The following is a 46,462-nucleotide window of genomic DNA, read 5'->3' as shown; positions in this document are numbered from 1 at the left end:
GTCGCCGACTGGCTGGTGCTCAGCGGCACCCTGAAGGTGCAGCCCCGCTGGCAGACGCTGCTGGGCAGGCCGGAGCCGCCGCTGCAGCCACTGGCTCGCACCCTGGGGGATCAAGAGATGGAGCGGGCTGACACAGCCATCGCTGCTATCAATACCAGCCCGCGTTGCGCCCTGTTGATGCTGATCCAGGCCTCGGCAGCTGAGGCCTGGCGGCGGCTTCCCTTTCGTCTGCTCAGCTTCGAGGCGGCGGCCGAGAGGCGCTGGGGGCTCTCGCGGCTCTCGATCCAGCCCCTGGAGGATGGACGCTGCGCCGTGGTGGCCCACTCCAGCGCAGCTGTGGCCCGGCTCCATGCCGATGTGATCGGATCGCGCTCCTCGGTGGCCCGGCTGCCAGGGGTCAGCCCTTCACCCCAGCGGGAGCAGACGCTGATCGACACCCTGGCCTCAGCCCTCTCGGCGGTGATGGAGCCCTGGATCGCTCCACTGGTGCTGGAGGGCGCCGATCCTCAGCTGATGCGCTGGGGGGCGGCTTTCCCTGAGGGGTCAGGCCTGGCCAGCGAGCTGATGCTCTGTCCGCAGAGCCGCATCGGCTTCTGTGGTGATTTCATCTGCGGCCCTGGCTTCGGACGGATCGAGGGTGCCCTGCGCAGCGGCGAAGAGCTGGCGGAGCAGTTGCTGGCGGCGATGGGGCCTGCGTCAGTGCAGGCTCAGGGACAGCCGGCCTGATCCTTGCGCTCCAGCCAGCCGTCGGCCTCCCTGGCCAGGGCCGCACCTCGGGCGGTGTAGAAGGCCAGTTGCCGCCGGTTGCGGTAGAGGGGGACGCGTGTGGCCTGCAGTTCGGCTTCGGCGCGATGGCGGCAGCTGAGCAGGGCGTCGAAGTCGATCGGCTCCGCCCCAGGCTGGCTCGACTGGGCCGACTCAGCCTGCTGGCTGATGGCGGGGCAGAGCCGCTGGCGCACGGCCTTGAGCAGAAGAATTTCCTGCTGCAACGCCTGATCGGCAAGGGCCTGGTAACGCTCCTGCAGGCTCGTGCAGCTCAGGACGTCCTGCGCCAGGGCCGAGGAGCTCAGCAGCCAGCTGGCGGCCATCAAGCTGAGGAGTCTGATCACCACCGCATCACCCTCAGGCCTTGCCCGTGAAGTGTATGGGGCGTTGCTGAGGCGTTGGGATGGTGTGGCGCACTGGCGGAAAAGGTTTGTTACTCTGACGGATTATCAAGAATTGCTTATGACGGAATTCGGTATCTCGTTCCTGATCGCCACAGCGAAAGCACTGCTGGGCATTGCCCTGGTGCAGGTGTCGCTGCGGTTGACGGGGCGTTGGTTGATGCGTCTGACCAGAAGAACTCCTGGTGACACGGATGATCAGCTGTTGCGCTCGGTGCTGACCACGGCCGCCCCCATCGGTTACCTCAGTGCCTTCTGGTGGGGGTGGCGCTCGCTGGTGGCTGATGTCGAGGTGCTCAACTTCGGCGAGGGTATCGATCGCATGCTCGAAGCGGCCATGCTCTTCCTGACCATCGTGCTGATCGTGCGCCTGCTCAATCGGGTGCTGCTGTTGCTGCTCGATCGCTCCCTGCGCCGCCTCAGGCGCGAAAACCAGCTCACGGTGCTGAGGGGGTTGGAGCCAATGATTCGCTCAGGCGTGTGGATCCTGGGCCTGCTGGTGTTTCTGCAGAATCAGGGCGTGCAGATGGGTGCCATCTATGCCTCCCTGGCGGGGGCAGGCATCGGCTTGGGCCTGGCCTTGAAGGGGCCGATCTCCAACTTTCTGAACTACCTCACCATTCTCTTCGATGAGCCGTTCAGAATCGGGCAATTCATCCGCTTTGATGATGTGCTGGGGACAGTGGAAGGGGTTGGAATTCGCTCCACAACCATCCGCAGCCTCAGCGGAGAACGCATCGTGATCAGCAATGAAGATCTGCTGGGCAAGGTGATCCAGAACTACGGGGATCTGCCCAAGCGGCGGGTGGCCACCACGATCGGTGTCGTGTATCAGACGTCCCTGGAAATGGTCAAGGCGATTCCCGCTCTGGTGGAGGCGTCGATTCGCTCCAACCCCCCGGCGGAATTCGATCGCTGTCATTTCACGCGCTTCGCCGACAGCGCCCTGGAATTCGAATTCGTCTATTTCATTCCCGATGCCGACATGGTCCTGTTTCTGGATGTGCAGCAGGAGATCAACCACGCCATCATGGAAACCTTCCAGAAGCAGCGGATCGAGTTCGCCTATCCCAGCCAGACTCTCTTCCTGGAATCCGCCCAGGTGAAGACCAGGGAGGTGGCTATGGCCGTCGGTTGAAGCGCCAGTACGGCCCCCGGTGCTGGCCTGCGCTAGCACTGGGGAGCGCTGAGGGAGCGGTTTGCCCATGAATGCGCCACGAACCACGACTGGCCTGGGGGCTCTGATGCTTGCGGCTGCCTTGGCCAGCACCCTCGCTCAGGGCCTGCGGCCAGGCCCCGTCTGGAGTCAGGCCACCGACGCCGCCTACGGAGCCAAGGCTGCCGACTCCGCGGGCGACTGGCTCGCCACCAATGGCCCCGCACTGGAAACCAGCTTGATGGCTTGGTATGTGAAACCTGCCCCCCCCCCAACTGCGTCAGCTTCAGCGCTGAGCGGCCAGGCCTCAGCCGGTCCACGTCTCGAGTTGTCACCTGCTGGGTACGGCAGCGAGGGGTTGACTCTCCAGTGGAGTGGAGACCATACGGTTGGCCTGCTCTGTCTTCCAGCGATGCGCCACTCCTCGCTCCCTGCCCTGCTGATCTGCCTCGGCGCACTTGCCCTGGTGGCTCCGGCCGCCCGGGCGCAGATGGATCACCAGCATGATGACCACTCAATGCCCATGGCCGCCCCAGCTCCCGCGGCCGGTGAAAACGCAGCCATGGACCATGGCGACCACGCCCATGACGTGGGCCCAGCCGGCGCCACCTACGACCTGCGCTTCCTCGACGGCATGGTCCAGCACCACACCGGTGCGCTGCGCATGAGCGAATTCGTCTTCGACATCGGCCAGCCCGGTGTGGGGGCTCTTGGCAAGACCATCTGGCGCGATCAGGCCAATGAGATCCGGGCGATGGGGCTGTGGCGCAAGGCCTGGTATCCCCAGGCGCCGGTGTACCCCGTAGCGCTGGCGCCTGGCGGTGATCCGGACAGCCTGTCGGGCCTCACCCGCATGAGTCAGGCCCAGATCGAGGCGATGCGCATGATGGGCTCCGGGCCCACCAGGGAGAACCGGGTGGTGTGGTTTCTCGAGGGCATGCTTGAACACCACGGCGGGGCGCTGATGATGGCCCACGACGCCCTGGCCAAGAGCACCAACACCACCATCCGGCGCTTCGCCCGGGACGTGATCCTCGCCCAGCGGGCCGAGATCATCGAGCTGCGGCGCATGCTGGCGGTTGAAGGATTGCGCAAGCCTGAGTATCATAAATTCGACGCTCTCTTCCGGCTCTGAAGACAACTGCGGGCCGGCTTGGTCCGGCCCGCAGTTCTCGTTGGCGCTCAGACCTGGGGGCTTTGGCCCCGACGCGCGCCGATCAGCAGGCCCAGCCCCGAGCCGGCCACCACCAAGGTGAGCAGGCCGAGGATGGCGGAGTAATAGGGCTGCAGGTTGATCAGCCCGAAATTCCCGGTGTGCAGCTTCATCAACCAGAAGGCTTCGATTCCCTGGGCCGAGAGCAGGCCATAGAGGGAGCCGGAGAGGGCGGTGAGGATGATCGGCAGGGCCGCCAGGGGCACCAGGGCTCGGTGCAGGCGGCGCAGGTGTTGGCGGGTTTGGCGGGTTCTCATTCGTTCTGAAGCGCCTTGTGCAGCGCCTGCTCGTTGGCGCAGGGCAACCAGACCCCGCCATGGCAAACACCCCCTTGGCGTGGGCGTCCGCCATCAGGACGAGCACAACGGGCATCGCCATGGCTTTGGACTGAGGCTTGACTGGGTTCATTTCGACTTCGAGACCGCCTTCTGATAGGCGTCGAAGGAGCTGCAGGGCATCCACTCCTTGCCCATCGCAAAGGCGCCGCTGCAGGCGAGTGTCCTGGCCCGTTGTTCAGCTGCCGCCTTTGTGGGGAGCATGTCGTTGGCCTGCGCGTAGGCAGCAGGCGGTGCAACGCTCAGCGGAACGGCACCCAGCCCCGCTGAGAGGAGCAGAAGCAGATCGAAGCGCGGCATGGGCAGGGGATCAATGACAGTCATGCAAGTTTAGAGTCTCCTCAGAAGTGGAGAGTCAAGCCGTTGCAGACTGCTCTGCCCCCGACACCAGGCAGTGCCATGAAGATCGGTGCCCTGGCCGCCCTCGGAGCGGTCGACCGCCTGTTCGACGAGCAGAGCTTGCGCCGCCTGGAGTTCATTCGCCGGCTCAAGACCCTGGGGGCTTTCCCTGGAGGAGATCCAGAGCTGTCTGGCAATTCATGATGACGGCGAGCTGCCCTGCCACGACATCCAGTGATGCTCAACCACCAGATTGAGCGCATCGAGCAGCAGATCAACGATCTCGCTCAGCTCAGGACTGAGCTGGAGGCGTTGCTGGTCGGCTGGCGCAGCGATCCCGCTCGGGAAGCTGACCTGATCTGCCCAAACCTGAGGCTCTGAACGCGGACAATCGCGGTGAACCGGGTTCAACCGCTCAGACCGTCGCGGATGGCCTCAACTCAGGGGTGGTCAGGGTATGGTCCGGACTTGGCTCCAGGAGCAGGGCCTTGATGGTGGCGGCGATCGGCACGGCGGTGATCACCCCGTAGAAATCAGCCAGCGTGGCGCCCACCATCACCGAGAAGAGAATCACGATTGGGTTGAGGCCGGTGAGTTTGCCCAGCAGCCGCGGCGGCAGCACGTTCTCGATCACCTGATCCACCACGATCAGCACGGCGAAGATCCGCAGCCCCAGCCAGAAGCTCTTGAGCATGAACAGAGCACTGATCAGCAGGATTCCGAGGATGGCTCCGAAGGGGATGAATCCCATCAGGCCGATCGTGATTCCCGAAAGGATAGGGAAGGGCGCCCGCAGGAGCAGCAGGGTTGGGGTCAGCGCGCTGATCAGTACAGCCGAGAGAACCAGCTGGTTGAAGATGTAGCTGTTGAAGTTGCGCCGCAGCACGCTCAGCACTCTCAGGCCTTGGTCCTGCGGCAACCACGACACCAGGCAGTTGCGCACCAGTTCACCGCCATAGATCAGAAAGAAGATGGTGAGCACCAGCAGAAAGAAAAGACTGAAGAAACTGCCCAGTGATCCGGAGATGAACCCAGGGATGTTCAGCAGCACCGACTCGAGCTGAGCAGTGAGGTTGGCCGCCATTCCCCTGATGATCACGCTGGTGTCGATCGGTACGCCGAGGGCGTTGACCCGGCCGGTGATGGAGGCGAGGTTGTCGCCTGTTGCCGTGATCCACTCCGGCAGCACCTGCGTGAGCATGAAGAAGCGGACCACCAGCAGGGGCAGCAGGGTGGATGCCGCCGCGACGGCGAGCCCGAGGAACAGCCCGAAGACCGATCCGATTGCCCAGCCGCGGGGCATGCCCATGCGCCGCTGAAGGAGCCGCACCGGCAGGTTGAGGATCAGGGCGATCACACCGGCCAGGATGAAGGTGGAGGCGATCGCCTCAAAGGCGCGATAGAGCGAACCAAACACCCAAAGGTTGAGCACCACGAGCGGAAAGGCCAGTCCCAGAACCAGCGGGCGGGGGAGACGCGTGGGCAACGGCATAGGCCAGGTTCCGGCGCGGTTAGAGGGCATGATGCCCCACCCATCCAGTGGCTGATCAACCAGCTGCGTCAGCTGAACCTCTGAGGCAGCAGGTTTCAATGCAGCGGACCCGGCTCACCGCCCCGCCCGCCCGCTTCCTGCGCCACACCGATGCGGGCGAACAGATTGGTGCTCTCGCGGTTGAGGTTGATCACCTCCACGGCGCTGCCGCCGAGTTTGAGCCGGCGGATCACCTGATCCAGCACGGTGACACCGCTCTGATCCCAGATGTGGGCCTCCGCCATGTCGATCGTGACTCGGGCGGGGTGTTCATGCACCTCGAAACCCGCGCGGAAGTAGATGCTGCTCACGAAGAACAGCTGACCGCGCACCGTGTAGAGGCGGTGATCGGGTGCCTCCAGGCGGCTGTCGACGGCGATCACCTTGGCCACCTTGCGGCTGAACAGAATGGCGGCGAGGGCCACACCGGCGAGCAGGCCGATGGCGAGGTTGTGGGTAAGCACCGTGATGCCCACGGTGAGCAGCATCACGGCCGTGTCACTCCTGGGGATCTTGCCGATCCCGGTGATCGAGCCGAAATTGGCTGTGTTGATGGCGATCATGATCATCACGCCCACCAGGGTGGCCATCGGGATCTGATTCACCCAGCCCCTGGCCAGCAGGATCATCGCCAGCAGACTCAGCCCTGAGGTGAGGGTGGAGAGGCGGGTGCGGCCGCCGTAGCCCACGTTCATCACCGATTGACCCACCAGGGCGCAGCCGGCCATGCCGCCGAACAGCGAGCTGACGATGTTGCCGATGCCCTGACCCCTGGCCTCCGTGTTCTTGTGGCTGGATTCATCGGTGAGGTCGTCGAGGATGTCCTGGGTGAGGAAGGTTTCCATCAGACCCACCAGCGAAATCGCCAGGGCCGTGGGCAGGATCACCCCCAGGGTGTCGATGCTGAATGGCACCTGCGGCAGCCCGAAGCGCGGCAGGCCCGAAGGCAGACTGCCCAGGCTTGAGACCGTGGGCAGATCCAGCCCGAGGCTGATCGAGAGCCCGGTGGTGATCAGGATGGCGATCAGTGCCGAGGGCACCGCCGTGGTCAGGCGCGGCAACAGATAGATGATCAGCAGGGTGAGCCCGGTCACTCCCCAGACCGCCGGCAGCTGGTCCGCTTGCACCGCCACGGCTTCGGGATGAACGAGATCCAGGCCAAGCTGGGGTAGCTGGGCGAGCAGGATCAGGATCGCCAGGGCATTCACGAACCCTGCCATCACCGGCTGCGGCACGAAGCGCATCTGCTGGGCCAGCTTCAGGTAGCCCCAGGCGATCTGCAGCACCCCTGTGAGCAGGCCCGCGGCGAGCAGGTATTGAAGGCCGAGGCCAGCGCCGAGTGCATCGCCCTGCTGCACCAGCCCTGTCATCAGCAGGGCGGTGGAGCCAGTGGCGGAGGTGATCATCGCTGTGCGGCCGCCCACCACAGCAAGGGTGACCGCCAGCAGGAAGGCGCCGAACAGGCCCACGCTGGGATCGACGCCCGCGATGCCGGAGAAGGCGATCGCCTCCGGGATCATCGCGAAGGCCACCACCAGGCCCGAGAGGATGTCGCGATGGGGCAGGCCCCACCACTCCTTGAGGGAGAAGGTCATCGACGGAAAGCGCCGCGGCGCAGGCTCAAGTCATCCTGCTGGTTTGCCCTCCACGAGCTGGCCCCATCGAGAGATGCTCCTGATCCCTGGCCTGCTTCTGGGTCTGCAGCTGTTGCTGGGTCTGACTCCGGCTGACCTGGCTGAGGCTGAACGCCGCGCCATGGTCCTGTCGATCGGAGATGGCGACACGATCCGCGTGCAGCAGGGCCCGCGCCGGATCACCGTGCGGCTGGCCTGCATCGATGCCCCCGAGCTGGATCAGGCCCCCGATGGCGCCAGGGCCCACCGCTACCTTCAGGCGCGCCTGAAGATCGGCTCCAGCGTGATTCTCAGGCCCCAGACCGTGGATCGCTTCGGTCGCACGGTGGCCGAAGTGATTGGCGACATCAACCTTGGCCTGGCGATGGTGGAAGACGGCGAAGCCTTTGCCTTCCGCCGCTACCTGGCCAGCTGCGATGCCAGGGAGTATATCGACGCTGAAGACCGGGCGATGCGCCGTCGCTATGGCGTGTGGCAGGTGCCCGGAGGCATCACACGGCCGTGGGACTTTCGGCACGGCAGGCGACGCCGTTGATGGGACGGTTGATGGCGCTGGGATTTGCCAGAACTCCGCCTCAATCTGCCGATGGATGGGGCCAATGTCTCGCTGCTCTGGTTGGTCTCTGATCATGTCCCCGCATGGCATCCGTGGATGGGTAGGGTCGCGGCCATGGGCCCGGTTCAGGTCGTCTGGTTCAAGCGGGATCTGCGGGTGGCCGACCACCAACCGCTGTTGCAGGCCAGTTTCCTTGGCCCGGTGTTGCCTCTGATGGTGGTGGAGCCGGAGCTATGGCGGCAGAGCGATGCCTCCGCCCGGCAGTGGGACTTCTGTGCCGAGAGTCTGGAGGACCTGCGCCGGGCTCTCGCCGGGCTCGGCCAGCCGCTGGTGGTGCGGATCGGCACGGTTGAGGAGGTGCTGGAGCGGGCCCGCTGCCGCTTCGGCATCCCGGGCCTCTGGAGCCATCAGGAAACCGGAAATGGCTGGACCCATGCCCCCGACCGGCGCGTGGCCCGCTGGGCCAAGAGCCACAGCATCCCCTGGATCGAAATCCCCAGCTTCGGCGTGATCCGCCGCTTGGGTAGCCGCAACGGCTGGGCTCGCCGTTGGGAGGCACGGATGGCCGAGCCGATGGTTCCGCCGCCGGAGGCCTTGCAGCCGCTGGCTGGACTGGATCCCGGCGCCATTCCTTCGGCCAGCGAGCTCGGGCTGGCGCCTGATCCCTGTCCGGGTCGGCAGCCCGGGGGGCGGCAGCAGGGGCAGGCCGTTCTCGAGAGTTTTCTGAACGGGCGGGGGGCTCGCTACCACCGTGAGCTGTCCAGCCCGCGCACGGCATTCGAGAGTTGTTCGCGGCTTTCTCCCCACCTCGCCTGGGGCACTCTGTCGATGAGGGAGGTGGTTCAGCTCAGCCGTCGGCGTGGAGCTGCGCCGGTGGGTTTCGAGGCACGGCTGCACTGGCACTGCCACTTCATCCAGAAGCTCGAAAGCCAGCCGGATCTGGAGTTCCGCGAGCTCCACCCACTCACCGCCGGCCTGCGCAGCAGCGACCCCGAGCGGCTGGCGGCCTGGGCCGAGGGACGCACCGGACTGCCGTTTGTGGATGCCTGCATGCGGGCGCTGATCGCCACTGGCTGGATCAACTTCCGCATGCGGGCGATGCTGATGTCGGTGGCCAGTTACCACCTGTGGCTCCCGTGGCGTGAGAGCGGGTTGCATCTGGCGCGGCTGTTCGTCGACTACGAGCCAGGCATCCACTGGAGCCAGTGCCAGATGCAGTCGGGCACCACGGGCATCAACACGATCCGCATCTACAACCCGATCAAGCAGGGCCAGGATCACGACCCAGGCGGCGACTTCATCCGCCAGTGGTTACCGGAACTGGCCGCCGTGCCGGCCGTGCACCTCCATGAACCGTGGACGATGGCGGTGATCACCCAGCAGCGCGTGGGCTGCGTGCTCGGGCTGCACTATCCACTGCCAATCGTGGAGCCCAATCAGGCCGCCAGGGAGGCCCGTGTGCGGATCTGGGCCCAGCGACAGGAGCTGGGCTTCACGGAGCTGGCCGATGCGATCCAGCACAAGCACGGATCCCGTCGCTCCGGCCTGGCGGCCAGCGGGGGCAGGCGTCGTCGCCGATCCATGGGAGGAACTCCAACCGATCCGCAGATCCAGCTGCGGCTGGACCTGGATCTGGCCTGACCTCCACGTTCAGGTCAGCCCTGTGGAGCAGGGCCTCCGAGGCCGTGACGGATTGCTGCGACACCAGGCCGGAATGACTTCAAGCCTTAAGGATTGCTCTAGATTTCGGCCTTGGTGGACACGCCCATGGCTCAATCTGTCTCGCTTCTTGCCGCCACTGGTCTGGCTGGGCTGGCCCTGGTGAGTCTCTCCATCAGCTTGCTGATCTGAGCAGCTCAGGGGGCCGACGGTGACGCGCTGCCGGGTGCTGCCCGCCAGCCTGGGCACCCCTTCGAACGACTTGGGTGCCCCTCGATCCCACCAGCCTTCGGCCCCTGCCGAGCACGCCAGCGTTGAGCGGTGTGCTCGAGACGCTTGCCTTTTTTCGGGACCCTGATTTCGCCCGCTCGCGTTTCGAGCGCTACGGCGACGTCTATGAGACCACCCTGCTGGGGCAACGCACCGTGTTCATCCGCGGTGGGCAGGCGGTCGGTGACCTGTTCGCCCAGGGCGATGCGGTCCAGGGATGGTGGCCCGACAGTGTGCGGAAGCTGCTGGGCCCCCTGTCGCTGGCCAACCGCAACGGTGTCGATCACAAGGCGCGCCGGCGGGTGGTGGGCCAGCTGTTCACCACCGTTGCTCTGAAGCGCTACAGCCCAGCCATCGTGGCGTTGGTCAACGAGCTCAGCCATGACCTGCTCGGCTGCGCTGCTCCGGTGGCCCTGGTGCCCAGGTTGCGGCGCTTTGCCTTCAGCGTGATCGCCAGCACCGTGCTGGGGCTGGATCCCGTCGATCGCGATGCCCTGTTCGTGGATTTCGAAACCTGGTGCCAGGGCCTCTTCTCCCTGCCTTTTGCCTTGCCTGGCAGCCCCTATGCCAGAGCCCGTCAGGCCCGCGGGCGCCTGTTGTTGCTCCTGGGCTCCGTGCTCAACAAAGCTCAGGCCGCTGTCGCTGCCGGCAAGCCCCTCGCCGCCGGTGGCCTTGATCTGCTGGCTGGTGGTCTCGATGAGGCAGGGCTCCCCCTGGCCGATGACGACGTGGCGGAGCAGCTTCTGCTGTTGCTGTTCGCCGGCTACGAAACCACTGCCCCCTCCCTGCGCTGTCTGTTGCAGACCTTGCTGCAGCATCCAGCCGAGCTGGCCTGGCTCAAGGAGGAACTTGGCGCTTTGTCGTGGCCGCCCCCACAGGGGGAGGCCACGGCCGCCTATGACGCCATCCGGGCGCCACGGCTGGATGCGGTGGTGAAGGAGGTGATGCGGCTGACTCCGCCGGTGGGTGGCTTCTTTCGCCGGACACTCGAGCCCATTGCCCTGGCGGGCGTCCTGGTGCCTGCCGATCGCGTGGTGCAGGTGAGCATCGCCGCCAGCCATCGCCATGGCAGAGAGGACGAGGATCTGGAGGTCTTCCGGCCGCAACGGCATCTGGCCGGTGACAGCACGGCCACCCTGCTGCCCTACGGCGGGGGTGAGCGGGTGTGCCTGGGCAAGTCCCTGGCCGAGCTGGAGATCCGACTGTTGACGGTGGGAATGCTCAAACAGCTGACGCTGGTGCTGAAACCGGATCAGGACCTGTCGCTTCGGATCATTCCCAGCCCCTCACCAACGGATGGCTTGCTGGTGCGCCCGCTCGCAAGAGCCACTGGTCTCCATTCACCTGTCCGCTGACCGCTGCGGGAGGGGAGGACGTGGCACTGGGGCCATTGGCAGCCATGGGGTTCGTCAGGCTCAGTTCAGTGATGGCGTCTGCGGCCGAGGGGTTCAATCCACTGCTCGCGAACCATGTCGTGACGAAGCTTCGCTGGGTCCAGCCGGCAGCCCAGCTGGATGGAGCCCTGGTCCAGAAGGCGTCCGAGCCGAAGGGCCGTGGCCTCCTCAACGCGGGAAAAGTTGTCCTGCTGGTCGGTGAGCCAGGACAGTTCCGTATGGGTGATGACACCGCTCGAGATGGATTCAAGAAAAAGCTCGCCAACCGTCATGGCTTTTGTTGCGGAACGTAAACATTCTGCCTTTTGCGTGGCTCCTTCGTGGGCCCTCCGCCCTCACGCAGACTTCAAGGCCCAGCTCAGCTGGTGGATCAGTCGTGGTGGTTTGGTCGTCGGCTCAGCGGCCCATGGACCTGTGGGGCGGCCTCCAGTGCCGATGACGCCTTTACAAAACTCAATTTCGTGCTATTCTGTAAAGGTCAACGGCTTTACAAGTGGACTTCGGTCTTCTGAGCGTCGCTGGCCTACTTACCCGCTCCGCACGGAGCACACATTCTCGCTCTCATGACCACCACCCTTCAGCAGCGCCAAGGCGCGTCTGCCTGGAGCCAGTTCTGCGAGTGGGTCACCTCCACCAACAACCGTCTCTACGTCGGTTGGTTCGGTGTGCTGATGATCCCCACCCTGCTGGCTGCCACGATCTGCTTCATCGTGGCCTTCGTCGCTGCTCCTCCCGTCGACATCGACGGCATCCGTGAGCCTGTCGCCGGCTCCCTGCTTTACGGCAACAACATCATCTCCGGTGCCGTTGTTCCTTCCAGCAACGCCATCGGCCTGCACTTCTACCCGATCTGGGAAGCCGCCAGCCTCGACGAGTGGCTGTACAACGGCGGTCCCTATCAGCTGGTGATCTTCCACTTCCTGATCGGCATCTTCTGCTACATGGGCCGCGAGTGGGAACTTTCCTACCGCCTCGGCATGCGTCCCTGGATCTGCGTGGCCTACAGCGCCCCTGTGGCCGCTGCCTCGGCTGTGTTCCTGATCTACCCCTTCGGTCAGGGTTCCTTCTCTGACGGCATGCCCCTCGGCATCTCCGGCACCTTCAACTTCATGCTGGTGTTCCAAGCCGAGCACAACATTCTGATGCACCCCTTCCACATGCTGGGTGTGGCGGGTGTGTTCGGTGGCTCACTGTTCTCCGCCATGCACGGTTCCCTGGTGACCTCCTCGCTGGTGCGTGAAACCACCGAGAGCGAGAGCCAGAACTACGGCTACAAGTTCGGCCAGGAAGAAGAGACCTACAACATCGTGGCTGCCCACGGTTACTTCGGTCGCCTGATCTTCCAATACGCCTCGTTCAACAACAGCCGCAGCCTGCACTTCTTCCTGGCTGCCTGGCCCGTGGTCGGCATCTGGTTCACCGCCCTTGGCGTGAGCACGATGGCCTTCAACCTGAACGGTTTCAACTTCAACCAGTCGATCCTCGACGGCCAGGGCCGCGTGATCAACACCTGGGCTGATGTGCTGAACCGCGCTGGTCTGGGCATGGAAGTGATGCACGAGCGCAATGCGCACAACTTCCCGCTGGACCTGGCTTCTGCTGAAGCCACTCCTGTGGCGCTGACCGCTCCTGCGATCGGCTGATCCTGAGCCGAGCCTCCGGATCAAGCAACAACCGGGTTTGAGCCCCATAGCCCTCCGCATCGCGGGGGGCTTTTTGCTGGCTGGGGCGTGACCCGCTGCCGTCTATGTCCTGCCCATTCCAGGCGCTTGTGGTCCTGCAAGGGGATCGGCCTAGCCTGAGGTGGAGCCAAGGCCCGTGGACCCGATCCTGCGCCCAGGGCATGTCTCCGTTCCCAGCAGAGGAGTGGGTTATGGAAACGATCAAGGCCGCGGCGAAACAGGCCATGGTGGAGGCCCTCAACCGGATCCTGGAGCTGGAGCTGGCAGGAGTGGTGAAGTACACCCACTACGCGCTCATGGTCTATGGCTACAACCGGATCCCTATCGTGTCGTGGCTGAAAGGCAATGCCACCGAGGGGCTTGATCATGCCCACAGGGCCGGGGAGATGGTCACCCTGCTCGGCGCTCATCCGTCGCTGCGCATTGGAACCCTGCTGGAAACCCACAAACACGATATCGGCGACATTCTTCGCGAGAGCCTTGAGCATGAGTCGATGGCGTTGAATGCTTACTACGGCCTGCTGAAGCTTGCTGAAGGTCAATCCGTTCTGCTCGAAGAATATGCGCGCGAGATGATCGTGCTCGAAGAGATGCATCTCGACGAGGTGAATAAGATGCTGCGTCGCCCTGGCGAGTTGGAGCCCTTCCCCGCCTGACCGCCAGCTGTACCCTGCTGGGGCGATCCCTGATCTTGCCCATGTGCCGTTGAGCTCATTGGCTTGGGTTGTCCCAGGAAAGGATCCGTATCCCGAGACATGAGTGGCTCACAAGCCGGTGATCGGACTTGAACCGACGACCTACTGATTACGAATCAGTTGCTCTACCACTGAGCTACACCGGCATCTCCATGAAATTAGCATTCAGGGGTTCCAAAGGCCCCTGGCCCATGCCTTCGACTCGGCCCAAGCCCCAGCCCAGCTCCACCCCCCTGGATCCTGAGTTGCGAGAGCGGCTCCTGGCGGAAGCCAAAGCCCCCTGGAAAGGTCTGAGGCGTGCCCTCTGGTTTGCCCTCACCGCCTCAGGTGCGATCGGGCTGGGCGTCATGGCGATGCGTGCATCCTCCGGCTCAGAGGTGGCTTCAGGAGACCTGCTCATCCAGCTGAGCGCCTTCATCGGTTTTGGCTTGCTGCTCTGGCGCGACCGCTGAGGAACTGGAGGGCGCTGCCTTGGGTTGCCTGTCCTGGACCAGGCTGAGGGGATCGGGGAGCAGCAGGGGCAGTCCAAGACTCAACCGTTCCCGCCCCAGTGCTTCAGGTCCCATGGCGGGGGTTCCACCCACCTGCTCAGGGCTGCGGCTGAACAGCCAGACGGCCTGGACCAGCTGCTGTCCTTGCCAGACCAGAATCGCCAGCAACGGCACAGACAGCAGGATCGTGACCAGCCGGGAGGCCTCCGGCAGGGGCGCGATGGCCGCCATCTGGGCGGAGAGGGAGTCAAGACGCCAGATCGCCGGCAGCAACAGCAGCGCCCACGCAGCGGCCAGCAGGCGAACGGGCAGTGGTGATTGGAGGGCACTCAGGCGCTGTTGAGCCTCGCGGCGGCCCCGGGCCGGAGTCTGCAGCAGCAGCAACGACCAGCAATCAGCTGGCCGCTGCCACAGCAGCACCGCCGGCAGCAAGGCGCCGAGCGCCCAGAGCAACAGCCGCTCGATCGCTGGCACCGGCCCCGGATCGGCGCCCGCCAGGATCAGAACCACGGCCAGCAGCTCCGCCGGGATGGCTGCCAATCCGAGGAGTTGCAGCCAGAGCAGGGGTTCGCTGCGGGGGCTCACATCAGGTGCTGAGGGTGCGGCGTTGGGTGACCAGCTTGTAGGCCATCACCCGATCACCGTCCTGCCAGTTGGCAAAGCGATCGCAGCCGATGCCGCACTCGAAGCCCGTGGCGACCTCCTTGACGTCGTCCTTGTTGCGGCGCAGGGAGTCGAGATCGCCCTCGAACACCACCTGCTTGTTGCGCTGGATGCGCACCTTGCAGTTGCGCTGCAGCTTGCCGCTGGTGACGTAGCAACCGGCCACGGCGCTCTTGCCGATCGTGAAGACGGCACGCACCTCCGCTTCTCCGAGGGGCTCCTCCACCAGCTCCGGCTCCAGCAGGCCCTCCATGGCCAGCTGGATGTCCTCCAGCAGTTTGTAGATCACGTCGTAGTCGCGCACGTCGACGCCATTGGCATCGGCGGCCCGCTTGGCACCGGAGGCCATCGAGGTGTTGAAGCCGACGATCACGGCACCGGAGGCGGCCGCCAGATCCACGTCGGTTTCGGTGATCTCGCCAGGGGCGGAGAGCAGCACGCGCACCTGCACCTCGCCCTGGGGCAGCTGCTCGAGGGACCCCAGGATCGCCTCGACGCTGCCCTGGACATCGGCCTTGAGGATGAGGTTGAGCTCCTTGAGCTCCCCTTCGCTGGCCTGACCTGACATCGATGCCAGCGAGACCCGACGGGAGGCCATCTGCTGGGCCAGGCGGGTGGCACGGGCTTCGTTGGCCCGATCCCCCACCACCGAGCGAGCGATCTTCTCGTCGGGGTAGACCTCGAATTCATCACCGGCCGTGGGCACTTCGCTGAAGCCGAGGGCTTCCACAGCCGAGGAAGGGCCTGCGGTCTTGACCCGCTTGCCAGAGTCGTCGACCATGGCGCGCACCTTGCCGAGCACCGGCCCGGCTGCCACCACATCGCCGGCCTTGAGGGTGCCGTTCTGGATCAGCAGAGTGGCCACGGGGCCCTTGGCCTTGTCGAGGTGAGCCTCGATCACGGTGCCCTTCGCCATCCGGTCCGGGTTGGCCTGGAGGTCTTCGACCTCCGTCACGAGCAGGATCATCTCCAGCAATTTGTCGATGTTCTCGCCCTTGGTGGCGCTCACCGGCACCATCACGGTGGTGCCGCCCCAGTCTTCGGAAACGAGCTCCAGGGCGGAGAGTTCCTGCTTGACCCGCTCAGGCTGGGCGCCCTCCTTGTCGATCTTGTTGATCGCCACAATGATCGGCACTTCCGCGGCCCGGGCGTGGCTGATGGCCTCCAGGGTCTGGGGCCTGACGCCGTCGTCGGCGGCCACCACCAGCACGGCCACGTCGGTGACCTTGGTGCCCCGGGCCCGCATGGCGGTGAAGGCTTCGTGGCCCGGGGTGTCAAGGAAGGTGATGCGACGGTCTTCGCCGGAGTGGGGAATCGTGACCTGATAGGCGCCGATGTGCTGGGTAATGCCCCCGGCTTCCCCGGCCGCCACGCGGGTCTTGCGGATGGCATCGAGCAGGCTGGTCTTGCCGTGGTCGACGTGGCCCATCACCGTGACCACCGGCGGGCGCCGGATCAGGTGCTCGAGGTCGCTGGCCTCGATCATCTCGACCGTCTTCTTGGCGGCCTCCTCCACGTCGTCCTGGAGGACGGGCACCCCGAACTCCTCGGAGACCGTTTCGATCGTGGAGAGATCGAGGGTCTGGGTGACCGTGGCGATGATCCCCTTGAAGAAGAGGGATTTGATGATCTCGGAGCTCTCCACGCCCAGGCGGTCGGCCAGTTCCTGCACCGTGAGATTGCCCTCCGGAACGATCAGCATCTCGGGCCGGGTGGCCTTGGCTTCCCGGGCGGCGCGCAGTTCCATGGCGCGGCGCCGCTGCCTCTGACGGGTGGTTTCCTTTTTGCGCTTGCGCATCGCCACCACGGGCTTGGCGCCAGGCGTGGTGGGACGGGTGCGCGGCTTGGCCGGCCGGGCCAGGCTGGCCTGAAGCACCATCGCCTCGTGCTCGCCGGCGAAGCCGCCGGTTTCGGCGGTGAGCGCATCATCGTTGTCGCCGATGATGTGAACCTTCTGGCGCTGCTTCTGGGGCGACTTGCTGCGCAGGGCCTCCAGCTTGGCGCTGTCATCCCATTCCGGGCGCCGTGCCCGGCCAGGCCCTGCGGCCTGGGGCGTGCGGAATGCCGGACGCCGCGGGGCTGCTGGTGGGGTGGCGGTGGGCCTTGGGGCGTCGGGACTGCCTTCGCTGCGCTCGGGCCGCCGGGGTGGTGCGGCGATCGGGCGACTGCCGGGTTTCTGGAGCTGCATCAGCTCACCGGGGGCCACCGGCTTGCGCATGCCCTGAGGCATTCCGGGGCGCACGGGAGCTCCGGGCCGACTGGTGCCTCCGGGGCCGGCGGCGTCGCGGCGGATCGGTTTGCCCACCAGCTCCAGGGGGCTGCGGGCCTGGGTGGGTCGGCCCACCTGCGGAGTGGGTCGTTGGGGAGCCCCGGCCGGCCGCTGGCTCAGGGCCGGACGGCCCGAAGGAGGAGCCGGACGGTTGCTGGTGCCGGGCTGGCCGGGCTGGGGCCGGCCCACCAATTGCGGTCGGCCGGAGCCACCGCCGCTGGCATTGCGCACCGGAGCCGGGGCTCCGGGTCGTTGGGGCGTGGCCGGCCGGGAGGGGGCCGGTGCACTGCCCCGGGGCACAGGCCGGGGGCTGGTGGCGGGTCGTGGACTTGGGCTGGTCGCTGCGGCCGAATCCGGTTTGCGCACCTGGGGCGGCTCGGGCTTGCTCACCGGCGGTGCAGGCGGGCGGCTCGGGGCACCCACGGGTTTGGCTGGAGCGGCTGAGACAGGGGTGGGCTTCAGAGGTGCAGCCGGCCGGGTTGGTGCGGCAGTGGTGGGGGCCTGACGGGCGGCTTGGGGCACCACTTTTCTGACCACCGGCGGCTGGGTGGGTGCCGCAGGTTTCGTCGCTGCAGCGGGGGCCTGCGCCACGATCTCCGGCCTGGGGGCCGGCTTGACGATGACCGGTTTGGCAGCCGGGGCAGGGGCCGGCGCAGCGGCTGCAGGCTTCTGGGGGCTGCTCATCGGCCTGACAGCCGGCATCGGCTTGGCGCTACCAGCCGGACTGACCGGGGTTGCCGGCGGAGCCGGAGCGGCAGGGGCGGCCTTCTTGACGGACAGGATGGCCTTGGCAGGCTCGCTGGCCGGTGGCGTGGGCCGGACAGGCTGGCCCGCCGGTGCCCCACCACCGTTGCCGGGGGTGCTGATCAGGCTGCGGATGCGCTCGGCCTCCCCATCGCTGATGGAGCTGCTGTGGCTCTTGACCGCAATGGACAGCTTCTCAGCGGCGTCGAGCACGTCCTTGTTCTCCAGGCCAAGGTCGCGGGACAGCTCATAAATTCTGACTTTGCCGCTGCTGGTCATTCAGGTCTCCGATCGGTCGGGGCAGCGTGTGCCTCCGAGCCCCACGCGCGGTGCGGCCACTGTTCATCTTGCCTCAGAGGCTGCAGCGAGTGACTCGCTCAACCGTTCCTCCAGTGCCGTGTAAATGGAATCCGACACCTGACAGCGCAAGGAGCGCTGCAGGCGTTTGCGGCGCCTGGCGTCCTCGATGCAGCTGCTGGAGGGACAGACATAGGCCGAACGGCCCATGGCCCTGGTGGAGGCCCCCTCGAGCACCACCCCATCTCCATATTGGCGGACGATCCGCCAGAGCAGGCGACGATCCTGCCGTTCCCGGCAGGACACGCAGCGCCTCATCACGACGCCCCCGCTCACCGCAGTTCTGCGGCGGCTTCGTCCTCCTGCTCCGCTGCGGCCGGCTCGGTTTCCTCTGTTGTCACGGTCTCGGCGCCGGCTTCCGACTCGACCTCGGTCACGGCCTCGATCTCTGCCGCAGGCTCCGCCTCGTCGTCCGCTTCGGCCTCCCCATCCTCCGCGTAGCTGTCGTAGCCCTCCTCGTCTTCGGGCAGGGGATAGAGCTCCCGCAGGCGGGCATCCTCCTCGGCACGGGCGGCCTGCTCCACCGCCAGGCGGGCTTCGGCCTCGGCCTGCTGCCGCTCATCCTCCTCGCGCAGGGCGATCAGCTCCGCCGCCCGGGCGTCCTCACTGACCTGGTCGTAGTCGGCGGCATTCTTGATATCGATCTTCCAGCCGGTGAGACGTGCCGCCAGACGGACGTTCTGGCCTTCGCGGCCGATCGCCAGGCTGAGCTGGTCAGGGGGGACGAGCACATGGGCGTGCTGCCCCTCAGGGTCCACCAGCCGCACCATCTCGACGCGGGCGGGGCTGAGGGAATTGGCCAAGTACTGACCCGGATCAGGCGACCAGCGGATCACATCGATCTTCTCGCCGCGCAGCTCGTTGACCACCTGTTGAATGCGGGAGCCACGGGCGCCGATGCAGGCGCCAACGGGATCCACTTCCCGCTCGACGCTATCGACGGCCACCTTGGTGCGGGGGCCCACGGCTCGCGAGGGGGGATTGGCTTCACGGGCCACGGCCACGATCCGCACCGAACCCTCCTGGATTTCCGGCACTTCATTCTCGAACAGATACACCACCAGACCGGCATTCGCCCTGGAGACGAACAGCTGCGGTCCGCGGCGGGGCACCTCACTCACTTCCTTGAGGAACACCTTGAAGGTGGCGTTGGCCCGGTAGTTGTCGTTGGGGAGCTGATCCCGCCGCGGCAGTTCCGCTTCCACTTCAGGCCGGCCCAGGCCTGAACTCACAGCCATGATCACCGACTGGCGCTCGAAGCGGATCACCCGGGCGGTGAGCACCGGATCTTCGAGATCGGCGAACTCCTCCTGGATCATCCGGCGCTGTTGGTCGCGCAGCTTCTGGGCCAGCACCTGCTTGGTGGTGGCGGCGGCCATGCGGCCGAAGTCGTCTTTCTCGGGGGTGACATCGAGCACCACGGTGTCACCGACCTGGGCGTCCTCAGCCACCTGCTGCACCTCGGCCAGGGCGATCTGGTGGTCCTCGCTCTCCACCTCCTCGACGATGATCTTGCTGGCCAGCACCCGGTAACCCTCTTCGTCGAGGTCGAGGGCCACATCGAAGTTGCTGAAATAATCCTCCTCGAAGGGGTCTTCGCTGATGCCCAGGTAAAGGGTGCGGCGGTAGCGCTCGTAGCCCTTGAGCAGGGCCTCGCGCAGAGCCGCTTCCACCACCTGGGTAGGAAGCTTCTTCTCCTCGCTGATGTCCTCGATCAGGTTCTGAAGACCGGGGAGGAGAACGAGTGCCATCGGGTCAAAAAGGGGGTTGAGGTGGGGAGGGAGCTGGACGTGGTCAGTCCGTGGCGGGTGTGACCAGTCGGACGGAGATCACATCGGGACGGGGGATCCGGCTGATGCGGCCGTGCAGGTTGAGCTGGAGGTGCTCCTCGTCCCTCTCCAGCAGCAGACCTTCGCGGGTGGTCTCCAGGCCCTTGCCATCCCGGAAGCGCACGGCCACGGGGAAGCCGCGAAAACTGTGGAAATCGCGGTCATCGAGCAGCTCCTCGCCGATCCCGGGGCTGCTGACTTCCAGAACATAGGCCTGGGGCATCAGCTCACTGGCTTCGACAACCTCGCCGAGCACACCGCTGAAGGCGGCGCACTCATCGAGGTTGATGTCGCGTCCGTCGGCGTGGCGGATCTGGATCACCAGCGTGAGCGGCAGCCGGTGGGCCTGGATCTCCACCCCCTGAAGCGCCAGGCCCGAAGCCTCGGCGAGCGGGGTGACCAGACGCTCCAGATGGGGGATGAGTGGGTGGGGCACCGGCGGAGCTGGAGAGCGGGTCGGACGCCCGACCGGCCTCTGCAGAGAACTGCCCCTGAGCTCAAGGCTGCCCGGGAGGCCGCGCTCGATCGTCAGGGTGATGCCCGCCGGGCATGGAGTTGAGCGTACAAGCCGGCACGACAGCCCCCGGCGCCAGACGGCTCAGGCTGGAGGAGTGGGCCCGCCCGGTGCGTCGAACAGGCCGAGGCTGGGGGCCTCCCCGTAGAAGTCGTCGGCGCCGACCTCGCCACGGAGCGCCTGGTCCTGGTTGAGGCAGCGTTGGGGTTCCCTGACGTACTGGCAGACCCTGGCCCAGAGCTTGGCGCGGGTTCCAGGAGCCCCCTGACTGAAGATCACCTGGTCCTGGCCGCCCACCATGCCTTGGATCTCCACCTGGCAGAGGGCACATCGCACACGGGTGCCGGGGGGGATCGAGGCCATGGGCTGGCAGCGCTGTTGCGGCAACTTAGTGTGAAGGTCCCCATCCGTGGTTCCTTCTGTTGCGACCCCTTCAAGAGCGGGGCCACATCAGCCAGTCGGATTCAGAGGCTTTGGACTCAGGCAACAATGCCTTCAAGGTGTTGCAGCTCAGTGATCCCCATCTGCTCCGTCAGGGGCAGGGTCGCTACAGGGGCCGAACCCCGCTGTCTCAGCTGCGCCATGGCCTCGAGCAGGCCCTCGCTGCCCTCGAAGACCGCCCGGATCTACTGCTGATCAGCGGAGACCTCTGCCAGGACGAGAGCTGGGGCGGCTATGTGCAGCTCCGAGACCTGCTCGCCGCTTCGGGCCTGCCCCTGGCGCTGCTGCCGGGAAATCACGATCACCCCGCCCTGCTGCAGGCGGCCCTCGGGCGCCAGGCCGTGCTGGCGCCCGCAGAGCTGCGGCTTGGCCCCTGGCGACTGCTGCTGCTCTCCAGCCACCGCAGCGGTGACTGCGGCGGCTGGCTCGGCGCCGGGCAACGGTCCTGGCTGCGGCAGCGCCTGCTGCACGACTGCTCTCCCGCCCTGGTGGTGGTTCATCACCCGCCCCTACCGATCAGCGACCCGAGCTTCGATGCCATCGGTCTGCGCGATGGGGCCGAGCTGGCCGGGATCCTTCTGGAGGCTTCGTCAGTGGCGCTCCTGCTCTGCGGCCATGTCCACCAGCACTGGCAGGGACTGCTGGGGGGGCAGCCGGGCATTCCCGTACTGGCCTGTCCCTCCACGCTCTGCGCCTTCGGGGCGGTGCAAGCCTGCCCGCTGGGCCGCGCGGAGGATCCGGGCGGCCGCCTGCTGGAGCTGCACCACGATGGGCGCTGGAGCCAGCGGCTGCTGCGCTGGTCGCCCTGGCCGGAGATTGCGGCAGCCGATCCAGCCATTTAGCCTCGGCTCCATGTCCAGTCCCGCTCACGTCCGCTCCTGCGTCGATTCGACTCCGGCCCCGCCATGGCCCTGGGCTGGACCTGGCCGCTGGCTGGCGCTGCTGCTGGTGATCGGCCTGACCCTGGGGCTGCCCTCCCAGGCCCTGGCGCTCACCCCCGAACTGCCCCCTGCTGCTGCCCTGGCCAGTGCTTCACCGCCAGCGGCTGCGCGGGCGCACAATTTCGTTGCCGAGGCGGCCGGACGGGCCAGCCCGTCCGTGGTGCGCATCGACACCGAGCGGGAGGTGCCGCGCCAGGCCTTCGATCCGGCCCTGCTCGATCCGCTGCTGCGTGATCTCTTCGGCGACCCGGCAGGCAGCAGCCGTGAGCGGGGCCAGGGCTCCGGCGTCGTGATCGACGCTGGGCTGGTGCTCACCAATGCCCATGTGGTCGAGAGGGTCGATCAGGTGGAGGTCACCCTCGCCGATGGCCGCCAGCTCGATGGAACCGTGGTGGGAGCTGATCCTGTCACCGATCTGGCGGTGGTGCGCATCGACGCCCCCCGGGACCTCAAGGCAGCCCCCCTGGGCAATTCCGAAGCCCTGGAGGTGGGCGACTGGGCCATTGCCCTGGGCAGCCCCTATGGCCTGGAGCGCACGGTCACCCTCGGCATTGTCAGCAGCCTGCACCGCAACATCAACAGTCTTGGCTTCGCCGACAAGCGGCTCGACCTGATTCAGACAGATGCGGCCATCAACCCTGGCAATTCCGGGGGGCCGCTGATCAATGCGGCCGGTGAAGTGATCGGCATCAACACCCTGGTGCGCTCCGGACCCGGCGCCGGTCTCGGCTTCGCCATTCCGATCAACCTGGCCCGGGGGGTGGCCGATCAACTGCGTACCGGCGCCGATGTGGTTCACCCCTATCTGGGCCTGCAACTGGTGCCGCTCACAGCTCGACGCGCCCGCGAAAACAACCGCGACCCCGAGGCGGTGCTGCAGTTGCCCGAGCGCGACGGCGCGCTGGTGCAGCGGGTGCTCCAGGGCAGCCCGGCTGAATCCGCCGGGCTCAGGCGTGGTGATCTGGTGGTGGCGGCGGCTGATCACCCCGTGGTCGATCCCGCCGCTCTGCTGCAGCGGGTCGAGGCCTCCAGTGTCGGCGAGGCCCTGCCCCTCAAGGTGGTCCGTGGCAACCGGGAACTGCAGCTCTCGATCCGTCCCGCCGCCTTGCCGCGGGCTTCCTGAATCTCCCTGCGCCAGCTGGGTTCTCCAGGGGTTCAGCCTTCAGCTTGCTACGGTCGCACCCCCTGGTTTCACCCCCCATGGCCGAGCTGCAGGACCGGATGAAGCTGGCCGTGGCCACGGCCGCCGTCGATCAGATCCGGGACGGCATGGTGCTCGGCCTGGGCTCCGGCTCCACCGCCGCCCTGATGATCCGGGAACTTGGAGCCCGCCTGCAGCGGGGTGAACTCTCGGCCATCACCGGGGTGACCACCTCGTTCCAGGGGGAGGTGCTCGCCGCTGAGCTGGGCATCCCCCTGCAGAGCCTCAATGCCGTCTCCCGCATCGACCTGGCGATCGATGGCGCCGATGAGGTCGACCCCGCCTTCCAGCTGATCAAGGGGGGTGGGGCTTGCCATGTGCAGGAGAAGCTGGTGGCCCGCCGGGCCGACCGCTTCGTGGTGGTGGTCGATTCCAGCAAGCTGGTGGAGCGCCTCAACCTGGAGTTCCTCCTGCCGGTGGAGGTCCTGCCCGGGGCCTGGCGCCAGGTGAAGGCGGAGCTGGAGGCGATGGGGGCCACCGCTGACCTGCGCATGGCTGTGAAGAAGGCAGGCCCGGTGGTCACCGACCAGGGGAACCTGGTGCTCGATCTCAAGTTCGCTGGCGGCATCGCCGATCCAGCGGCGCTGGAGCAGGCGATCAACAACCTGCCAGGGGTGCTGGAGAACGGGCTGTTCGTGGGCCTCACCGACCAGGTCCTGGTGGGCGAGATCGTCGACGGGGAGCCCCGGGTGCGGGATCTCGAGCGGATCTGACCATCAGCCTGAGCGGTTCAGTCGAGCCGGCGGCGCACGGAATCGGCGTGGCTGTGCAGCCCCTCGCTCTGGGCCAGGGTGATCACCGCTGGCCCGGTGGCCTCGAGGGCCTGGCGGTTGAAGGCGATCATGCTGGTGTGACGCATGAACGTCTCCACGCTCAGGGCGCCGGAGAAACGGGCGGTGCCTGAGGTGGGCAGGGTGTGGTTGGGGCCGGCCAGGTAGTCGCCCACCGCTTCGGGGCTCCAGGCGCCGATGAAAATCGCACCGGCGTTCTCGATCCGCCCCGCCAGGGGCTCGGGCCGCTCCACCAGCAGCTCCAGGTGCTCGGGTGCGAAGTGGTCGCTCAGCCTGGCCGCGTCTTCCAGGGAAGGACAGAGCACGATCAGCCCCCAGTCTTCCAGGGCCGCCCGGCAGAGATCCGCCCGGGGGTGGTGGCGCAGCTGCTGTTCCAGGGCCTTGGGCACAGCCGCCGCCAGGGCAGCGCTGGTGGTGAGCAGGATCGCCGCCGCCAGGGGGTCGTGCTCGGCCTGGGCGAGCAGATCGGCGGCCACGTGATCCGGATCGGCGCTCTGGTCGGCGATCACCAGCACCTCGCTGGGGCCGGCCAGGGAATCGATGGCCACCTGGCCGTACACAGCTTTTTTGGCCAGGGTCACGTAGAGGTTTCCCGGACCGCTGATCACATCCACCCGCGGGATCGATTCGGTGCCATAGGCCAGGGCGGCGATGGCCTGGGCCCCACCGACCCGGTAGACCTCCTCAACTCCAGCCAGGTGGGCGGCGGCCAGCACCGTGGGGTCAGGTTGTCCCTGGGGACCCGGAGGCGTCACCATCACCACTCGCTTGACTCCGGCCACCCGGGCCGGAACGGCATTCATCAGCACGGTGCTGGGGTAGGAGGCCCGTCCGCCGGGTACGTAGAGCCCTGCCCTGGCCACCGGACGCCAGCGCCGCCCAAGGCGTTCGCCGTGCACGCCCGTCACCTCCAGGTCGCTGGGCTTCTGACGCTGATGGAAATCGAGGATGCGCCGGTGGGCCAGCTCCAGGGCGCTGCGCAGGTCCGAGGGGCAGGCCTTCCAGGCGCGGGCCAGCTCCTCGCGGGGAATGCGCAGGGGATCCGGACGGAAGCCGTCGAAGCGTTCGCTCAGCTCCAGCAGGGCGCCATCGCCTTCTCGCTTCACCTGCTCGAGGATGGCCTCCACTCTGGCGGCGGCCTCCTGGCTGGCGCCGCCGCTGGTGCGGCCGGCGATGCGCGCGAGCCTGGCCGCGGCGGCATCGAGATCCTCCAGGCGCTCGAGGGCCAGGGCTGGTGCGGTGTCGCTCAGGGTGTTCGGCAAGGAGAAAGGCGGTGGCGGAAGGCGGCGCCGCTGAGTCAATGTCCCAGGCTAGAGCTGGCCCCCAGGCGGGCGAGCCTGTGAGGGTAAGATCGACAACTGCTGAATCAGCGCTGAACCCGCCTGTGGCCAATAACAAGTCTTCGAAGAAGCGCATCCTGATTGCCGAGCGCAACTGGTTGCAGAACCGCACCTACAAGTCGGCGGTGCGCACGCTGATGAAGCGCTGCTTCGCGGCCGTGACCGTCTACAGCCAGGAGCCCGGCGAGGACAACAAGACGGCCGTGCAGGCCAGCCTCAACGCGGCCTTCAGCAAGATCGACAAGGCCGTCAAGGTCGGTGTGATCCACCGCAACACCGGCGCCAACCAGAAATCGCGGCTCAGCACCGCCGTCAAGCAGGCCATCGAGCCCGTTGCCGGCAACGCCTGAGCGGCTCGCCGTCCCCATGACCGTCAACACCATGCCTGCCGTGGCCACCGGGCTTCCGGCGCTGGTTGACTCCCACTGCCACGTGGTGTTCAGCACCTTCGAGGCCGACCTCGACGCGGTGGCCGAGCGCTGGCGTGAAGCCGGTGTGGTGTCCTTGCTGCATGCCTGCGTGGAGCCATCCCAGATCGGTCCGATCCGTGCCTTGGCCGATCGGTTTCCCGAGCTGCGCTATTCGGTGGGGGTTCATCCGCTCGACACCGAGCACTGGGACCCCACCACCCAGGCGGTGCTGCGTCAGGCCGCCCTCGACGACGAGCGGGTGCTGGCCATCGGTGAACTGGGTCTGGATCTCTTCCGCGACTCCAACCTCGAGAGTCAGCTGGCGGTCCTTGGCCCCCAGCTTGATCTCGCTGTGGAGCTGGATCTGCCGGTGATCATTCATTGCCGCGATGCCGCCGCGCCGATGCTGCAGGAGCTGCGCCAGCGTCAGGCTGAGGGGCGTTGCCCCCGCGGAGTGATGCACTGCTGGGGCGGCACCCCGCAGGAGATGGCGTCGTTTCTGGAACTGGGCTTGTACATCAGCTTCAGCGGAACGGTCACCTTTCCCAAGGCCTTCGATACCCACCTCTGTGCCCAACAGGTTCCAGCCGATCGCTACCTGGTGGAAACCGACTGTCCCTTCCTGGCACCGGTTCCCCGCCGGGGCAAGCGCAATGAGCCCGCCTACGTGGCCGCCGTGGCCAGCCGTGTGGCGGAGCTCAGGGGCGAGGCCCTGGAGCAGGTGGCGGCCGACTCAACGGCGAACGCGGTACGCCTGTTTGGCCTCCCGGGACCACCTAAGCCCAATAGTGTATGATGTTTTATTGGCCTGGTAGCGTGAGCGCACCATTGTCGAGCTCGGCAGCTCCGATTCGAGATTCATCAGCGTGAGCACGGCAGGGTTCCCCCCTCTCCCGGAGAGGACCCTGCCGTGCCTTTGGCTGTCCTTGCGGCAGTCCGAAGCGTCAGGCGTGTTCCCGCCGGCGCCGTCCATCCACTTTTTCACCCGTTCCTGCAGGTCCCCGCATGAGCAGCGCGATTCAGGTCGCCAAGACCGTCACCTACCTGCCCGATCTGGTCGAGGTGCAGCGGGCGAGTTTCAAGTGGTTCCTGGAGAAGGGTCTGATCGAGGAGCTCGACAGCTTTTCCCCGATCACCGACTACACCGGCAAGCTTGAGCTCCATTTTGTCGGCACGGAGTACCGCCTGAAGCGGCCCCGCCACGATGTCGAAGAAGCGAAACGCCGCGATGCCACCTTCGCCTCGCAGATGTATGTCACCTGCCGGCTGGTCAACAAGGAAACCGGCGAGATCAAGGAGCAGGAAGTCTTCATCGGCGAGCTGCCGCTGATGACCGAGCGCGGCACCTTCATCATCAACGGCGCCGAGCGGGTGATCGTCAATCAGATCGTGCGCAGCCCCGGCGTCTACTTCAAGGACGAGCAGGATAAGAACGGCCGCAAGACCTTCAACGCCAGCCTGATCCCCAACCGTGGTGCCTGGCTGAAGTTCGAAACCGACAAGAACGATCTGCTGCACGTTCGCGTCGACAAGACCCGCAAGATCAATGCCCACGTACTGATGCGGGCGATCGGCCTGTCTGACAACGACGTGCTCGACAAGCTCCGGCACCCGGAGTACTACAAGAAGTCAATCGAAGCGGCCAACGACGAAGGCATCTCCTCGGAAGATCAGGCGCTGCTTGAGCTGTACAAGAAGCTGCGTCCCGGTGAGCCCCCTTCCGTGAGTGGTGGTCAGCAGCTGCTGCACAGCCGCTTCTTCGATCCCAAGCGCTACGACCTGGGCCGCGTGGGCCGCTACAAGATCAACAAGAAGCTGCGGCTCACCATCCCTGATGCCGTGCGCACCCTCACCGCTGAGGACGTGCTCTCGACGATCGATTACCTGATCAACCTTGAGCTTGATGTGGGCGGGGCTTCCCTCGACGACATCGATCACCTCGGCAACCGCCGGGTGCGCTCCGTCGGAGAGCTGCTGCAGAACCAGGTGCGGGTTGGCCTCAACCGGCTGGAGCGGATCATCAAGGAGCGGATGACGGTCGGCGAGACTGAATCGCTGACCCCCGCGCAGCTGGTCAATCCCAAGCCCCTGGTGGCGGCGATCAAGGAGTTCTTCGGCTCCAGCCAGCTCAGTCAGTTCATGGACCAGACCAATCCCCTGGCGGAGCTGACCCACAAGCGGCGCATCAGTGCCCTCGGCCCAGGCGGCCTCACCCGTGAGCGGGCAGGCTTCGCTGTGCGCGACATTCACCCGTCCCACTACGGCCGTATCTGCCCGATCGAGACCCCCGAAGGTCCCAACGCCGGTCTGATCGGTTCTCTGGCCACCCACGCCCGCGTCAATGAATACGGCTTCATCGAAACTCCTTTCTGGAAGGTGGAGAACGGTTTCGTCCACAAGCAGGGCGATCCGATCTACCTCTCCGCCGACCTTGAAGACGAGTGCCGCGTCGCCCCTGGTGACGTGGCCACCGATGCCGACGGCCGCATCCTCGCTGAGCTGATCCCCGTCCGCTACCGCCAGGACTTCGAGAAAGTGCCGCCTGAGCAGGTGGATTACGTGCAGCTCTCACCCGTGCAGGTGATCTCGGTGGCCACCTCGCTGATTCCCTTCCTCGAGCACGACGACGCCAACCGGGCCCTGATGGGCTCGAACATGCAGCGTCAGGCCGTTCCCCTGCTACGGCCCGAGCGGCCCCTGGTGGGTACTGGCCTGGAAACCCAGGTGGCCCGCGACTCGGGCATGGTGCCGATCACCCGGGTGAATGGCATCGTCACCTTCGTGGATGCCACGGCGATTGTGATTCGCGATGAGCAAGGCACCGATCACATCCACCACCTGCAGAAGTACCAGCGCTCCAACCAGGACACCTGCCTCAACCAGCGGCCGATTGTCAGCCAGGGTGATCAGGTGATCGCCGGCCAGGTGCTGGCCAATGGTTCCGCCTGTGAGGGTGGCGAGATCGCCCTGGGTCAGAATGTGCTGATCGCCTACATGCCCTGGGAGGGGTACAACTACGAGGACGCGATCCTCGTGAGTGAGCGGCTCGTTCAGGACGACCTCTACACCTCGGTGCACATCGAGAAGTATGAGATTGAGGCCCGCCAGACCAAGCTTGGACCCGAGGAGATCACCCGCGAGATTCCCAATGTGGCTGAAGAAAGCCTGGGCAACCTCGATGAGATGGGTATCATCCGGATCGGAGCCTATGTCGAATCCGGTGACATTCTGGTCGGTAAGGTAACACCCAAGGGTGAGTCGGATCAGCCGCCTGAAGAGAAGCTGCTGCGGGCGATCTTCGGTGAAAAGGCTCGCGATGTGCGCGACAACTCCCTGAGGGTGCCCAGCACCGAGCGCGGACGGGTTGTGGATGTGCGCATCTACACCCGCGAGCAGGGTGATGAGCTGCCGCCGGGGGCGAACATGGTGGTGCGGGTCTATGTGGCCCAGCGGCGCAAGATCCAGGTGGGCGACAAGATGGCCGGCCGCCACGGCAACAAGGGCATCATCAGCCGCATCCTCCCCCGTGAGGACATGCCCTACCTGCCCGATGGTTCCCCGATCGACATCGTCCTCAATCCCCTGGGGGTTCCCTCGCGGATGAATGTCGGACAGGTGTTCGAGTGCCTGATGGGCTGGGCTGCGTCGCACCTGAACTGCCGGGTCAAGGTGGTGCCGTTCGATGAGATGCACGGCAACGAAACCTCCAAGAACACCGTGCAGAAGTACCTGGAAGAGGCTGCCAGCGAGCCTGGCAAGGAGTGGGTCTACGACCCTGAGAATCCCGGCAAGATCCAACTGGTTGATGGGCGGACCGGCGAGCCTTTCGATCAACCGGTCACCGTGGGTTACGCCCACATCCTCAAGCTCGTCCACCTGGTCGACGACAAGATCCACGCCCGCTCCACCGGTCCCTACTCCCTGGTCACCCAGCAGCCCCTGGGCGGCAAGGCGCAGCAGGGCGGCCAGAGGCTCGGGGAGATGGAGGTCTGGGCCCTGGAGGCCTACGGGGCCGCCTACACCCTGCAGGAACTGCTCACCGTCAAGTCCGACGACATGCACTGCCGCAACGAAGCCCTCAACGCCATCGTCTGGGGCAAGCCCATTCCCCGCCCCGGCACCCCGGAATCCTTCAAGGTGCTGATGCGCGAATTGCAGTCGCTGGGTCTGGACATCGCCGTCTACACCGATGAGGGCGTCGAGGTTGATCTGATGCAGGACGTCAATCCCCGCCGCAGCACCCCCAACCGGCCCACCTATGAATCCCTCGGCGTCGCGGATTACGACGACGATTGAATCCACGCCCTGAGTTTCACCGTTTCACTCGACGTCCGCGCGCCCTTCGGCCATGACCAACAGCAACTCCCGCACCGAGAACCACTTCGACTACGTCAAGATCACTCTGGCTTCGCCGGAGCGGATCATGCAGTGGGGACAGCGCACCCTGCCCAATGGTCAGGTGGTCGGTGAGGTGACCAAGCCCGAAACGATCAACTACCGCACCCTCAAGCCCGAGATGGACGGGCTCTTCTGCGAGAAGATTTTCGGCCCCTCCAAGGACTGGGAATGCCATTGCGGTAAGTACAAGCGGGTGCGTCACCGTGGCATCGTCTGCGAACGCTGCGGGGTTGAGGTCACCGAGAGCCGGGTGCGGCGTCACCGCATGGGCTTCATCAAGCTGGCGGCTCCGGTGTCTCACGTCTGGTACCTGAAGGGGATCCCCAGCTACGTGGCGATCCTGCTTGACATGCCCCTGCGGGATGTTGAGCAGATCGTTTACTTCAACTGCTACGTGGTGCTCGAGCCGGGGGACCACAAAGACCTCACCTACAAGCAACTCCTCACCGAAGACGAGTGGCTGGAGATCGAGGATCAGATCTACGCCGAAGACTCGGAGATCGAGAATGAGCCCGAAGTGGGCATCGGCGCCGAGGCGCTCAAGCGCCTGCTCGAAGACCTCAACCTCACCGAGATTGCCGAGCAGCTGCGCGAGGACATCGCCGGCAGCAAGGGTCAGAAACGGGCGAAGCTGATCAAGCGTCTGCGCGTGATCGATAACTTCATCGCCACCGATGCCCGCCCCGACTGGATGGTGCTCGATGCCATCCCGGTGATCCCCCCCGACCTGCGCCCGATGGTGCAGCTCGATGGCGGCCGCTTCGCCACCAGCGATCTCAACGATCTCTACCGCCGGGTGATCAACCGCAACAACCGCCTGGCGCGGCTGCAGGAGATCCTTGCTCCCGAGATCATCGTCCGCAACGAAAAGCGGATGCTGCAGGAGGCTGTGGATGCCCTGATCGACAACGGACGCCGCGGCCGAACTGTGGTCGGTGCCAACAACCGTCCGCTCAAGTCGCTCAGCGACATCATCGAGGGCAAGCAGGGCCGCTTCCGTCAGAACCTTCTGGGCAAGCGTGTCGACTACTCCGGTCGTTCCGTGATCGTGGTGGGCCCCAAGCTGAAGATGCATCAGTGCGGCCTGCCCAAGGAAATGGCGATCGAGCTGTTCCAGCCGTTCGTGATTCACAGGCTGATCCGCCAGAACATCGTCAATAACATCAAGGCCGCCAAGAAGCTGATTCAGCGGGCCGATGACGAGGTGATGCAGGTGCTGCAGGAAGTGATCGAAGGCCACCCGATCATGCTCAACCGGGCACCTACGCTGCACCGGCTCGGAATCCAGGCTTTCGAGCCGAAGTTGGTGGATGGCCGTGCCATCCAGCTCCACCCCCTGGTCTGCCCCGCCTTCAACGCCGACTTCGACGGTGACCAGATGGCCGTGCACGTGCCCCTGGCCATCGAGGCCCAGACTGAGGCGCGCATGCTGATGCTGGCGAGCAACAACATTCTTTCGCCGGCCACCGGTGAGCCGATCATCACCCCGTCTCAGGACATGGTGCTGGGCATCTACTACCTCACCGCAGTGGATCGCAAGGAGAGCATGCCCAGCTTCGGCGACCGCAGCCGCACCTTCGCTGGCCTCAACGACGTGATCAACGCCTTTGAGGAGCGGCATCTTGACCTGCACCAGTGGGTCTGGGTTCGCTTCAGCGGCGAGGTCGACGATGAAGACGAGGCTGAAGCCCCCCATCATGAGGAGACCCTCAGCGATGGCACCCGCATCGAGCAGTGGAAGTACCGCCGCGACCGCTTCGACGAAGACGGTGCCCTGATCACCCGTTACCTGCTCACAACCGTCGGCCGGGTGGTGATGAACAGAACGATCATCGACGCGGTGGCCGCCACCTGAGCTGACCTGCTGCAGCACGTCGTCGTCTTCACCTGGTGTTCCAGGTTTTTTTCTTCGTTCTTCTTTTTCGCTCGCCGCCATGACCTCCCCCCCCTCCAAGCCCAATTCCCAGTACCGCCGCGCTCCCCTGAGCAAGGAACCGCCGCGTTTCCGCAACCGGGAGATCGACAAGAAGGCTCTGCGCAATCTCGTGGCCTGGGCGTACAAGCACCACGGCACCGCTGCCACGGCCTCCATGGCCGACGACCTCAAGGATCTGGGCTTCCACTACGCCACCCAGGCCGCGGTCTCGATCTCCGTGGAAGACCTGCGCATTCCCTTCGAGAAGGCTCGTCTGCTCGAGGAAGCCGAGCAGCAGATCACCGACACCGAAGAGCGCTACCGGCTGGGGGAGATCACCGAGGTGGAGCGGCACACCAAGGTGATCGACACCTGGACCGAAACCAATGAGCGGCTGGTGGAGGAGGTCAAGAAGAACTTCAACGAGAACGACCCGCTCAACTCGGTCTGGATGATGGCCAACTCGGGCGCCAGGGGCAACATGTCCCAGGTGCGTCAGCTGGTGGGCATGCGTGGTCTGATGGCCAACCCCCAGGGAGAGATCATCGACCTGCCGATCCGCACCAACTTCCGCGAGGGCCTCACGGTCACGGAATACGTGATCTCCTCCTACGGCGCCCGCAAGGGTCTCGTGGACACGGCCCTGCGTACCGCCGACTCGGGCTACCTCACCCGCCGGCTGGTGGACGTGGCCCAGGATGTGATCGTGCGGGAGGACGACTGCGGCACCACCCGAGGCATCCCCATCCATGCCGATGAGAAGGGCCGTTTCTTCGCCAAACTCGTGGGTCGTCTGGCGGGTGAGCCCGTGCATGGCTCCGACGGCACCCTGCTGGTCGATCGCGACGGCCAGATCGACAACGAGCTCTCCCGGCTGATCGAGGCCGCTGGCGTCAAGACCGTCGTCGTGCGCTCCCCCCTCACCTGCGAGGCCGCCCGCTCGGTCTGCCGCAAGTGCTATGGCTGGGCCCTGGCCCACAACCAGCTGGTGGATCTGGGCGAAGCGGTGGGAATCATCGCTGCCCAGTCGATCGGTGAGCCCGGCACCCAGCTGACGATGCGCACCTTCCACACCGGTGGTGTGTCCACAGCCGAAACGGGCGTGGTGCGTTCTTCTGTGGCCGGAACCGTTGAATTCGGTCCCAAGGCACGGGTTCGCTCCCACCGCACCTCCCACGGGGTTGAAGCCCAGCTCTCCGAAACCGATTTCACCCTTTCGGTGAAGCCCAGCGGCAAGGGCAAGATTCAGAAGCTCGATATCACCTCCGGTTCGGTGCTGTTCGTCGCCAATGGTGATGAGGTGCCGTCCGACATGGTGCTGGCCCAGATCTCCGCTGGCGCCGCGGTCAAGAAGAGCGTGGAGAAGGCCACCAAGGATGTGATCTGCGACCTGGCGGGTCAGGTGCGCTACGAAGATGTGATTCAGCCCCGCGAGTCGACCGACCGCCAGGGCAACATCACCCTCAAGGCCCAGCGCCTCGGGCGTCTCTGGGTGCTGGCGGGAGATGTCTACAACCTGCCCCCCAACGCCCAGCCCGTGGTCAAGGGCAACACTGCCGTCACCACCGGTGAGGTGCTGGCGGAGAGCCGTCTGGTGAGCGAGCAAGGTGGTTCGGTGCGCTTGCGCGATTCCACCGGCGATTCCCGCGAAGTGCAGATCGTCACCGCCAGCCTCACGCTCAAGGACTGCAAGCTGGTGGGTGAATCCACCCATTCCGGTGAGATCTGGCACCTCGAGGGCAAGGACAACATCCGCTACCTGCTCAAGACCCAGCCGGGCAGCAAGATCGGCAGTGGTGAGGTGATCGCCGAGCTGGCCGATGACCGCTTCCGGACTCAGACCGGTGGTCTGATCAAGTACGCCCCAGGCCTCTCGATCAAAAAAGCCCGCTCCGCCAAGAATGGCTACGAGGTGTCCAAGGGCGGAACAGTGCTCTGGATTCCCCAGGAAACCCACGAGATCAACAAGGACATCTCCCTGTTGATGATCGAAGACGGCCAGTGGATCGAGGCCGGCACGGAGGTGGTCAAGGACATCTTCAGCCAGACGGCCGGGATCGTGACCGTGACCCAGAAGAACGACATCCTGCGCGAGATCATCGTGCGCTCGGGAACACTGCATCTCGTCAGCGACGCCAAAATCCACGCCCGCTACAGCGACGATGGTCGCCTGCACAATCCCGGCGAAGAGATCGCTCCCGGCCTGGTGCCTGAGGCCATGGTCTATGTCGAGGCCGTCGACACCCCCGAAGGCGGCGCCCTGTTGTTGCGGCCGGTGGAGGAATACCCCATTCCTGACCAGGCGCACCTGCCCGAGCTGGGCAGCGTCAAGCAGAACGGCGGCCCCTCTCTGGGGCTCAAGGCCACCCAGCGGCTCACTTTCAAGGACGGTGAACTGATCAAATCGGTAGATGGGGTCGAGCTGCTGCGCACCCAGCTGATCCTCGACACCTTCGACACCACCCCCCAGATGACGGTGGATGTGGAGGCTGTCCCCGACAGGCGGGCCAAGACGATCGAGCGCCTGCAACTGGTGATTCTCGAAACCCTGCTGGTTCGTCGCGACACCCTCTCCGATGCCAGCCACGGCTCCACCCACACCGAGCTGCAGGTGGAGGACGGCACCAGCGTCAAGAGCGGCGATGTGGTCGCCACCACCCAGATCCTCTGCAAGGAAGACGGCGTGGTGCAACTTCCCGATCCCGTGGAAGGGGAACCGGTGCGGCGCCTGATCGTCGAGCGTGATGGCGACACCCGTGATCTCGACATCGGCAGCGCCGAGCTGGCCGTGAGCGTGGGCCAGCGTCTGGTCGACGGTGAGCCCCTTGCCAGCGGCATCGAGGCCCCCTGCTGCGGTCAGGTGGAAGCCATCGACGGCAGCCTGATCACCATCCGACTGGGCCGTCCCTACATGGTCTCGCCGGATTCGGTGCTGCACGTGCGCGACGGCGAACTCGTTCAGCGCGGGGATGCCCTGGCGCTGCTGGTGTTCGAGCGCCAGAAGACCGGTGACATCGTCCAGGGTCTGCCCCGGATCGAAGAGCTGCTCGAAGCCCGTCGGCCGCGGGAATCCGCGGTGCTCTGCCGCAAACCCGGCACCGTCACCATCAAGCTGGGCGAAGACGACGACTCGGTCACCGTCTCCGTGATCGAGCACGACGACATCAGCACCGACTACCCGATCCTGCTCGGGCGCAACGTGATGGTGAACGACGGCCAGCAGGTCACGGCCGGTGAAATGCTCACCGACGGTCCGATCAATCCCCACGAACTGCTGGAGTGCTATTTCGAGGACCTCAGGGACCGCAAGCCCTCGATGGAAGCGGCCCAGGAAGCCATCTCCAAGCTGCAGTTCCGCATGGTGCAGGAGGTGCAGAACGTCTACAAATCCCAGGGGGTCACCATCGATGACAAGCACATCGAGGTGATCGTGCGCCAGATGACCAGCAAGGTGCGCATCGAGGATGCCGGTGACACCCCCCTGCTGCCCGGTGAGCTGATCGAGCTGCGCCAGGTGGAGCAGGTCAACCAGGCGATGGCCATCACCGGTGGCGCCCCCGCCGAGTTCACGCCGGTGCTGCTGGGCATCACCAAGGCCTCGCTCAACACCGACAGCTTCATCTCCGCCGCCAGCTTCCAGGAGACCACCCGGGTGCTCACCGAAGCGGCGATCGAGGGCAAGAGCGACTGGCTGCGCGGTCTCAAGGAGAACGTGATCATCGGCCGCCTGATCCCCGCCGGCACCGGCTTCGGTGGCTTCGAGGAGGAACTGCGCGCTGAAGCCGGTCCCCACCCCGACATCCTCGATGAGGAGGCCGGCAGCTACCGCCGCGTGGCCAATCTCCGCCCGGACTACACCGTGGAGATGCCCGCCGCGGCCCCTGTCACCAAGGCGGTGCTTGAGGATCCTTCCGAGGACGAGCTCGATGCGGTCCGGAGCAAGCGGGGCATCGAGGCGGCCGCCAGCTCCTTCGCGGCCTTTGCCAGGCCCACCCAGGAGGAAGGCCTGGAGGAAGAGCTCATCCCCGATCCCGCGGCCGTTGAGGGTCTGCAGGAAGAAGGTCTACTCACGGAGGACTGATTCCCTTGCTGGACCCCACGCTTGTCCCGAAGCGGCGCCTGCCCCGCTTCGGCTTCCACACCCACACCGAACGGCTCAACGGCCGTTTGGCCATGCTCGGTTTCATCGCTCTGGTGGCGGTGGAGCGCTGGCTCGGCCATGGGCTGCTGATCTGGTCGTGATCTCCGCCGCGCCTTCGCCCCAGGCCGTGCCCCTGCTGGGCCTGGGCCTGGGCGAGTTGGAGGCCTGGGCTGTCAGCCAGGGGCAACCCGCTTTTCGTGGCCGTCAGCTCCACGACTGGATCTATGCCAAGGGGGCGCGCCGCCTGGCTGACATCAGCGTGCTGCCCAAAGCGTGGCGCGAGAGCCTCACTGCTGAGGCGGGCCCCGCCGGCGCCGATGCACTCGGCCGCTCCAGGGAACTGCAGCGCAGTGTGGCCAGCGATGGCACCACCAAGTTGCTGCTGGGGACCGCCGATGGCCTCAGCCTCGAAACCGTGGGCATTCCCTCCCGCGATCGCCTTACGGTCTGCGTCTCGAGTCAGGTGGGCTGCCCGATGGCCTGCCGCTTCTGCGCCACCGGCAAGGGAGGCCTGCAGCGCTCCCTGGCGGTGCACGAGATCGTCGATCAGGTGCTTTGCGTGCGCGAGGTGATGGAGCGCCGCCCCAGCCATGTGGTGTTCATGGGCATGGGCGAACCGCTGCTCACGATCGATTCCGTGCTGGGGGCCATTCACTGTCTCTGCACCGACCTGGGCATGGCCCAGCGCCAGATCACGGTGAGCACCGTGGGGGTGCCCAGCACCCTGCCCAGCCTGGCCGAGCTTGCCCTGGAAAGGCTTGGCCGCGCCCAGTTCACCCTGGCGGTGAGCCTGCATGCCCCCGATCAGGGCCTGCGGGAGCAGCTGATCCCCACGGCCCACGCCTATCCGCTGGAGGCGCTGCTCGACGACTGCCGCCGCTACGTGGAGATCACCGGCCGGCGGGTGAGCTTCGAGTACATCCTCCTGGGGGGCCTCAACGACCACCCCCGCCAGGCGGCGGCCCTGGCGGCGCTGTTGCGCGGGTTCCAGAGCCACGTGAACCTGATCCCCTACAACCCGATCGAGGAGGAAGATTTCCAGCGTCCCAGCCCTGAGCGGGTTGAGGCCTTCCGGCGGGCCTTGCTGGAGCGGCATGTGGCCGTGAGCGTGCGAGCCAGCCGCGGTCTCGACGGGGATGCCGCCTGCGGTCAGCTCAGGCGGCGGGCGGCGGCGGCATCACTCTGACCAGCGTCGAGCCTGGGTTTGCCCGACGGTCGCCTCAGGTGGGGTCTTTCGCCGGATCAAAGGCGCCGCGGGGGCCGGCACCGTTCCAGGGGGTCAGTCGCAGCATCAGCAGGAAGGCCGGCAGTGCCGCCGCCACCGTGAACAGGAAAAAGCTGCTCCAACCCACCCGTTCGGCCACCAGCCCGGCCGGAGCGGCCAGGATTGAGCGGCTCAGGGCATAGACCCCGGAGAGCAGGGCGTATTGGGTGGCCGAGAACCTCGGGTTGCAGAGGCTCATCAGCAAGGCCACGAACACCGCTCCCACCATGCCGCCGCCGATGTTCTCCATCCCTACGGCCAGCACCAGTGCGGTCTGGCCGCCACCGAACTGGGCCAGGGCCCAATAGGAGAGGTTGCCGATCGCTCCGATCAGGGCGAACAGCCAGAGCGAGCGGTTCATGCCCAGACGGCTGAACAGCACCCCGCCGAGCACCGTGCCGATCATCGTGGCGGCGATGCCCCAGCCCCCCTGCACCGCCCCGATCAGCCCGGGACTGAACCCCTGCTGAATCAGGAAGGGAACGGCCATCAGGCTGAGCAGGCCATCGGGCCAGCGGTAGAGCAGAACCAGCAGAAGCAACAACGCGGCTCGCCCGAAACCGGTGCGATGCAGGAAATCACGTGCCGGGCCCACCACCGCCTGCCGCAGGCTGGTGACGGGATGCTCGATCGGTGCCAGCCGCGGAGCCGCCAGGGTGAACGGGACCACCGCCAGCAGCAGCGCGGCCGAGGCCAGGAACGCTGCTGGCCAGCCGTAGCGGCCCGCCAGCAGAAAGCCGCCCGCCCCGATCGCCAGCATGGCTCCCCGATAGCCCATGGCCGAAGCGGCCGCTCCGCCACCCCGCTCCGCCGGCGGGAGCAGGTCGGTTCGGTAGGCGTCGACCGCGATGTCCTGGGTGGCGCTGCAGACCGCCAGCAGCACCGCCATCACGCCGATGGCGGTCAGGTTGGCGGCGTCCGTGCCCGGTCGCAGCAGGGCCATGGCCGCAATCACGCCCACCAGGGTGATCTGCAGCAGCAGCAGCCAGCCCCGCCGGCGGTCGGGCCAGGGCAGCGGCCAGCGGTCGAGGGCCGGCGCCCAGAACATCTTCAGGGTGTAAGGCAGTTCCGCCAGGCCGAGCAGACCGATCAGACTCAGGGGCACATTGCTGGCGGCCAGCCATCCCTGCAGCAGCTTGCTGCCCACCATGTAAGGGGTGCCGCTGGCGACCCCCTGGGCCGTCACCGCCACCAGGCGTTGGCGGGGAGCGGAGGCCGCCTCGGCTGCTGCCATGCGCTCGCTGGCTGGTTCGGATGCCAAGGGCCGGACACGACTGGGCGAACCCTACGGAAGTCCGTTGACCCCAGCGTTCAGAATGGGGTACCTCCCAGACCTGTGCCGTGTCGTTCTTCCGCTCCACCTTGCTGCCGGCCGCGATCGTGGTGCTGTTCGGTCTGGCGTTGTTCGCGGTGAGTGCCAGGATCTGGCTGCCGGGTGACATGGCCGCCCCCGCTCCGATCGGCTGAGGGCCATGACCGACCAAGCCAACCCCGATCCAGGCGGTACCCCGCCCCCCTACGCCTACGGTCCGGCCGAGCTGGCCTTCGACCCGGAAATGCTGGCTGGCGAGCTGGCCCAGGAGCTGTTGGGGGATCCGCTCGAAGACCTCGATGCGCTCGAGCCCGCCGAGGCCGACATCGCCGCGGAATGTGACCTGGGGCTGGAGTGGCTCAAGGGAGGCCATGACCAGCGCATGCAGGGGCTGCGCATTTTCTGTGAACACCGCGACCCCCGGGCGATTCCGCTGCTGTTGCCCCTGCTGGAGGCCACCTGCCCGATCCTGCGCATGAGCGCGGTCTATGCCCTGGGCCGCAATCCCGATCCGCGTGCGGTGGCGCCGTTGCTGGCCCTGCTGCAGGACGACAGCAACGGCTACGTGCGCAAAGCGGTGGCCTGGAGCCTGGGCAATTACGCCGAGTCGCCGGTGCTCAACCCGCTGATCAGGGCCCTGCAGAACGACATCGCCGCGGTGAGGTTGTGGGCGGCGGGGTCCCTGGCGGATGTGGGCGGCACGGGGGCGGCCAAGGCCGATCAGGCTGCCGCCCAGTTGCTGGTGAGCCTGCGCATCGATTCCGAGCCGGTGGTGCGCAGCAACAGCGCCTGGTCGCTCGGGCGCCTCTACGACCACCTGGTGGATCCTCGCCAGGGGGAACTGGTGGAAACGCTGGTGGCGGTGATGCTCCAGGACGGCGATTCCACGGTGCGGGACGAGGCACGGGTGGCTCTGGAACAGCTGGAGAGTCCGGCGGTGCTGGAGCGGCTGCAGACCCTGGTGGAAGACGGCCTGATCCGCTGAAGCGGCCTCCGGCAGCGGCAGGGGAAGCTGGTTAACATTTGCCCACCTGAGTGAGCCTGGATGGCCCAGACCACCATCCGCTTCCGCATTCGCCCCGATGGGCGAGTGGAGGAGCTTGTGGAAGGCGTCCAGGGTTCAGCCTGCGAGCAGCTCACCGAGCGGATCGAGAACCAGCTCGGTTCGCTGCAGCAGCGCCGCTCCACCTCCGAGGCCTTCCTGGCCGCGGCTCAGGCCGTCACCCCCTCTGTGAGCGTGCACCAGCGTTCCGCCTGAGTTTCACCCGTACCCTTCGGCCGCTCCGATGTCCCACTTCAGCACCGTCAAGACCGAACTGCGCGACCGCGCTGCCCTGCTGGAGGCCCTGCGGGACCTCGGCCACGAACCCGAGCTGGGAGAGCGGCCGGTGCGTGGGTACCGCGGCCAGACCGTGCTCGCCGATGTGGCCCTCATCCGCAACGACGGCTGCGACATCGGTTTTCGCTGGAATGCCGAATCCGGCAGCTATGAGCTCGTCACCGACCTGGAGCTGTGGAAGCAGCCGATTCCGGTGGAGCGTTTCCTTGCCCAGATCACCCAGCGCTATGCCTTGCGCCAGGTCCTGGCGGCCTCGGCCCAGGAGGGCTTCCAGGTGAGCGAGCAGACCTCAAGCCTGGATGGCTCGATCGAACTGGTGGTGACCCGCTGGGATGGCTGAGGTCGATCCCTCCCTGGCCTTCGCGGCGCCTGCCCGCTCCAGGGAGCAACCCAGCGGCCATGAGCCGCTGCTGGGGGGCAGTCTGCGCCAGCAGGCCGTCTGGGTCGATGAGGCCGTCTGCATCGGCTGCCGCTACTGCGCCCATGTGGCGGGCAACACCTTCCTGGTGGAGCCGGTCTGGGGGCGTTCCCGGGCGATCCGCCAGGACGGCGACAGCACCGAAACCATTCAGGAGGCGATCGACACCTGTCCGGTCGATTGCATCCACTGGGTGCCCTACGAAGACGTGCCCCAACTGGATGAGCGCCTGCGCTCCCAGGAGCTGCTGCCCCTGGGCTATCCGAGTCAATCCCGGGTTCAGCGCACCTTGCCTCGGCCTTGACGGACGCGCTGCCCTGCCGTCGCTTCGGGCGCACGGATCTGGCCATGCCGGTGCTGTCGCTGGGGGGGATGCGCTATCAGCAGAGCTGGAGCGATCTGCCGGCCGCTGAGATCACGGCCCAGAGCCAGGCCAACCTGCGCGCCACCCTGGGGAAGGCCGTGGCCGCCGGGTTCCATCACATCGAAACCGCCCGCCATTACGGAACGTCCGAGCGGCAACTGGGTGATCTGCTGCGGGAGGTGCCCGATCCCCGGCGCATTCTCCAGACCAAGGTGCCGCCCCATGAGGATCCTGCCCAGTTCGAGGCGGAGCTGGAGCTGAGCTTTGAGCGGCTGCGCATCGAGCGGCTCGATCTGCTCGGCATCCATGGCCTCAACCTGCCCGAGCATCTGGAGCAGACCCTGCGGCCCGGCGGCTGCCTCGACGTGGTGCGGCGCTGGCAGGCTCAGGGCCGCATCGGCCATGTGGGCTTCTCCACCCACGCGCCCCTGCCGCTGATTCTCGAGGCGATCGCCAGCGATGCCTTCGACTACATCAACCTGCACTGGTACTACATCCGCCAGGACAATCGCCCGGCCCTTGAGGCCGCCCGCCGTCACGACATGGGCGTGTTCGTGATCAGCCCCACCGACAAGGGCGGCCACCTGCACACCCCCTCCGAGCGGATCAGTGAGCTGTGCGCGCCGCTGCACCCGATTGAGTTCAACGACCTGTTCTGCCTGCGCGAGGCGGCGATCCACACGATCAGCGTGGGCGCCGCCGGCCCGGCTGATCTCGACCTGCACCTGCAGGCGGTGGCGCGCCTGCCCGAGGCCGAGTGCTGGCTGGCCCCGGTGCAGGAGCGGCTGGAGCACGCCAGGCTCGAGGCCCTCGGCGCCCGCTGGCTCGAGAGCTGGAGTGATGGTCTGCCCGCCTGGGAGGCCACCCCTGGAGGGCTGAACCTGCCGGTGCTGCTCTGGCTGCACAACCTCCTGGAGGCCTGGGACCTGGAGGGGTATGCCCGCGCCCGCTATGGCCTCCTGGGCCAGGGGAGCCACTGGTTTCCCGGCGCCAATGCCGAGGCCCTCGACCGGGAGGTGAGCGAAGCTGACCTGCTGGCGGTGCTGACGGCCAGCCCCTGGGCCGAGCGGATTCCGGCGCTGCTGCGGAGCCTGCGCGAGCGCCTGGGGGGCACCAGCGTCCGTCGGCTGATGGCGGCTGAGTGATCGGGCTCAGGCCAGGGGCTGCTTGGCGGGCAGACCCACGGCCCTGGGGTAGATGGCCGGGCAGGGGGCGCTCGGCTTGAGCACCACCGCGTGGCGTACGCCCCGTCCGCCTGGCAGGTCGATCCGCTCCACCCGCTCCACTTCGGCGCGCAGGCTGGTGGCGGCCCGCTCCAGGCAGGCCAGATCCTCTGGGCTCCACTGGCCTCGGTAGAGCAGGGCCCGGCCGCTGCTGTTGAGCAGGGGCACCAGGTACTCCGCCACCACCGGGGCTGCGGCCACGGCCCGGGCCATGGCCCAGTCCTGGCGGCCGCGGCAGCTGCGGGCCTGACCGGTGGCCTCCGCCCGCTCCCAGCGCACCTGCACCCGCTCGCCCAGCCCCAGGCTGGCGGCCATGGCCTTCACCGCCTCCGCCTTGCGCCCGACGGAATCCACCAGGGTGAGGCGGGCGGCCGGCAGGGCGATCGCCAGGGCCAGCCCGGGGAAGCCGCCGCCTGTGCCCACATCAAGGCAGCGCAAGGGCTGAGATGGGGTGTTGAGCTGGTCGCGCCAGGGCCAGAGGCTGTCGTACACCTGGGCGATCCAGTAGTCGTCGCCATCGACCAGACGGGTGAGGTTGAGGCGGGCGTTCCAGTGGCGCAGTTGCTGCTGCAACGCCATCAACAGCTGCAGCTGCTCGGGGGTGGGCTCCCAGCCCAGGCTGTCCCAGAGGCCAGCTGGAACCGGATCGGCGGGGGCCGTCATCACTGCAGCACCGTTGGTGGAGCTCTCTAGGATCACCCAACCATGGCGCGTGGTTGGTGGCAGGCGGCGAGCACCCGGTCACGGGCCCATCCCTCTACGCGTTGCTTGGCTTGCCGAGCACGGCCACGCCCCAGGACCTGAGGCAGGCGTTCCGCTCCCTCAGCAAGCTGTATCACCCCGACACCACCACCCTGCCGCTGGCCGAGGCCCAGGACCAGTTCCGCCGGCTGCAGGAGGCCTACCTGGTGCTGGGCGATCCCCAGCGGCGCTCCGCCTACGACAGCCAGCTGCGCCTGGCCCTGCTGCAGCGCGTCGAGGCTCTCAGCCCACCGGCTGCTGAGCTGCGTCGCCCCGTTTCCGTGCGGCGGGCGTTTTCGGGGGGGGAATGGTTCGCGCTGATGCTGCTGGCCCTCGCCCTGCTCTTCAGCCTGGTACTGGGGCTGGGCCTGGCCTGGTGGCGGGGGGTGGAGCTGGTCACCCAGCCCCCGCTCAGCACTCCGATCAGCGCTCCGGCCAGTGACCCGGCCAGTGATCCGATCGAGCGGCACACTGAAGGCACCACCGCAGGCCTGCCCGGGGATGAGCTCCTTACCCCCCCTACAGACGCCCCTCTACAACTACCCGCTGCCGGCGCTGGAGCAGTGGCTGAATGATCTGGGCGCCTGCCGGGACCGCTCCGAGCCCTGCCTCTGGGACCTGAAGCAGCCCTCCTGGAGTGCTCGCATCGAGCTGGAGGTGGAGGAACTGAAGGTGAGCTGGGAGCAGGACGGCAGCGTCACGGTGCGCCTGTTCCCCTACGGCCTCAGCCGCGCTGATGTGGAATCGGCGATTCTGGCGGGCCCCTGAGGCACGGGCTTCCGCGCAGCGAGCCTCAGCTGAGCTGATCGAGGCCTGAGCGGATCACGGCGTAGCACTGCTGCAGCTGGCGGTCGCTGAGGCAGAGCGGCGACAGCAGATAGACAACATGGCCCAGGGGCCGCAGGAACACCCCGGCCTCGAGGGCGTGGCGCTGCAGCTGGAGGCCGGCGGGATGGAGATAGCCGGGCCGCTCCACCGCCAGGTCGAAGGCGGCGATGGTGCCGCACAGCCGCGGCCGCTGCACCAGGGGGTGGCCTGACAGGGCCTGCAGATGGGGCCGGTGGCGGGCCTCGAAGCCTTCGTGGAGCGCGGGCTGGTGCAGCAGCAGATCCAGACTGGCGTTGGCGGCGGCGCAGCCGAGCGGATTGGCCGTGAAGCTGTGGCCGTGATACAGGGTGTGGCTGGGGTCGTCGCTGATGAAGCCCCGGTAGATCCGCTCGCTCGCCAGGGTGACGCCCATCGGCAGGAAGCCACCGGTGAGGCCCTTGGAGAGGGCCATCAGATCGGGGCGGATGCCGGCCCGCCCGCAGGCGAAGAGAGCACCGGTGCGGCCGAAGCCGGTCATCACCTCATCGGCGATCAACAGGGCGCCGGCCTGACGCACCCGCTGCTCCAGCTCACGCAGGAAGCGCTCGCGCACCATCGCCATGCCGCTGGCCCCCTGCACCAGCGGCTCGAGGATCACCGCGGCGGTGGGCAGCTCCAGCAGCCGCTCCAGGGCCGCCAGGGCCTCGGCTTCCTTGACCTCCACGTCTGGATCGTCCCACCAGGTGGCGGGCCAGGGGGCGCGGGCCACCGGCGAGAGCAGGGGCTCGAACGGCGCCGAGAACAGGGAGCGCTCCCCCAGGGCCATGGCCCCGAAGGTGTCGCCGTGATAGGCCCCCTCGAAGGCGATCAGCTGACGCCGCTCGGAGCCCTGGTTCCGCCACCACTGCCAGGCCATCTTCAGGGCCACCTCCACGGCGGTGGAGCCGTCGTCGGAGAAGAAGAGCCGCTCCAGCCCGGAGGCGGCGCTGAGCCGCTCGGCCAGACGCTCGGCGGGGGGATGGCGGAAGTTGGCGAAGATCACCTGCTCAAGCCGCAGGGCCTGCTCCGCCACGGCAGCGGCGATGCTGGGCTCGCCATGGCCGTGCAGGGTGACCCACCAGCTGCTGATGGCATCGATCAGCTCACGGCCGTCGTCGAGTTTGAGCACGGCGCCGCGGCCGGCCACCGCCCGCAGGGGTGGATCGGCCCGGGCCACCTGGGTGGTGGGGTGCCAGAGATGGGGATCCCAGCTCAAGGGTTGGCGGGTGGCTGAATCAGCGGCACCGCTTCTCCAGGCGGGCCGTTTCGGAGGCCCAGGGTCCGCAGTTGAACCAGTGCACCATCCCGAGCTCCACATCGGTGAAGAGCACCAGAATGCCGCCGCAGAGCAGGGCCACCGATGCGCTGACCAGCAGATTGCCTCGTGTCATCGGGCCAGGTTACGGGCCAGGCCGCTGGCCTGCCAGTGCTCGGCGAGGGCGTTGCGATCAAGCCGCGGCAGGGGGGGCAGGCAGGTCAGCACCGGCGCCCCGGTCATGGCCTCCAGGGTGCGGGGATTGTCGGGGTGGAGGGGGCCGTTGAGCACCAGGCCCAGCAGGGGGATACCCCTGGTGCGCAGGGCTTCCACCGAGAGCAGGGTGTGGTTGAGGGTGCCCAGGCCGCTGCGGGCCACCAGCAGCACCGGCAGGCCCCAGCGGCGGATCTGATCGATCTGGAGGCTGTCGAGGCGCAGGGGCACCAGCAGGCCGCCGGCGGTTTCCACCACCAGCGGACCGCTCACCTGGGGCAGCGCCAGCCGCTCCAGTTCGATCGGCCGCTGCTCCAGCTCACCGGCCCAGTGGGGCGAGACCGGATGGCTGTAGCGGTAGGCCTCTGGTAGGAGGCGCAAGGCGGCTTCGGCGGGGGTGAGCCCGAGCATGGCCGCGACCCTGGCCGTGTCGCCCCCCTCCTCCAGGCCGCACTGCACCGGCTTCCAGTAGTGCGCTCCAAGCCCCTGCACCAGCAGGGCGCTCACCACGGTCTTGCCCACATCGGTGTCGGTGCCGCAGACCACCAGGCGTGTCAAGGCTTCAGCTCCATTGAGGGTTGATGGCCGAGCAGCAGCAGCACCTCCCAGCTCAGGCGCTTGTGGCCGTCGCTTTCGCGGGGCCAGTGGCTCTCCAGCCGCCGCCAGGCCCCCACCCCCAGGGGTGCGGCGGTGGTGCTGCCGGCACCCACGGCCCCGATGGGCCGCAGCAGGGCCCGGCCACTGGGGCCGCTCTGGCTGAAGCGCAGGGTCGTGGCCAAGCGCAGCTCAAGGGATTGGGCGGCCACGGCCAGCAAGCGGGACCGCTCGGGCAGGGCCAGGGCGGTGCAGTGCACGCCGGCGGCGGCGGCCGCCTGGCGCCACTGGGGGAAGCTGCCGGCGGTGGGAACGGCCAGCCCCAGCCAGCCGCCCGGCGCCAGGGCCTCGCACCACTGGCGCAGGCTGGCGGCGGGATCCTCCAGCCAGTGCAGCGCGAAGCTCGACACCAGCAGCGCCGCCCTGTTCAGGCCCGCGGGCAGGCCGTCGTTGAGGTCCCAGAGGAGCTGGGGCGCTGAAGCACCAGGCGAGACCAGGCCAGCCCGGGCGCGGCCTTGGCGGGCGTCCTGCTCCAGCAGGGCCGCGCAGGCATCGAGGCGCAGCAGGCTCAAGCCGGGGCGTTGCTGCTCCAGGGCGCTGCTGAGCAGCCCGGTGCCGGCCCCCAGATCCGCCATTGGGCCGGCTGGGAGGGGCAGGTTGCGGCAATGGCGGGCCAGCCGCCAGGCCACGGCCCGCTGCAGGCTGGCGGCGGCGTCGTAGTGGCGGGCACGGCGGCTGAAGGCCAGCCGCACCCGCTGGGCCATCGAGGGGGCTGAGCGGAGCAGGAGCATCAGCAGCCGGCCTCCAGCCAGTTCAGG

At 66.9% G+C, this 46,462-nt stretch carries 47 protein-coding genes, 1 tRNA gene and 1 pseudogene; 29 read left to right on the top strand and 20 right to left on the bottom strand.

Annotated elements, in window-relative coordinates; all coding sequences use genetic code 11:
• Positions 1-726, top strand: a pseudogene (locus tag KBY78_RS00240) (hypothetical protein); the annotation flags it as partial.
• Here KBY78_RS00240 and KBY78_RS00235 read toward each other — a convergent pair.
• Positions 708-1,088, bottom strand: coding sequence for a hypothetical protein (locus tag KBY78_RS00235; RefSeq protein WP_255141818.1), 381 nt, complete (start codon positions 1,086-1,088; stop codon positions 708-710). The pseudogene KBY78_RS00240 and the gene KBY78_RS00235 overlap by 19 nt on opposite strands.
• A gap of 139 nt (positions 1,089-1,227) precedes the next feature.
• On the opposite strand from KBY78_RS00235, the gene KBY78_RS00230 reads away from it, so the two are divergent.
• Together KBY78_RS00230 and KBY78_RS00225 are read left to right on the top strand one after the other, a co-directional pair.
• Positions 1,228-2,304, top strand: coding sequence for a mechanosensitive ion channel family protein (locus KBY78_RS00230; RefSeq protein ID WP_255141817.1), 1,077 nt, complete (start codon positions 1,228-1,230; stop codon positions 2,302-2,304).
• A 430-nt stretch (positions 2,305-2,734) separates the two neighbouring features.
• The gene (locus tag KBY78_RS00225; RefSeq protein WP_255141824.1) at positions 2,735-3,457 is read left to right on the top strand and encodes a DUF305 domain-containing protein; all 723 of its coding nucleotides are present in this window, start codon (positions 2,735-2,737) and stop codon (positions 3,455-3,457) included.
• Between the two features lie 47 nt (positions 3,458-3,504).
• Here the strand turns inward: KBY78_RS00225 and KBY78_RS00220 are convergent, their stop codons facing one another.
• Positions 3,505-3,792, bottom strand: coding sequence for a hypothetical protein (locus KBY78_RS00220; protein ID WP_255141816.1), 288 nt, complete (start codon positions 3,790-3,792; stop codon positions 3,505-3,507).
• A 147-nt stretch (positions 3,793-3,939) separates the two neighbouring features.
• A complete protein-coding gene (locus tag KBY78_RS00215; RefSeq protein WP_255141815.1) occupies positions 3,940-4,194 on the bottom strand; it encodes a DUF3721 domain-containing protein in 255 nt (84 codons plus the stop codon).
• Positions 4,195-4,233: 39 nt separating this feature from the next.
• On the opposite strand from KBY78_RS00215, the gene KBY78_RS00210 reads away from it, so the two are divergent.
• On the top strand, positions 4,234-4,413 hold the full coding sequence (locus tag KBY78_RS00210) for a hypothetical protein (RefSeq protein ID WP_255141814.1): 180 nt from the start codon (positions 4,234-4,236) through the stop codon (positions 4,411-4,413).
• A gap of 33 nt (positions 4,414-4,446) precedes the next feature.
• A complete protein-coding gene (locus KBY78_RS00205) occupies positions 4,447-4,590 on the top strand; it encodes a hypothetical protein (RefSeq protein WP_255141812.1) in 144 nt (47 codons plus the stop codon).
• 34 nt (positions 4,591-4,624) lie between these two features.
• Here the strand turns inward: KBY78_RS00205 and KBY78_RS00200 are convergent, their stop codons facing one another.
• The gene (locus KBY78_RS00200; protein ID WP_255141811.1) at positions 4,625-5,701 is read right to left on the bottom strand and encodes an AI-2E family transporter; all 1,077 of its coding nucleotides are present in this window, start codon (positions 5,699-5,701) and stop codon (positions 4,625-4,627) included.
• 95 nt (positions 5,702-5,796) lie between these two features.
• Positions 5,797-7,335 carry a SulP family inorganic anion transporter gene (locus KBY78_RS00195; protein WP_255141808.1) on the bottom strand — a complete coding sequence of 513 codons (1,539 nt, stop codon included), beginning with the start codon at positions 7,333-7,335 and terminating at the stop codon, positions 5,797-5,799.
• A 73-nt stretch (positions 7,336-7,408) separates the two neighbouring features.
• Between KBY78_RS00195 and KBY78_RS00190 the strand changes: the two genes are divergently transcribed.
• The 3 genes from KBY78_RS00190 to KBY78_RS00180 all read left to right on the top strand — a co-directional run bounded on the left by KBY78_RS00190 (position 7,409) and on the right by KBY78_RS00180 (position 11,214).
• Positions 7,409-7,909, top strand: a complete 501-nt coding sequence (locus tag KBY78_RS00190; protein ID WP_255141807.1) for a thermonuclease family protein — start codon at positions 7,409-7,411, stop codon at positions 7,907-7,909.
• A gap of 135 nt (positions 7,910-8,044) precedes the next feature.
• Positions 8,045-9,571 (top strand): deoxyribodipyrimidine photo-lyase, encoded by a 1,527-nt coding sequence (locus tag KBY78_RS00185; RefSeq protein ID WP_255141806.1) that lies wholly within the window; start codon positions 8,045-8,047, stop codon positions 9,569-9,571.
• 284 nt (positions 9,572-9,855) lie between these two features.
• Positions 9,856-11,214, top strand: a complete 1,359-nt coding sequence (locus KBY78_RS00180) for a cytochrome P450 (RefSeq protein ID WP_255141805.1) — start codon at positions 9,856-9,858, stop codon at positions 11,212-11,214.
• A gap of 65 nt (positions 11,215-11,279) precedes the next feature.
• Here KBY78_RS00180 and KBY78_RS00175 read toward each other — a convergent pair whose 3' ends face one another.
• Positions 11,280-11,525 carry a hypothetical protein gene (locus tag KBY78_RS00175; protein ID WP_006170930.1) on the bottom strand — a complete coding sequence of 82 codons (246 nt, stop codon included), beginning with the start codon at positions 11,523-11,525 and terminating at the stop codon, positions 11,280-11,282.
• 291 nt (positions 11,526-11,816) lie between these two features.
• Between KBY78_RS00175 and psbA the strand changes: the two genes are divergently transcribed.
• Together psbA and KBY78_RS00165 are read left to right on the top strand one after the other, a co-directional pair.
• Positions 11,817-12,896 (top strand): photosystem II q(b) protein, encoded by a 1,080-nt coding sequence (gene psbA, locus KBY78_RS00170; protein WP_006170931.1) that lies wholly within the window; start codon positions 11,817-11,819, stop codon positions 12,894-12,896.
• 230 nt (positions 12,897-13,126) lie between these two features.
• Positions 13,127-13,591, top strand: a complete 465-nt coding sequence (locus tag KBY78_RS00165; RefSeq protein WP_255141804.1) for a bacterioferritin — start codon at positions 13,127-13,129, stop codon at positions 13,589-13,591.
• Positions 13,592-13,704: 113 nt separating this feature from the next.
• Here the strand turns inward: KBY78_RS00165 and KBY78_RS00160 are convergent.
• Positions 13,705-13,776, bottom strand: a tRNA-Thr gene (locus tag KBY78_RS00160).
• Between the two features lie 6 nt (positions 13,777-13,782).
• Here KBY78_RS00160 and KBY78_RS16310 point away from each other — a divergent pair.
• The gene (locus KBY78_RS16310; RefSeq protein ID WP_399215011.1) at positions 13,783-14,082 is read left to right on the top strand and encodes a DUF3493 domain-containing protein; all 300 of its coding nucleotides are present in this window, start codon (positions 13,783-13,785) and stop codon (positions 14,080-14,082) included.
• Here KBY78_RS16310 and KBY78_RS00155 read toward each other — a convergent pair.
• The 6 genes from KBY78_RS00155 to KBY78_RS00130 form a co-directional block, all read right to left on the bottom strand.
• Positions 14,014-14,706, bottom strand: coding sequence for a low-complexity tail membrane protein (locus KBY78_RS00155; RefSeq protein WP_255141803.1), 693 nt, complete (start codon positions 14,704-14,706; stop codon positions 14,014-14,016). The two genes, KBY78_RS16310 and KBY78_RS00155, sit on opposite strands and share 69 nt — an antisense overlap.
• A 1-nt stretch (position 14,707) precedes the next feature.
• Positions 14,708-18,076: a translation initiation factor IF-2 gene (gene infB, locus KBY78_RS00150; protein ID WP_255141802.1), complete on the bottom strand. Its 3,369-nt coding sequence runs from the start codon at positions 18,074-18,076 to the stop codon at positions 14,708-14,710.
• Between the two features lie 63 nt (positions 18,077-18,139).
• The gene (locus tag KBY78_RS00145) at positions 18,140-18,430 is read right to left on the bottom strand and encodes a YlxR family protein (protein ID WP_399215008.1); all 291 of its coding nucleotides are present in this window, start codon (positions 18,428-18,430) and stop codon (positions 18,140-18,142) included.
• Positions 18,427-19,905: a transcription termination factor NusA gene (nusA, locus tag KBY78_RS00140; RefSeq protein ID WP_006172028.1), complete on the bottom strand. Its 1,479-nt coding sequence runs from the start codon at positions 19,903-19,905 to the stop codon at positions 18,427-18,429. The genes KBY78_RS00145 and nusA overlap by 4 nt, the downstream gene beginning before the upstream one ends.
• A 43-nt stretch (positions 19,906-19,948) precedes the next feature.
• Positions 19,949-20,419 carry a ribosome maturation factor RimP gene (rimP, locus tag KBY78_RS00135; RefSeq protein WP_255141801.1) on the bottom strand — a complete coding sequence of 157 codons (471 nt, stop codon included), beginning with the start codon at positions 20,417-20,419 and terminating at the stop codon, positions 19,949-19,951.
• 162 nt (positions 20,420-20,581) lie between these two features.
• Complete coding sequence (locus tag KBY78_RS00130; protein ID WP_006172026.1) at positions 20,582-20,860, bottom strand: hypothetical protein; 279 nt, start codon at positions 20,858-20,860, stop codon at positions 20,582-20,584.
• A 110-nt stretch (positions 20,861-20,970) separates the two neighbouring features.
• Here KBY78_RS00130 and KBY78_RS00125 point away from each other — a divergent pair, with 110 nt between their 5' ends.
• The 3 genes from KBY78_RS00125 to rpiA all read left to right on the top strand — a co-directional run bounded on the left by KBY78_RS00125 (position 20,971) and on the right by rpiA (position 23,793).
• Positions 20,971-21,780 (top strand): metallophosphoesterase, encoded by an 810-nt coding sequence (locus KBY78_RS00125; protein WP_255141800.1) that lies wholly within the window; start codon positions 20,971-20,973, stop codon positions 21,778-21,780.
• Between the two features lie 10 nt (positions 21,781-21,790).
• Positions 21,791-23,002 carry a trypsin-like peptidase domain-containing protein gene (locus tag KBY78_RS00120; protein WP_255141799.1) on the top strand — a complete coding sequence of 404 codons (1,212 nt, stop codon included), beginning with the start codon at positions 21,791-21,793 and terminating at the stop codon, positions 23,000-23,002.
• Between the two features lie 77 nt (positions 23,003-23,079).
• A complete protein-coding gene (gene rpiA / locus KBY78_RS00115) occupies positions 23,080-23,793 on the top strand; it encodes a ribose-5-phosphate isomerase RpiA (RefSeq protein WP_255141798.1) in 714 nt (237 codons plus the stop codon).
• 17 nt (positions 23,794-23,810) lie between these two features.
• Here the strand turns inward: rpiA and hisD are convergent, their stop codons facing one another.
• A complete protein-coding gene (gene hisD, locus KBY78_RS00110; protein ID WP_255141797.1) occupies positions 23,811-25,133 on the bottom strand; it encodes a histidinol dehydrogenase in 1,323 nt (440 codons plus the stop codon).
• Positions 25,134-25,255: 122 nt separating this feature from the next.
• Here hisD and rpsT point away from each other — a divergent pair, with 122 nt between their 5' ends.
• The 7 genes from rpsT (at position 25,256) to rlmN (ending at position 37,261) form a co-directional block, all read left to right on the top strand.
• Positions 25,256-25,561 carry a 30S ribosomal protein S20 gene (gene rpsT / locus KBY78_RS00105; RefSeq protein WP_006172021.1) on the top strand — a complete coding sequence of 102 codons (306 nt, stop codon included), beginning with the start codon at positions 25,256-25,258 and terminating at the stop codon, positions 25,559-25,561.
• Between the two features lie 16 nt (positions 25,562-25,577).
• A complete protein-coding gene (locus KBY78_RS00100; protein ID WP_006172020.1) occupies positions 25,578-26,417 on the top strand; it encodes a TatD family hydrolase in 840 nt (279 codons plus the stop codon).
• 209 nt (positions 26,418-26,626) lie between these two features.
• Entirely contained in the window at positions 26,627-29,917 is a 3,291-nt protein-coding gene (gene rpoB / locus KBY78_RS00095) for a DNA-directed RNA polymerase subunit beta (protein ID WP_255141796.1), read from the top strand.
• A 52-nt stretch (positions 29,918-29,969) separates the two neighbouring features.
• A complete protein-coding gene (locus tag KBY78_RS00090) occupies positions 29,970-31,874 on the top strand; it encodes a DNA-directed RNA polymerase subunit gamma (RefSeq protein ID WP_255141795.1) in 1,905 nt (634 codons plus the stop codon).
• 79 nt (positions 31,875-31,953) lie between these two features.
• Positions 31,954-36,015 (top strand): DNA-directed RNA polymerase subunit beta', encoded by a 4,062-nt coding sequence (locus KBY78_RS00085; RefSeq protein ID WP_255141794.1) that lies wholly within the window; start codon positions 31,954-31,956, stop codon positions 36,013-36,015.
• A 5-nt stretch (positions 36,016-36,020) separates the two neighbouring features.
• Positions 36,021-36,176, top strand: coding sequence for a hypothetical protein (locus KBY78_RS00080; RefSeq protein WP_006172016.1), 156 nt, complete (start codon positions 36,021-36,023; stop codon positions 36,174-36,176).
• Positions 36,173-37,261, top strand: a complete 1,089-nt coding sequence (gene rlmN, locus KBY78_RS00075) for a 23S rRNA (adenine(2503)-C(2))-methyltransferase RlmN (RefSeq protein ID WP_255141793.1) — start codon at positions 36,173-36,175, stop codon at positions 37,259-37,261. The genes KBY78_RS00080 and rlmN overlap by 4 nt, the downstream gene beginning before the upstream one ends.
• Positions 37,262-37,295: 34 nt before the next feature.
• On the opposite strand, the gene KBY78_RS00070 is transcribed toward rlmN, so the two are convergent.
• Positions 37,296-38,600: an AmpG family muropeptide MFS transporter gene (locus KBY78_RS00070; RefSeq protein WP_255141792.1), complete on the bottom strand. Its 1,305-nt coding sequence runs from the start codon at positions 38,598-38,600 to the stop codon at positions 37,296-37,298.
• Positions 38,601-38,680: 80 nt separating this feature from the next.
• On the opposite strand from KBY78_RS00070, the gene KBY78_RS00065 reads away from it, so the two are divergent.
• Genes KBY78_RS00065 through KBY78_RS00040 form a run of 6 tightly spaced genes read left to right on the top strand, consistent with a single transcriptional unit; the run spans position 38,681 to position 41,917 of the window.
• Entirely contained in the window at positions 38,681-38,806 is a 126-nt protein-coding gene (locus tag KBY78_RS00065; protein ID WP_006172013.1) for a hypothetical protein, read from the top strand.
• A 5-nt stretch (positions 38,807-38,811) separates the two neighbouring features.
• Positions 38,812-39,636 carry a HEAT repeat domain-containing protein gene (locus KBY78_RS00060; protein ID WP_006172012.1) on the top strand — a complete coding sequence of 275 codons (825 nt, stop codon included), beginning with the start codon at positions 38,812-38,814 and terminating at the stop codon, positions 39,634-39,636.
• A 60-nt stretch (positions 39,637-39,696) separates the two neighbouring features.
• On the top strand, positions 39,697-39,909 hold the full coding sequence (locus tag KBY78_RS00055) for a DUF2997 domain-containing protein (RefSeq protein WP_006172011.1): 213 nt from the start codon (positions 39,697-39,699) through the stop codon (positions 39,907-39,909).
• 28 nt (positions 39,910-39,937) lie between these two features.
• The gene (locus tag KBY78_RS00050; RefSeq protein WP_006172010.1) at positions 39,938-40,330 is read left to right on the top strand and encodes a DUF1257 domain-containing protein; all 393 of its coding nucleotides are present in this window, start codon (positions 39,938-39,940) and stop codon (positions 40,328-40,330) included.
• Positions 40,323-40,712, top strand: coding sequence for a ferredoxin (locus KBY78_RS00045; protein WP_006172009.1), 390 nt, complete (start codon positions 40,323-40,325; stop codon positions 40,710-40,712). The genes KBY78_RS00050 and KBY78_RS00045 overlap by 8 nt, the downstream gene beginning before the upstream one ends.
• Positions 40,709-41,917, top strand: coding sequence for an aldo/keto reductase (locus KBY78_RS00040; protein ID WP_399215000.1), 1,209 nt, complete (start codon positions 40,709-40,711; stop codon positions 41,915-41,917). The genes KBY78_RS00045 and KBY78_RS00040 overlap by 4 nt, the downstream gene beginning before the upstream one ends.
• A gap of 6 nt (positions 41,918-41,923) precedes the next feature.
• Here the strand turns inward: KBY78_RS00040 and rsmG are convergent, their stop codons facing one another.
• A complete protein-coding gene (gene rsmG, locus KBY78_RS00035) occupies positions 41,924-42,658 on the bottom strand; it encodes a 16S rRNA (guanine(527)-N(7))-methyltransferase RsmG (protein ID WP_255141791.1) in 735 nt (244 codons plus the stop codon).
• Positions 42,659-42,714: 56 nt separating this feature from the next.
• Here rsmG and KBY78_RS00030 point away from each other — a divergent pair, with 56 nt between their 5' ends.
• Both KBY78_RS00030 and KBY78_RS00025 read left to right on the top strand, forming a co-directional pair.
• On the top strand, positions 42,715-43,311 hold the full coding sequence (locus KBY78_RS00030) for a J domain-containing protein (RefSeq protein WP_255141821.1): 597 nt from the start codon (positions 42,715-42,717) through the stop codon (positions 43,309-43,311).
• Entirely contained in the window at positions 43,238-43,504 is a 267-nt protein-coding gene (locus KBY78_RS00025) for a DUF3143 domain-containing protein (RefSeq protein WP_255141790.1), read from the top strand. Before KBY78_RS00030 ends, KBY78_RS00025 begins: the two co-directional genes overlap by 74 nt.
• Positions 43,505-43,529: 25 nt before the next feature.
• On the opposite strand, the gene bioA is transcribed toward KBY78_RS00025, so the two are convergent.
• From bioA to KBY78_RS00005, 4 genes are all read right to left on the bottom strand, one after another.
• The gene (gene bioA / locus KBY78_RS00020) at positions 43,530-44,798 is read right to left on the bottom strand and encodes an adenosylmethionine--8-amino-7-oxononanoate transaminase (protein WP_255141789.1); all 1,269 of its coding nucleotides are present in this window, start codon (positions 44,796-44,798) and stop codon (positions 43,530-43,532) included.
• A gap of 19 nt (positions 44,799-44,817) precedes the next feature.
• Complete coding sequence (locus KBY78_RS00015) at positions 44,818-44,973, bottom strand: hypothetical protein (protein ID WP_006172003.1); 156 nt, start codon at positions 44,971-44,973, stop codon at positions 44,818-44,820.
• Positions 44,970-45,608, bottom strand: coding sequence for a dethiobiotin synthase (gene bioD / locus KBY78_RS00010; RefSeq protein WP_255141788.1), 639 nt, complete (start codon positions 45,606-45,608; stop codon positions 44,970-44,972). The genes KBY78_RS00015 and bioD overlap by 4 nt, the downstream gene beginning before the upstream one ends.
• Positions 45,605-46,462, bottom strand: an 858-nt coding sequence (locus tag KBY78_RS00005) for a methyltransferase domain-containing protein (RefSeq protein WP_315856612.1), incomplete at its 5' end; no start/stop codon positions are given. The genes bioD and KBY78_RS00005, both read right to left, overlap by 4 nt.

The organism is Synechococcus sp. EJ6-Ellesmere (genome assembly GCF_024345875.1).
Taxonomy (GTDB): Bacteria; Cyanobacteriota; Cyanobacteriia; order PCC-6307; family Cyanobiaceae; genus Regnicoccus_A; species Regnicoccus_A antarcticus.
The sequence above is the reverse complement of the archived record's forward strand: the minus strand, read 5'-3'. Positions and strand labels throughout refer to the sequence as shown.

Excerpts from the sequence above, each read along its gene's own strand:
- KBY78_RS00235 (WP_255141818.1), bottom strand. The coding sequence starts at position 1,088 with ATGGCCGCCAGCTGGCTGCTGAGCTCCTCGGCCCTGGCGCAGGACGTC.
- nusA (WP_006172028.1), bottom strand. The coding sequence starts at position 19,905 with ATGGCACTCGTTCTCCTCCCCGGTCTTCAGAACCTGATCGAGGACATC.
- KBY78_RS00185 (WP_255141806.1), top strand. The coding sequence starts at position 8,045 with ATGGGCCCGGTTCAGGTCGTCTGGTTCAAGCGGGATCTGCGGGTGGCC.
- infB (WP_255141802.1), bottom strand. The coding sequence starts at position 18,076 with ATGACCAGCAGCGGCAAAGTCAGAATTTATGAGCTGTCCCGCGACCTT.
- KBY78_RS00060 (WP_006172012.1), top strand. The coding sequence starts at position 38,812 with ATGACCGACCAAGCCAACCCCGATCCAGGCGGTACCCCGCCCCCCTAC.
- KBY78_RS00045 (WP_006172009.1), top strand. The coding sequence starts at position 40,323 with ATGGCTGAGGTCGATCCCTCCCTGGCCTTCGCGGCGCCTGCCCGCTCC.
- KBY78_RS00130 (WP_006172026.1), bottom strand. The coding sequence starts at position 20,860 with ATGGCCTCGATCCCCCCCGGCACCCGTGTGCGATGTGCCCTCTGCCAG.
- psbA (WP_006170931.1), top strand. The coding sequence starts at position 11,817 with ATGACCACCACCCTTCAGCAGCGCCAAGGCGCGTCTGCCTGGAGCCAG.
- KBY78_RS00175 (WP_006170930.1), bottom strand. The coding sequence starts at position 11,525 with ATGACGGTTGGCGAGCTTTTTCTTGAATCCATCTCGAGCGGTGTCATC.
- KBY78_RS00055 (WP_006172011.1), top strand. The coding sequence starts at position 39,697 with ATGGCCCAGACCACCATCCGCTTCCGCATTCGCCCCGATGGGCGAGTG.
- KBY78_RS00215 (WP_255141815.1), bottom strand. The coding sequence starts at position 4,194 with ATGACTGTCATTGATCCCCTGCCCATGCCGCGCTTCGATCTGCTTCTG.
- KBY78_RS00190 (WP_255141807.1), top strand. The coding sequence starts at position 7,409 with ATGCTCCTGATCCCTGGCCTGCTTCTGGGTCTGCAGCTGTTGCTGGGT.
- KBY78_RS00100 (WP_006172020.1), top strand. The coding sequence starts at position 25,578 with ATGACCGTCAACACCATGCCTGCCGTGGCCACCGGGCTTCCGGCGCTG.
- KBY78_RS16310 (WP_399215011.1), top strand. The coding sequence starts at position 13,783 with ATGAAATTAGCATTCAGGGGTTCCAAAGGCCCCTGGCCCATGCCTTCG.
- rpiA (WP_255141798.1), top strand. The coding sequence starts at position 23,080 with ATGGCCGAGCTGCAGGACCGGATGAAGCTGGCCGTGGCCACGGCCGCC.
- KBY78_RS00205 (WP_255141812.1), top strand. The coding sequence starts at position 4,447 with ATGCTCAACCACCAGATTGAGCGCATCGAGCAGCAGATCAACGATCTC.
- KBY78_RS00225 (WP_255141824.1), top strand. The coding sequence starts at position 2,735 with ATGCGCCACTCCTCGCTCCCTGCCCTGCTGATCTGCCTCGGCGCACTT.
- KBY78_RS00050 (WP_006172010.1), top strand. The coding sequence starts at position 39,938 with ATGTCCCACTTCAGCACCGTCAAGACCGAACTGCGCGACCGCGCTGCC.
- KBY78_RS00200 (WP_255141811.1), bottom strand. The coding sequence starts at position 5,701 with ATGCCGTTGCCCACGCGTCTCCCCCGCCCGCTGGTTCTGGGACTGGCC.
- KBY78_RS00220 (WP_255141816.1), bottom strand. The coding sequence starts at position 3,792 with ATGAGAACCCGCCAAACCCGCCAACACCTGCGCCGCCTGCACCGAGCC.
- KBY78_RS00085 (WP_255141794.1), top strand. The coding sequence starts at position 31,954 with ATGACCTCCCCCCCCTCCAAGCCCAATTCCCAGTACCGCCGCGCTCCC.
- rpoB (WP_255141796.1), top strand. The coding sequence starts at position 26,627 with ATGAGCAGCGCGATTCAGGTCGCCAAGACCGTCACCTACCTGCCCGAT.
- rsmG (WP_255141791.1), bottom strand. The coding sequence starts at position 42,658 with ATGACGGCCCCCGCCGATCCGGTTCCAGCTGGCCTCTGGGACAGCCTG.
- KBY78_RS00015 (WP_006172003.1), bottom strand. The coding sequence starts at position 44,973 with ATGACACGAGGCAATCTGCTGGTCAGCGCATCGGTGGCCCTGCTCTGC.
- KBY78_RS00025 (WP_255141790.1), top strand. The coding sequence starts at position 43,238 with ATGAGCTCCTTACCCCCCCTACAGACGCCCCTCTACAACTACCCGCTG.
- KBY78_RS00230 (WP_255141817.1), top strand. The coding sequence starts at position 1,228 with ATGACGGAATTCGGTATCTCGTTCCTGATCGCCACAGCGAAAGCACTG.
- KBY78_RS00090 (WP_255141795.1), top strand. The coding sequence starts at position 29,970 with ATGACCAACAGCAACTCCCGCACCGAGAACCACTTCGACTACGTCAAG.
- KBY78_RS00195 (WP_255141808.1), bottom strand. The coding sequence starts at position 7,335 with ATGACCTTCTCCCTCAAGGAGTGGTGGGGCCTGCCCCATCGCGACATC.
- KBY78_RS00120 (WP_255141799.1), top strand. The coding sequence starts at position 21,791 with ATGTCCAGTCCCGCTCACGTCCGCTCCTGCGTCGATTCGACTCCGGCC.
- KBY78_RS00165 (WP_255141804.1), top strand. The coding sequence starts at position 13,127 with ATGGAAACGATCAAGGCCGCGGCGAAACAGGCCATGGTGGAGGCCCTC.